The organism is Erwinia persicina NBRC 102418 (assembly GCF_001571305.1).
Lineage (GTDB): Bacteria > Pseudomonadota > Gammaproteobacteria > Enterobacterales > Enterobacteriaceae > Erwinia > Erwinia persicina.
The window spans coordinates 115,344-173,014 of the sequence record NZ_BCTN01000006.1; the positions used below are offsets into that span (position 1 = coordinate 115,344).

General features: G+C 57.2%; 39 protein-coding genes and 3 tRNA genes (1 of these 42 only partly in view). 10 read left to right on the top strand and 32 right to left on the bottom strand.

What is annotated here, in order from left to right:
* Positions 1-69 precede the first annotated feature (69 nt).
* The gene (gene tcdA / locus EPE01S_RS08670; protein ID WP_174522417.1) at positions 70-879 is read right to left on the bottom strand and encodes a tRNA cyclic N6-threonylcarbamoyladenosine(37) synthase TcdA; all 810 of its coding nucleotides are present in this window, start codon (positions 877-879) and stop codon (positions 70-72) included.
* 62 nt (positions 880-941) lie between these two features.
* Positions 942-2,090: a murein transglycosylase A gene (gene mltA, locus EPE01S_RS08675; protein ID WP_062744240.1), complete on the bottom strand. Its 1,149-nt coding sequence runs from the start codon at positions 2,088-2,090 to the stop codon at positions 942-944.
* 205 nt (positions 2,091-2,295) lie between these two features.
* On the opposite strand from mltA, the gene EPE01S_RS08680 reads away from it, so the two are divergent.
* The 3 genes from EPE01S_RS08680 to EPE01S_RS08690 all read left to right on the top strand — a co-directional run bounded on the left by EPE01S_RS08680 (position 2,296) and on the right by EPE01S_RS08690 (position 2,650).
* A tRNA-Met gene (locus EPE01S_RS08680) sits at positions 2,296-2,372 on the top strand.
* Positions 2,373-2,449: 77 nt separating this feature from the next.
* Positions 2,450-2,526, top strand: a tRNA-Met gene (locus EPE01S_RS08685).
* A gap of 47 nt (positions 2,527-2,573) precedes the next feature.
* Positions 2,574-2,650, top strand: a tRNA-Met gene (locus EPE01S_RS08690).
* Positions 2,651-2,738: 88 nt separating this feature from the next.
* On the opposite strand, the gene amiC is transcribed toward EPE01S_RS08690, so the two are convergent.
* Positions 2,739-3,986, bottom strand: coding sequence for an N-acetylmuramoyl-L-alanine amidase AmiC (gene amiC, locus EPE01S_RS08695; RefSeq protein WP_062744241.1), 1,248 nt, complete (start codon positions 3,984-3,986; stop codon positions 2,739-2,741).
* A gap of 231 nt (positions 3,987-4,217) precedes the next feature.
* Here amiC and argA point away from each other — a divergent pair, with 231 nt between their 5' ends.
* Positions 4,218-5,573: an amino-acid N-acetyltransferase gene (gene argA, locus EPE01S_RS08700; RefSeq protein WP_062744242.1), complete on the top strand. Its 1,356-nt coding sequence runs from the start codon at positions 4,218-4,220 to the stop codon at positions 5,571-5,573.
* Between the two features lie 73 nt (positions 5,574-5,646).
* Here the strand turns inward: argA and recD are convergent, their stop codons facing one another.
* From recD to rppH, 12 genes are all read right to left on the bottom strand, one after another.
* Positions 5,647-7,485: an exodeoxyribonuclease V subunit alpha gene (gene recD, locus EPE01S_RS08705; RefSeq protein ID WP_062744243.1), complete on the bottom strand. Its 1,839-nt coding sequence runs from the start codon at positions 7,483-7,485 to the stop codon at positions 5,647-5,649.
* Positions 7,482-11,015 carry an exodeoxyribonuclease V subunit beta gene (gene recB, locus EPE01S_RS08710; RefSeq protein ID WP_062744244.1) on the bottom strand — a complete coding sequence of 1,178 codons (3,534 nt, stop codon included), beginning with the start codon at positions 11,013-11,015 and terminating at the stop codon, positions 7,482-7,484. The genes recD and recB overlap by 4 nt, the downstream gene beginning before the upstream one ends.
* Entirely contained in the window at positions 11,012-13,897 is a 2,886-nt protein-coding gene (ptrA, locus tag EPE01S_RS08715; RefSeq protein ID WP_062744245.1) for a pitrilysin, read from the bottom strand. Before ptrA ends, recB begins: the two co-directional genes overlap by 4 nt.
* A gap of 141 nt (positions 13,898-14,038) precedes the next feature.
* A complete protein-coding gene (recC, locus tag EPE01S_RS08720) occupies positions 14,039-17,407 on the bottom strand; it encodes an exodeoxyribonuclease V subunit gamma (RefSeq protein ID WP_062744246.1) in 3,369 nt (1,122 codons plus the stop codon).
* 71 nt (positions 17,408-17,478) lie between these two features.
* Positions 17,479-17,799: a prepilin-type N-terminal cleavage/methylation domain-containing protein gene (locus tag EPE01S_RS08725; protein ID WP_062744247.1), complete on the bottom strand. Its 321-nt coding sequence runs from the start codon at positions 17,797-17,799 to the stop codon at positions 17,479-17,481.
* Entirely contained in the window at positions 17,789-18,202 is a 414-nt protein-coding gene (locus EPE01S_RS08730) for a DUF2509 family protein (protein WP_062744248.1), read from the bottom strand. The genes EPE01S_RS08725 and EPE01S_RS08730 overlap by 11 nt, the downstream gene beginning before the upstream one ends.
* Positions 18,202-18,753, bottom strand: coding sequence for a prepilin peptidase-dependent protein (locus tag EPE01S_RS08735; RefSeq protein WP_062744249.1), 552 nt, complete (start codon positions 18,751-18,753; stop codon positions 18,202-18,204). The genes EPE01S_RS08730 and EPE01S_RS08735 overlap by 1 nt, the downstream gene beginning before the upstream one ends.
* The gene (locus EPE01S_RS08740) at positions 18,744-19,205 is read right to left on the bottom strand and encodes a prepilin peptidase-dependent protein (RefSeq protein WP_062744341.1); all 462 of its coding nucleotides are present in this window, start codon (positions 19,203-19,205) and stop codon (positions 18,744-18,746) included. The genes EPE01S_RS08735 and EPE01S_RS08740 overlap by 10 nt, the downstream gene beginning before the upstream one ends.
* A gap of 189 nt (positions 19,206-19,394) precedes the next feature.
* On the bottom strand, positions 19,395-20,189 hold the full coding sequence (thyA, locus tag EPE01S_RS08745) for a thymidylate synthase (protein WP_062744250.1): 795 nt from the start codon (positions 20,187-20,189) through the stop codon (positions 19,395-19,397).
* A complete protein-coding gene (lgt, locus tag EPE01S_RS08750) occupies positions 20,186-21,064 on the bottom strand; it encodes a prolipoprotein diacylglyceryl transferase (protein WP_062744251.1) in 879 nt (292 codons plus the stop codon). The genes thyA and lgt overlap by 4 nt, the downstream gene beginning before the upstream one ends.
* A gap of 270 nt (positions 21,065-21,334) precedes the next feature.
* A complete protein-coding gene (ptsP, locus tag EPE01S_RS08755; RefSeq protein WP_062744252.1) occupies positions 21,335-23,581 on the bottom strand; it encodes a phosphoenolpyruvate--protein phosphotransferase in 2,247 nt (748 codons plus the stop codon).
* Positions 23,582-23,593: 12 nt separating this feature from the next.
* On the bottom strand, positions 23,594-24,121 hold the full coding sequence (rppH, locus tag EPE01S_RS08760) for an RNA pyrophosphohydrolase (RefSeq protein ID WP_062744253.1): 528 nt from the start codon (positions 24,119-24,121) through the stop codon (positions 23,594-23,596).
* Positions 24,122-24,806: 685 nt separating this feature from the next.
* Between rppH and mutH the strand changes: the two genes are divergently transcribed.
* The 4 genes from mutH to EPE01S_RS08780 all read left to right on the top strand — a co-directional run bounded on the left by mutH (position 24,807) and on the right by EPE01S_RS08780 (position 27,922).
* Positions 24,807-25,493, top strand: a complete 687-nt coding sequence (gene mutH, locus EPE01S_RS08765; RefSeq protein WP_062744254.1) for a DNA mismatch repair endonuclease MutH — start codon at positions 24,807-24,809, stop codon at positions 25,491-25,493.
* A gap of 88 nt (positions 25,494-25,581) precedes the next feature.
* On the top strand, positions 25,582-26,292 hold the full coding sequence (locus EPE01S_RS08770; protein WP_062744255.1) for a TerC family protein: 711 nt from the start codon (positions 25,582-25,584) through the stop codon (positions 26,290-26,292).
* Between the two features lie 170 nt (positions 26,293-26,462).
* Complete coding sequence (locus EPE01S_RS08775) at positions 26,463-26,678, top strand: YgdI/YgdR family lipoprotein (protein WP_062744256.1); 216 nt, start codon at positions 26,463-26,465, stop codon at positions 26,676-26,678.
* Positions 26,679-26,881: 203 nt separating this feature from the next.
* Complete coding sequence (locus EPE01S_RS08780) at positions 26,882-27,922, top strand: NADP(H)-dependent aldo-keto reductase (protein WP_062744257.1); 1,041 nt, start codon at positions 26,882-26,884, stop codon at positions 27,920-27,922.
* Between the two features lie 54 nt (positions 27,923-27,976).
* On the opposite strand, the gene lplT is transcribed toward EPE01S_RS08780, so the two are convergent.
* From lplT to EPE01S_RS08845, 12 genes are all read right to left on the bottom strand, one after another.
* Positions 27,977-29,194 carry a lysophospholipid transporter LplT gene (gene lplT / locus EPE01S_RS08785; protein ID WP_062744258.1) on the bottom strand — a complete coding sequence of 406 codons (1,218 nt, stop codon included), beginning with the start codon at positions 29,192-29,194 and terminating at the stop codon, positions 27,977-27,979.
* On the bottom strand, positions 29,191-31,347 hold the full coding sequence (gene aas, locus EPE01S_RS08790; RefSeq protein ID WP_062744259.1) for a bifunctional acyl-ACP--phospholipid O-acyltransferase/long-chain-fatty-acid--ACP ligase: 2,157 nt from the start codon (positions 31,345-31,347) through the stop codon (positions 29,191-29,193). Before aas ends, lplT begins: the two co-directional genes overlap by 4 nt.
* A gap of 522 nt (positions 31,348-31,869) precedes the next feature.
* Positions 31,870-33,252 carry an efflux transporter outer membrane subunit gene (locus EPE01S_RS08800; RefSeq protein ID WP_062744342.1) on the bottom strand — a complete coding sequence of 461 codons (1,383 nt, stop codon included), beginning with the start codon at positions 33,250-33,252 and terminating at the stop codon, positions 31,870-31,872.
* Between the two features lie 10 nt (positions 33,253-33,262).
* Positions 33,263-36,361 (bottom strand): efflux RND transporter permease subunit, encoded by a 3,099-nt coding sequence (locus EPE01S_RS08805; protein WP_062744261.1) that lies wholly within the window; start codon positions 36,359-36,361, stop codon positions 33,263-33,265.
* A complete protein-coding gene (locus EPE01S_RS08810) occupies positions 36,358-39,510 on the bottom strand; it encodes a multidrug efflux RND transporter permease subunit (RefSeq protein WP_062744262.1) in 3,153 nt (1,050 codons plus the stop codon). The genes EPE01S_RS08805 and EPE01S_RS08810 overlap by 4 nt, the downstream gene beginning before the upstream one ends.
* Positions 39,507-40,730 (bottom strand): MdtA/MuxA family multidrug efflux RND transporter periplasmic adaptor subunit, encoded by a 1,224-nt coding sequence (locus EPE01S_RS08815; RefSeq protein ID WP_062744343.1) that lies wholly within the window; start codon positions 40,728-40,730, stop codon positions 39,507-39,509. The genes EPE01S_RS08810 and EPE01S_RS08815 overlap by 4 nt, the downstream gene beginning before the upstream one ends.
* Before the next feature lie 207 nt (positions 40,731-40,937).
* Positions 40,938-42,347, bottom strand: a complete 1,410-nt coding sequence (locus EPE01S_RS08820; protein WP_062744263.1) for an efflux transporter outer membrane subunit — start codon at positions 42,345-42,347, stop codon at positions 40,938-40,940.
* The gene (locus EPE01S_RS08825; RefSeq protein WP_062744264.1) at positions 42,337-45,465 is read right to left on the bottom strand and encodes an efflux RND transporter permease subunit; all 3,129 of its coding nucleotides are present in this window, start codon (positions 45,463-45,465) and stop codon (positions 42,337-42,339) included. The genes EPE01S_RS08820 and EPE01S_RS08825 overlap by 11 nt, the downstream gene beginning before the upstream one ends.
* Before the next feature lie 15 nt (positions 45,466-45,480).
* Positions 45,481-46,611, bottom strand: a complete 1,131-nt coding sequence (locus EPE01S_RS08830) for an efflux RND transporter periplasmic adaptor subunit (protein ID WP_062744265.1) — start codon at positions 46,609-46,611, stop codon at positions 45,481-45,483.
* Between the two features lie 197 nt (positions 46,612-46,808).
* Complete coding sequence (locus tag EPE01S_RS08835; protein ID WP_062744344.1) at positions 46,809-46,997, bottom strand: hypothetical protein; 189 nt, start codon at positions 46,995-46,997, stop codon at positions 46,809-46,811.
* Between the two features lie 261 nt (positions 46,998-47,258).
* The gene (locus EPE01S_RS08840) at positions 47,259-48,974 is read right to left on the bottom strand and encodes a penicillin-binding transpeptidase domain-containing protein (protein WP_062744266.1); all 1,716 of its coding nucleotides are present in this window, start codon (positions 48,972-48,974) and stop codon (positions 47,259-47,261) included.
* A 373-nt stretch (positions 48,975-49,347) separates the two neighbouring features.
* Positions 49,348-51,621 (bottom strand): molybdopterin guanine dinucleotide-containing S/N-oxide reductase, encoded by a 2,274-nt coding sequence (locus EPE01S_RS08845; RefSeq protein ID WP_062744345.1) that lies wholly within the window; start codon positions 51,619-51,621, stop codon positions 49,348-49,350.
* A 194-nt stretch (positions 51,622-51,815) separates the two neighbouring features.
* Here EPE01S_RS08845 and galR point away from each other — a divergent pair, with 194 nt between their 5' ends.
* On the top strand, positions 51,816-52,817 hold the full coding sequence (gene galR, locus EPE01S_RS08850) for an HTH-type transcriptional regulator GalR (RefSeq protein WP_062744267.1): 1,002 nt from the start codon (positions 51,816-51,818) through the stop codon (positions 52,815-52,817).
* A 156-nt stretch (positions 52,818-52,973) separates the two neighbouring features.
* Here the strand turns inward: galR and EPE01S_RS08855 are convergent, their stop codons facing one another.
* The 5 genes from EPE01S_RS08855 to EPE01S_RS08875 are packed head-to-tail and all read right to left on the bottom strand — an operon-like array spanning position 52,974 to position 57,345.
* On the bottom strand, positions 52,974-53,426 hold the full coding sequence (locus tag EPE01S_RS08855; protein ID WP_062744346.1) for a GNAT family N-acetyltransferase: 453 nt from the start codon (positions 53,424-53,426) through the stop codon (positions 52,974-52,976).
* Between the two features lie 5 nt (positions 53,427-53,431).
* Positions 53,432-54,205: an FCD domain-containing protein gene (locus EPE01S_RS08860; protein WP_062744268.1), complete on the bottom strand. Its 774-nt coding sequence runs from the start codon at positions 54,203-54,205 to the stop codon at positions 53,432-53,434.
* A 40-nt stretch (positions 54,206-54,245) separates the two neighbouring features.
* Complete coding sequence (locus EPE01S_RS08865; protein WP_062744269.1) at positions 54,246-54,563, bottom strand: PTS sugar transporter subunit IIB; 318 nt, start codon at positions 54,561-54,563, stop codon at positions 54,246-54,248.
* 10 nt (positions 54,564-54,573) lie between these two features.
* Positions 54,574-56,001, bottom strand: coding sequence for a glycoside hydrolase family 1 protein (locus EPE01S_RS08870; protein ID WP_062744270.1), 1,428 nt, complete (start codon positions 55,999-56,001; stop codon positions 54,574-54,576).
* Between the two features lie 9 nt (positions 56,002-56,010).
* On the bottom strand, positions 56,011-57,345 hold the full coding sequence (locus tag EPE01S_RS08875) for a PTS sugar transporter subunit IIC (protein WP_062744271.1): 1,335 nt from the start codon (positions 57,343-57,345) through the stop codon (positions 56,011-56,013).
* 182 nt (positions 57,346-57,527) lie between these two features.
* On the opposite strand from EPE01S_RS08875, the gene EPE01S_RS08880 reads away from it, so the two are divergent.
* A protein-coding gene (locus EPE01S_RS08880; protein ID WP_174522415.1) for a PTS lactose/cellobiose transporter subunit IIA crosses the window boundary here: on the top strand, positions 57,528-57,671 show its beginning. Its footprint extends 198 nt past the window's final position; 144 of the gene's 342 nt are visible here — the first part of the coding sequence; it begins with the start codon at positions 57,528-57,530; its stop codon lies beyond the right edge, outside the window.

Sequence of the window (57,671 nt, forward strand, 5' to 3'; positions counted from 1 at the left end):
ACTTACCACTGCAGACGGGTTAATTCGGGCGGCCGGTGCAAAAAGGTCTGATCATGACGAAGTTCTCCCCTATCTGGGGTTACCCTCACGGGTCGCTTTCGCCATCATTTTCTTCAGCACGTGTGAAACCGCGACAAAACCAAACGTGGCGGTCACCATGGTGGCCGCGCCAAATCCGGCCGCACAGTCCATCCGCTTTGGCCCTTCTGCGGTACTGCGTGATGCACAGACCGAGCCGTCGGGCTGCGGGTACATCAGCGCCTCGGTAGAAAAGACGCAGTCAATTCCCAGTTTGCCTTTGCTGTTTTTCACGATATTAAAATCGCCTTTCAGCCGCTCACGCAATTTCGCCGCCAGCGGATCCTGAATGGTTTTCGCCAGGTCTGCCACCTGGATCTGCGTCGGATCAATCTGACCGCCCGCACCGCCCGTGGTGACCAACGGGACTTTATTACGGCGGCACCAGGCCAGCAGCGCGGCTTTTGGCCGTACGCTGTCAATTGCATCAATGACATAGCTGAAATCTTTACCAATCAGCGCGGCAGTATTATCTGGCGTAATAAAATCATCCACGCAGATCACCCGACATTCGGGATTGATAGCCAGCAGACGTTCGGCCATGACCTCGGTTTTCGCCCGGCCCACGTTTTCTTTCAGTGCGTGAACCTGGCGATTGGTGTTAGTGACGCAGACGTCATCCATATCGATCAGCGTGATCGCCCCGATGCCGGTTCGCACCAGCGCTTCCGCCGCCCATGAGCCCACGCCGCCAATGCCCACCACGCAGACGTGTGAATCAGCAAAAAGCTGGAGCGCTGACTGACCATACAGGCGCGCCGTTCCGCCAAAGCGTTGCCGCCAGGCGTCTGAAAGAACCATCATTCATTATTCCTCGAAACGCGTCACAACGAACGGCGGGCCGGTACCCGGCCCACCGCGATTTACTGGCTGACCAGCAGACCACGCTGAGAAGCGTTATTCTGTGCAGACGAGAAGAGTGGCGTTCCGGCGCCGGGCGCATTTTTCAGCACCCAGACACGGCCATAATGGTTGAACCAGCCCGCCATATGCCCGGCATCCGGGCCAATTCCCTGGTAAATATCGAAGTGCTGACCTTTAATGGCACCGCCAACGTCCAGCGATACCATCATGCGCATTTCGTATTTTCCGGTAAATTTACCGTTGTTGTCCAGCAGTGGAATTTCTGCCAGCAGAGCGGTTCCCGGAGGGATCAACGATCGGTCAGATGCCACAGACGCTTTCGCGACCAGAGGCACCGCGCTGGCACCGCGCACCGGGGCAAAATTCTCAGGCTTGAAGAACACAAAGGAAGGGTTCTGTTCCAGCAGTTCGCGGACCTCCGCCGGGCTGTGCTCCTCTCCCCACTGGCGGATAGCCTGCATCGACATGTCTTCACGTTTTACTTCGCCGCGATCGATCAGAACCTTACCGATGCTGCGATAGGCATGGCCATTTTTGCCACCGTAGCCAAAGAACATCAGCGGCCGGCCGTCGCCATAATCAACATAGCCGCTGCCCTGCACGTCCATAATAAAGTTATCCATCAGCGAATTGCTGTAAGCCGCCACGTAGCGGTCATCCAGCGCACCGCTGTAAATCTCCGCACGGCTGGGCAGTTTTCTGCCCTTTGCACGCGGCGGCATACGGTATAAAGGATACTGGAATTCGCCCTGACGGGTATAGCGCGCCTGAATTACCGGCGTGTAATAACCGGTAAACTGGACGTTGCCATAATTGTCTGTTCCTTCCATCTGATACGCGTCCAGACCAAACTGGCGCAGCTGGCGGGTATCGCCACCGGCCATCAGCCAGCTCTCTATCGCGCTGTAAGTCCCCGCCTGTCGGGAATACATTGCCGACGAGGCAAAACGAATCTGAGAAACCTGGTCGGCAAAGTCCTTACCGTTGACCGGGCGTCCTTTCGCATTGGGTTGATTGACCAGCGCCAGCGGCTGATCGAGTTTCCCGTCCTTATACTGCTGCCCACGATCGGTGGGTTTTGATGAACACCCTGCCAGCAGCGCCAGCAGCGTGCCGGTCACCAGATATTTTGCCCAACCTGCTTTCATGCCATCTCTACCTTTATACGGGAACCCTGCGCGAAGATAGCAAAGGCATCGTCAGAATAAAATGCGCCAGTGGTAAAGAGCACCGGCACTTGTGCAACATTTCAACATTCTGGCTAAGAAATGTATAACAGGCACGATTTTAGCGACTTATCTGCAAAAAGGGGTTGCAAGAAAACCCATCAGGCGTATAGTGCGCATCCACGGACGCGGGATGGAGCAGCCTGGTAGCTCGTCGGGCTCATAACCCGAAGGTCGTCGGTTCAAATCCGGCTCCCGCAACCAATTAACTGAAGTCTTTATGATTGAGTTAAGCAGCAGTAAAAGAACGTTGTCGTGATGGAAGCGACAAACCACGCGGACGCGGGATGGAGCAGTCTGGTAGCTCGTCGGGCTCATAACCCGAAGGTCGTCGGTTCAAATCCGGCTCCCGCAACCAATTTCCGCCGTGGATGGGAACGAAAAGTAGTAAAAGCGTCAATCGGACGCGGGATGGAGCAGCCTGGTAGCTCGTCGGGCTCATAACCCGAAGGTCGTCGGTTCAAATCCGGCTCCCGCAACCAATCAAGCACCCTTAAGGGTGTTTTTTTGTATCTGTCGTTTACCCCCCCCTCTCTTCTGAATTGCAGCGGAATCCCTTCCGCCGAATGACTATTTATGCGGGGCCAGTGGTGCGCCGCTGGCAAAGTAGGCTTTAATCCCGGCCAGAATCGAATCTGCCACCTGATGCTGAAAACGCGTGGTGCGCAATTTACGCTCTTCTTCAATGTTACTGATAAAGGCGGTTTCCACCAGAATCGACGGAATATCCGGTGCTTTCAGTACCGCGAAGCCCGCCTGGTCCACAGTGCGTTTATGCAGATGATTAATTTTTCCCATCCGTGAGAGCACCTCTTTACCGAACTTAAGGCTGTCATTGATCGTCAGGCTTTGCACCATATCGAACATGGTGTGGTCGAGGTAACGGTCACCGCTCATGCTCACTCCACCAATCAAATCCGACTCATTTTGCGTCTTCGCCAGAAAACGGGCGGCGGTACTGGTGGCCCCTTTCGTTGACAGCGCAAATACCGACGAGCCGCGCGCCGCGCGGCTGGTAAACGCATCCGCGTGAATAGAGACGAACAGGTCGGCCCGCTGTTTTCGCGCTTTAGCAACCCGTACCTTCAATGGAATAAAGACATCTTCATTACGCGTCATATAGGCGCGCATATTCGGCTGCTTGTCGATCAGCGCCTTCAGACGGCGGCCAATTTTCAGCACCACATCTTTTTCTCGGGTCTTATGTTTCCCCACCGCACCGGAGTCTTCGCCTCCGTGGCCGGGGTCGATCATAATGACGATGGGCCGGTCCCTTCCGGCCTTACCCGGTAGCGCTGCATCGGCGGGCTGGCTGCGCTCAAGCTCCCCCTGATTGTAATCTTCCAGCAATGCCAGCAGGGGATCATCCGTGTACTTCTGCGACATGGCCGGATAGAGATCCAGCACCAGACGGTTGTTAATTCCGGCCACCGGGGCCAGCGTAAAGATGCGAGGGGCGACATTCTGCTTCAGCTCCAGCACCAGCCGGACGGTATTGGGGGTAAACTGGCCGACGCGGGCATTTTTAATATAAGGGTCGTCCGATCGCACCAGGTTTCCCACGCGGTTCAGTACCGCGTTCAGCCGGATATTTTCGATATCCACCACGACGCGCTCGGGGTTACTGAGGGCAAACTGCTTATACTTCAGTGCGGTATTTGACTCAATAGTCAGACGTGAGTAAGTCGAGGAAGGCCAGAGACGGATAGCCAGGACGTGACTGCTGGCGGCGAAGCCGATACGGCTGAAGCTGAGTAAGCAGGCTGCCCCTGCTCCCTGTATTAACCGCCGCCGGTTAAGAGAAGTTGAATCGGTCATGCCGCTCCTGATGCTGTGATGTGTCTAATAAAAAGCCAATACGATAAATTTTGCAAAAACTTTAACGAATCCACCCGGCAGTGTCACCCGAAAAAAGCGAATAAATGCAGGGCATTAGCCATGAGGAAATGCGGTAACGGGTGATAAGTAAGGATAAATGACACTTGCACCCGACCCGATAAAAGAATAAAAATACACTTTTACCGAATAATAATTCAAAGAGGGTTTGCCGTGAAGGAACGTAGTACCGAGCTGGTTCAGGGATTTCGCCATACCGTTCCCTATATCAACGCCCACCGTGGTAAAACGTTTGTCATTATGCTGGGTGGGGAAGCCATCGAGCATGAGAACTTCTCAAGTATCGTTAACGATATCGGCCTGCTCCACAGCCTGGGCATCCGCCTGGTCGTGGTGTACGGCGCACGGCCACAGATTGACGCCAGCCTCGCAGAGCGCAGTCTGGCCCCCCTCTATCATAAACATACCCGCGTCACGGATGCCCCCTCCCTGGAGCTGGTAAAGCAGGCAGCCGGTCGTTTGCAGCTCGATATCACTGCCCGCCTGTCGATGAGCCTCAACAATACGCCGCTGCAGGGCGCGCATATTAATGTGGTGAGCGGTAACTTTATTATTGCGCAACCGCTGGGTGTGGATGACGGCGTGGACTACTGCCACAGCGGTCGCATCCGTCGTATTGATGAAGAAGCGATCCACCGTCAGCTGGACAGCGGCGCCATTGTGCTGATGGGGCCGGTTGCCGTGTCTGTCACCGGGGAGAGTTTCAACCTGACCTCGGAAGAGGTGGCGACACAACTGGCCATTAAGCTGAAAGCCGAAAAAATGATTGGCTTCTGCTCGGAGCAGGGCGTGATTAACAGCGAAGGTGATATTGTGTCTGAGCTGTTTCCTAACGAAGCGCAGCAGCGCATCGAAGAGCTGGAAACCAGCGATGATTACCATTCCGGCACGGTGCGCTTCCTGCGCGGTGCCGTTAAAGCCTGCCGCAGCGGCGTCCGCCGCAGTCATCTGATCAGCTATCAGGAAGACGGTGCGCTGTTACAGGAGCTGTTCTCCCGCGACGGTATCGGTACGCAGATTGTGATGGAGAGCGCCGAACAGATCCGTCGCGCCACGATTAATGATATCGGGGGCATTCTGGAGTTGATTCGTCCGCTGGAGCAGCAGGGCATCCTGGTGCGTCGCTCGCGCGAACAGCTGGAAATGGAGATTGATAAGTTTACGATTGTTGAACGTGACAACCTGACTATCGGCTGTGCGGCGCTTTATCCCTTCCCGGAAGAGCAGATCGGTGAAATGGCCTGTGTGGCGGTCCACCCGGATTATCGCAGTTCGGCGCGCGGCGAAGCGCTGCTGGAGCGCGTGGCGCTTCAGGCCCGGCAGATGGGGCTGAAAAAACTGTTTGTGCTGACCACACGCAGCATTCACTGGTTCCAGGAGCGCGGCTTTGTACCGGTGGATATTGAACTGCTGCCGGAAAGCAAAAAGCAGATGTATAACTACCAGCGCCGCTCAAAAGTGCTGATGGTCGACCTGCGTGAAGCCAGCGCCCATTCCCGGCAAAGCTAACCGCGCAAAGCGCGATGAGCTTCCCGGGGCGACCGTCTGTTCTGGTCGCCCCGGCCGGATCCACACGCCGTCCCTACACTCTCGTTAAACGATCGACCAGCCCGCTGCGCCGCTGCGTGCGCATCTTCACCGCACTGTTGAATACGGTTTTATCCGCATACAGCGTCAGCTGGCGTTTAGCGCGGGTAATGGCGGTATAAACCAGCTCCCGCGTTAACACCGGCATCATCTGATTCGGCAGCACCATCAGCGTATGTTCAAACTCCGAGCCCTGAGACTTATGAACTGTCATTGCCCACGCACTGTCATGCGGCGGCAGCCGGCTGGGCTGTACCGCTTTGATCGTGCCGTCCGGCAGCGGGAAGTACACTTTCAACTGCTGCTCGCTGTCCGGCATCGCAATCCCGATATCGCCGTTAAACAGGCCAAGCGCCCGATCGTTACGGGCTATCATCACGGGACGTCCGGCGAACCATTTTCCGTTTACCGCCACGTTTCGGCGGATCAATCCCACCTGCCGCAGCGACTGCTCAATGCGTTCATTCAACCCGGCGACGCCAAACGGGCCCTCACGCAGGGCGCACAACAACTGAAAACGGCCAAACTCAGCCAGAACCTCCGCTGCAGCGGCTCCAGACGCCAGCAGTTTGAGATACCCGCGATAGCCCGCCACACAGTCATTCAGCAACTGCTGATAATCTTCTGTACTGCTTAACGTATGATGTCGGATATCACTGAATGCCCCCTGAAACACCTGGTCAACCCGTTTCACCTCTCCGGCATTAACTGCCAGCGCCAGCTGCCCGATGCCAGATGACTCGGTGAAACGATAGCTTTTACGCAGCAGGCAAATCGTATCGCGAACGGCTGAAGCTCCGGGGTCTTCACGTCCCGCCACCTCGCACCCGGTCAGCCTTGTCAGTTGCGCAGCACGCTCCGGACTGTAGCCCAGTTCGGCGCAGCGGCAGATATCCCCCAGCACGGCTCCGGCTTCTACCGAGGCCAGCTGATCGCGGTCACCGAGAAAAATCACCCGCGCCTGCGGTGGCAGGGCCGCAATCAGGTTGGCCAGCATCGGCAGATCGACCATGGAGGCCTCATCCACCACCAGCACATCAAGATGCAGCGGATTCCCCCGGTGATAGCGCATCCGTTGGCTGCCCGGCAGCGCGCCGAGCAGGCGGTGCAGCGTGGTCGCTTCGCCGGGGAAACGACGCTGGATCGCTTCATCGAGCTGCAGTTCCTGCAGGGTTTTACCCAGCGACTCTGTCAGCCTGGCCGCCGCTTTTCCGGTGGGTGCCGCCAGTTCGATGCGTGGCGTACTGGCTGACAGTTCAATCAGGCTGGCAAGGAGTTTGGCCACCGTCGTCGTTTTCCCGGTACCCGGCCCGCCGGAAATCACCGACACCTGGCAGGTTAACGCCACGGCGGCGGCAATCTTCTGCCAGTCATCAGGTTGCCGGCCAAAATAGCGATCCAGCGTCTGGCGCATCTGCCCTTCATCCAGTGCCACGGCTGGCTGCTGGCGCTGCACAAACTGCGCCACCTCACCTTCGCTCTGCCACATCCGGTGCAGATAGAGGCGGTGCTGATACAGCACCAGCGGTGTGGCTGACTGCCCGTCACTGACCGCATGTTGCGCCCGCAGACAGGCTGACCAGTCCTCGGGGGCGCCTGCGGCCTGCCATAAGGCCTGCGCCAGCTCCGGGTGACGCCCGGCAAAAAAGGCCTCCGGGTGAAGCTGTTCGAGTGGCAGACAGACGTGCCCTTCTCCCGCATCACGACTGACCAGCGCGGCAGCCAGCATCAGCGCAGGCTGCTGTTCGCTCGCCACCATCTGCGCAAACTGGACGTCAAGCGGACGCAGCAGTCGCAGACGCTGTGCCTGCTGTAACCCTTCCATTAGCGTCATGCAGGCTCCGCGTCGTTTGCAAACAGCCGATCAAGGGCGGTGACAAACGCTGTCTGCGGCCGTGTGCTGTAAATCCCGTTGCTCCCCTCCGCGCCGTCCAGGCCACGCAGGAACAGATAAATGACGCCGCCAAAATGACGGTCGTAGTCGTAGTCCGCCAGGCGATGGCGCAGATAGCGATGCAATGCCAGCGTATAAAGCTGATACTGAAGGTCGTAACGATGCGACCGCATTGCCTGCGCCATCGCCTCCTGGGTATAGGCGTGACTATCTTCCCCCAGCCAGTTCGATTTGTAATCCAGCAGGTAATATTTCCCCTGCCAGCAGAACACCAGATCGATAAAGCCTTTCAGCATGCCCTGCACCTGATAAAAATCGAGGGGGGGGCACTCAGCAGAGAGCGGATCCTGGCGCACGACGTTATCCAGCGCGTCTGCGGTGAGCAGACGTGAAATCGGCAGATAAAACTGTAGCTCAACCCGTCTGACGTCCGGTGTCAGCTGCTGCAGACAGACACCGCTCTCGTTCAATGGCGTTGTCAGAATACGCTCAATCCAGTCACGCATGACGGGAAGCCAGGCCTCGTCAAGCCCCTGGCCACTCAGCTGTTGTGCAAGCCAGTCGTCGTCCAGCGGAGCGGTGAATTCCAGTGTTTCAAACAGACCGTGCAGGAACGTGCCCGGTGCCGCACCGCGAGGAAAACTGTGCGGTGTCAGCTGTGGCAGCAGCTCATCAGTGGCTTCACCCACCGCATCCACATCCAGGCGCGGCAGCAGGTCCAGCGCCGGGGAATGGCCATGCTGTTGCAGGCCGGAATAACTGGTCACGCGCCAGTCGTCGCGCAGTGAACGCCGCATCGGCTGGCTGCTCAGTACCTGCGGATCTTCCCGCTCCGGCTGCCAGGGCGTATCGTCTGGCTCCAGCGGGTGCATAATCGCCGTCGCGGCGCTTTGCAGCGTCAGCAGGGCGGCCCTCAGACCCACTGCATCCGCCGGTTCACCCTGCTGAATCAGATAGCCCAGTGCGCTACGGTGCAGGTCGCTGTTACCTTCTTTTTTACGGGTGCCTTTGATCAACGGCGCGATGCCGACGCTGCAGTGGAAAACAGATCGGGTCAGCGCGACGTAAAGCAGACGCAGGTCTTCAGCCAGTCTCTCCTCCCCGGCCAGCGCCACGCTCTCTTCACCCTGTTGCAGGTCAAGCAGCGCTTCAAACGTCTGGCGGTCGTGATAGACGCCATTTTCCGCCTCACGGAAATTGGCGACAAACGGCAGCCACACCAGCGGATACTGTAAGCCTTTTGATTTGTGAATGGTGACAATCTGCACCAGGTGACGGTCGCTCTCAAGGCGCAGCTGCTGATTGCTGACCTGGCCATCCGGTTGTTCCACCATTTGAGCCAGCCAGCGCACCAGCGCATGTTCACTGTCCAGGGTCGCCGCTGCCTCCTGCAACAGTTCGCCCAGATGAAGCAGGTCCGTCAGGCGACGTTCACCGCTGTCGGAGGCCAGCAGGTTTTCGGCAATATGCCGTTTCACCATCAGATCGCGCAGCATCGGCAGCACGCCACGCTTCAGCCAGCGCTGACGGTATTCAGCAAACTCATCCACCAGCGCATCCCAGGCACGCTCATCCTGATTCAGCGCATCCAGTTCCCGCGCATCCAGACCCAGCAGACTGCTGGCCAGCGCGCTGCGCAGCGTGCGCTCCTGTTCAGGCGCCAGCACCGCCTGCAGCAGCCACAGCATCTCCCGGGCTTCCGGGGTGGTGAAGACGCTGTCGCGGTTAGAGAGGTACACCGACGGGATCGCCAGCCCCTTCAGCGCCTCCCGCATCACTGACGCCTCGCTGCGGCTGCGTACCAGGATAGTAATATCTGAGGCACGTACCGGCTGCTGTTTTCCCGCTTTGCCGATCAGCGCGGTGCCCTGCTGGCCCGCCGTAAGCCAGCGGCGGATCTCCGCCGCACACTGGCGCGCCATAAACTGTTGGTAATCACTTACCCCCACACCCTCGCCCGGCTGTAACCAGAATTGCAGCGCCGGCTGCTCTTCGCCGCCGATGCTAAAACTCAGGCTGGCGTTGGGTTCTGCCGGACTCACGGTGATAAAGGGGATATCGCTGAAGAGAAAGGGGTTACGCTGGTGTAAAAACAGCTGATTAACGCTCTCAACCATCGCCGGTGATGATCGCCAGTTGGTCTCCAGCGTATAGTGAGCGCTAACTTCTGCGCGTGCTTTCATGTAGGTGAAGATATCCGCTCCACGGAAAGCATAGATAGCCTGTTTCGGATCCCCGATCAGCAGCAGTGCGCTGTCCGGCTGTCCGGCATACAGCGTATGAAATATGCGATATTGCTGCGGATCGGTGTCCTGGAACTCATCGATGAGCGCCACCGGATAGCGTTGACGGATAGCCATCGCCAGCGCCGCGCCGCCAGGCTGCTGTAACGCCGCATCAAAACGCCCGAGCAGATCGTCAAAGCCGAGCTGGGCATGCAAACGTTTCTCCTGCTGAGTCACAAAGCGCACTTCGTGCAGCGCGCGGGCAATCACCAGGTCGCGCAGCGAAAGCGGTTGAGCCAGGAACGCATCAATCTGCTCAAACAGCGCATGACGGGGCGGCTCGCCCTTTTTTGTTTTCTCTGACAGCACGCGCTGACCGAAGCGTTCAAGGTCTTTAATCACCTCATAGTCTTCCGTCACTGTCTGCGCCCACTGGGTGATTTTCTCCAGCCAGTTTGGTAAGTGCTTACTACTGTAACTTCGCTTGTCTACGCCAGAGGATTCCACCAGCGACAGCAGATCGCCCGCTGCCAGCCACGCCTGTTTCAGCGCATCGATTTGCGCAATAATTTTCTCATGACGCTGCGCCAGCGTTTCATCAGGCGCCGGTGCAGATTTTAATACCGGTGCTTCACCACCCAGCCACGGCGACAGCGTTTTCAACAGCTGTTCCGGCCCGTCCCAGAGCTGGCGAACCACCCGGGCGACAGGGAGCGGGAGCGGATAACAGTGCCTGCGCCAGAAATCCGCCGTGGCCCGGCGGCGCAGCGGCGTTTCGTCCTCAATTAAAACCTGTTCAAACAGCATGCCTGATTCAAAGGCATTGAGGTTGAGCATACGCTGGCAGAAGCCGTGAATGGTAAAGATCCCGGCCTCATCCATCTGCCGTTCCGCTGCCAGCAGCATCGATGCCGCCCGGGATAAGTCAGTTATTTCGGCCATCAGGGCTGCCAGCATCGGATTCTGACTCTCCCCCCGCACACAGGCAATGCGCAGTTCGTGAATATTGGCGCGGATACGCCCGCGCAGCTCCGCCGTGGCGGCTTCGGTAAAGGTGACGACCAGTATCTCTTCCACCGACAACGGACGACTGAAGGCGGCCTCGCCGCCCAGCCCCAGCAACAGGCGCAGATACAGCAGCCCGATGGTAAAGGTTTTCCCGGTGCCGGCCGAGGCCTCAATCAGCCGTTCGCCATGCAGCGGCAGGATTAACGGATCGAGCCGCTCAGGTACCCGTTGATTCATGGCTTATCCTGGCTCACCGGCAATGACTGCTGCAGTGTAGAGAGGTCTTTCCACGTGGTGAAACCTTTCTCTGCGGCATAGTCAGCCTTGCCGTGATGGCTGCCCGATACCTGCGACAGCAGCGCCAGTCCCGTCGGTGCCATCACTGCCTGATGGAAGAAATCAGCGATAGCCTGCGGCGTCAGCGCCTGAACCTGGGCTATCACCTTCTCACGGGTATCGAAACGGTAGTTTTCGCGGTCAAAATCTTTGGTGTAGCGCCCGGCTTCTTCATCCAGCGTCTGTGGACGCTGCCTGAGCTCATTGATCATCGCGGCCTGATACTGGGCGAAATCGACTTTGCTCATCTCGCGCAGACGCTTTTCAGCCGTCGGATAAAACGCTTTAAAGCGGCTTAACAGGTAGGCAGGCTGCTTAACGTTGCTTTGCAGCAGGAAGCCAATCCCCCACTGGCGGCCGACCGGCATCTGGAAGGAGAACACCGCATAGCCGAGCTGCTCTTCGGTTCGCAGCTGATTGTAGAACCACGGCTGGACGATCTGGCTTAGCATGGCACTGCTGGCCATGCTCTGATATTCAGAGAAGCCCAGGGGGACATACACCGCGGCCAGCGCTGAGTCGGTGCTGCTTCCCGGCTGTTGCAGGTTAGCCAGCACTTTTTTATCCACTGTAACGTGCTGGCTGTGCCACCAGTCGCTGCCCTCACAATTAAGCTGATGTTTTACCTCATTCGCCAGCTGGCGTACCGCCTCAGGAGTCATATTACCGACCACCATCAGTTCAGGCGTGGCGTTTTCCAGCAGCATTTTACGGTAGTCGAGCAGCTGCTGCAGCGTTATGCCTGGCAGGAGCTTGCGCCGTTCGCTGCGTTGGGTATAGGGCAGCTGTGACAGTAACTGTGCAGGCTGGATCGCCAGCTCAAACGCTTTGCCCTTCTCGGCGGCGTCAAGACGCTCAAGGTACCAGGACTTCGCCTGTTCCAGCTGTTGTTCAGTGGGGGTAAAGCTGGCATAACCGGCCAGCAGCTGGCCCATCAGTTTCGGCAGGTGCTGGGTAAAGCCACTGGCGCTGAATGAAACACCATCATCTTCACCGGTGGAGAAACTGATGCCGCCCACCGAAGCCTGTGAGCTCAGTTCATCCAGCGCCACTCCCGCCAGGTAGTCATTCAGTGCAAACAATACCTGGTTCTGCGCGGTACTCATTGATGCTTTATTACGCAGTGCCAGCGTGATGTTCGCTTTCGGTTCATCGGCATAATACTGGCTGGGCATGTAAAACACGCGCAGCCCTTTCTCATTCACCAGTTCCTGCGGACGTGAATACGGCTTCTCCGGTTTAATCAGGCTGAAATCATCCGGTATGTAGGGGTTCAGCTCCGGCAGTGACAGGGACATTTTATCGCTGGCTTTCTGCCAGTCGCTGAAGCGCTGCGCGGAAATATGATCCACCTGATAGGGCGCATCGACAAAGTAGGCGGTTTTATTATGCGGCTCTTTCGGGCTGATGAACCAGATACGGGCATTCTGCGGGGTCATCTCGTCAAGCCGCGCGTTGACCGCCTCGGGATCAAAGCGATCGGCGATATACGGGGCGACCAGGGTATCAGTCACCGGTACTCGCAGCATGGTATCCACCAGCCACTCGATATAGTCCATGTCACGGGTGATCGACGGATAGCGGAAATCGAGATCCAGCACGTGCGACACTTCATCGAAGTAACGTTTATCAATGCCCTGGGTACGCAGGGTTTTCAGATAACTGAAGACCGCCGCAATGACCTCATCACGGTTAGCCTGACCTTTATCAGTCAGGGAAATCGCGATGGCGAAAACGCCACCGTTGCGGTCTATCATCGGGTCAGCACCGGCATTCACTGAATCGGCCAGCCCCTGATTTTGCAGCCAGTCGGACAGCGTATTTTTGCTGCGATTGCCTATCAGATAACCGATCAGCGTGTCCGTTTTGCTGCGGAACTTATCGCTGTTGTTATCAATGCGGAATTCGATTTTTAGCTGCTTGCGCGGCTGAGCAGGGACGTAGTGAATAATGATGCCTTTCTGCTGCGCAGTCACCACCGGCACGGTGATATCGGGCACCGTCGCCTGGCGGTTTTCCACACGACCAAACGTTGCGGCAGCAATTTTTTCCAGTTCAGGCATCGGCTGATTACCGTAGATCACCGCCTTCATTAAATTGGCAGAGTAATAGCGATGATAAAAGGCTTTCAGCGCATCGTGCAGTTTGCTGCCCGGCTTATCGCTCAGTGTTTCCAGGTTACCGCCGGCAAAACGCGAACTGGGGTGCAGCGGGTTAAGCGTCTCGGCATTCACCTGCGACATGCGCAGACCGTCACGCGAACGGGCCATCGTCAGCTCGGCGTTGACCGCATGGCGTTCCCGGTCAGCGTTAACCGGGTCAAGCAGCGGTTCAGCAATGGCATCGGCCAGGCGATCGACAGCCGGCTGCAGCGCATCGTTTTCCACCTCAAGATAGAAAGCCGTGCGGTAAGATGCGGTGCTGGCATTATGGCTGCCGCCGTGTTTTTTCAGGAATTCGGCAAGATTGTCCGGCTGGGGATAGCGCTTTGATCCCATCAGCACCATATGCTCAAGATAGTGCGCCAGGCCAGGCTGTTCGGTGGGATTTTCCAGGGAGCCGACGGGGAGCGTCAGCGCCGCCAGTGATTTCGTCGCCTGCGCATCGGAAACCAGCAGCACAACCATGCCGTTATCTAATGTGATGGCCTGGTACTGGCGAGGATCCTTCTCACTTTTACGGATAGTGTCGGTAATTGGCTGCCAACCTTGCTGCGCCTGAACCAGTGGGGCAAACAGCGTGACAGAAACAAAACAAGCTAACCAGACTGCATAACGACGCATTCAAACTCCTCAACGGACTATTATTCACCGGCTCCCTGCCGGTTAAATATCGGCTTACAGATTTCAGAGCGCAGGTTATTTTGCGCACTTAACTCAATAAAAACATACAGGATGCAGACCTGAATGTCCTGAAAACATGCCCTAACCTGGGCAATGATGCTGCAACAATGACAACAGCCAGCGCTCTGCCTGCTCAATCATCTCCTGTTCGCTGGAGCTATTTAGCGTACGCAGCAGACGTTGCAGGTAAGGATCGGTGCCCTCACCGTCGATTTGATAATTCCCCTGCCAGCACTGCAGCAGTTTTCCCCGGGCTTTTTTCAGCGTGGCGTCATCGCGCAACAGCGCGCCTGTTTTTTCGTCAAAACAAGCCTTTAGCCAGGCACCACCGGATGCGGTCAGCAGCAGCGGTATGCACATGCCCTGACGGTAGCCTTCAACGTAACGGTTAAGGTGCTGCATCGCTTCACTGGCAGCCAGAGGGGCAAAACGCCACTCGCTCTCCTTACGTCCCAGCATCGTACTGCTGCCGGTGCCGCCCAGCGCACAGTAGACCAGATGCTCAAGCCACAGTGTCAGCCCGTCATTAAAGTTAAGCATCCCCGGCCGCCAGCGCAGCAGGCCACTGTCCTGCACCTGGGGCAACCAGCCGCTGAGGGCCATGTTCCCCACAGTCAACTGAATCTCCCAGCTTTCTGCCGACGCCCGCAATGCCCGGACGCGACCGGCCAGTTCACGCATTTCCTGCTCCTGCTCCTGCCAGAACAGTTCACCAAAGGCACCGTAAGGCAGCACCCCGGCGGCACGCTGGCGGGCATACAGCCGTTCGCTCTCGTCGCCCTCAATCAGGCTGTTCAGCAGTTGCATGTTCACCTGATAACGGCTCAGTCCCTGCAGGGAAAACGGCTCGGCATCGGGCAGCCCGGTCTCCTCAAGATGGAAGCTGACCCCAAGCCGCAGGCTAAAGAAAGCCCGCACCGGATGCCGCCAGAAACGCACCAGTTTGTCAAAACTCAGCGTATCAGAGGGTTCGTCAGGTAACGGCTGCATAAAAGGCGGGTGTGCTGTCCCCTTCGCGCTGGCAGCGGGCAGCCACTCGGCGGCAAAACTGCGGAATTCAGAACCCGTACTGAAGTTTTCAGGCGAGAAAGGCATCCGGGTGTGCAGATGGTGCAGATGCTTCACCACCTCGTCGGCACTGCTGTCGACATCGCGTTCGCGATCCTGTTCCAGACAGAAACTCTGACTGATGTACTCCACTAATTCACTGACCAGCACCGACGGATAGCGCTCCGTGTTGTCCTGAATCGAGCGGCCGATATAGCTGATATAGAGCTGCTGCTGCGCCGAATTGAGTGCCTCAAGAAACAGATACCGGTCATCGTCACGGCGGCTGCGATCTCCCTTCTGCGCCTGCTGGCTCATTAAATCAAACCCCAGTGGCGGCAGCGTGCGCGGATAGACGCCATCGTTCATCCCCAGCAGGCAGACCACCTTGAACGGAATAGAGCGCATCGGCATCAGCGTACAGAAGTTAACCGGGCCGGCGAGGAAACGCTGGCTGATGCGTTGCTGATCCAGACGTGAGGACAAATCATCACGCAGCAGCGCGAGCGGCACTGCCTGCTGATAGCCTGCCTCAATACCATAGGTGATCGCCTGCTGCCACTGCTCTTCAATCAGCGCTAGGGCCGCTTCCGTTTCTGCATCGCTGGTAAAGAAGTCATCCAGCATCTGACGGCACAGCGGCAGCCAGTCCTGAAGCGCACGGGGTTCACTCAGCCACTGCCGCCAGCGATTAAGCTGCATCAGCAGTTCCGCCAGGTTACCCGCCAGTTCCGCGATCAGGCCGCTGGACTCGTCGTAGGGCAGAATGCCCTGCCAGTCCCCTGCTTCACTGTTCATGGCGTAGCCCAGCAGCATCCGCGTCAGCCCGAAATGCCAGGTGTGCTGACCGGTCGCGGGCAGATCCAGCTCACGCACGCTGTCATCATCCAGCCCCCAGCGAACCCCGGACTCCGCTACCCAGTAACGCAGCAGACGTAATCCCTCTTCATCTATCGTAAACCGGCTGGCGACGGCAGGAACTTCCAGCAGCCCCAGTACGTCCTCAGCAGTAAAGCGGCTTTCCGGCAGGCTGAGCAGAGAAATAAATGCCTGTAATGCCGGATGGGCCTGACTGGCACGACGGTCAGAAATAGCAAACGGCAGCGCGCGCTCCGCTGGCGCATTGCCAAAGACGGCCTGAATATAAGGGGTATAGGCATCTATATCGGCCACCATCACGATAATGTCGCGTGCGGTCAGCGTGGGATCGTCTGCCATCATCGCCAGCAGCCGATCCTGTAATACTTCGACCTCACGTTGCGGGCTGTGGCACAGGTGAATCGCTATGGAGCGATCGTCCGGTGCCAGTACCCGCTTGCTGCGGCTGTGAGACCAGTCGCTCTGTTTAAGGCCAATGGCCGCATGGTCCTCCAGTTCCAGCAGATCGCGCTTCAGCGTATGAAGCAGGTTATCCGGTTCAATATCGACAAAGGCAAAGACTTCGTTGGGTTCCATCTGTGCCAGGAGATACAGGTTGTCACGCCCCAGCTTGCCCCAGGAGGCCAGCAGCGGGTTACTCAACTGCTGCTCTCCCCCCTCGTTAAACAAAGAGGACGCGGAATCACCGTCGAGGAACTGAGGGATCTCACGGTTATCCTGGTAATGGCGTCGATGGCGGCTTTGCAGTTTAGCGAGGAAAGCGTAATCCTGAATGTCACCCCAGTAGTGGCGGCAGGGGTTGGTGAAAAGCAGATGGATATCAATATGTCTGCCCAGTGCCTGCAGGGCCTGCAGATAGACCGGAGGAAGTGCGGAGATACCGCAGATAAACACGCGGTCGGGCAGACTGGCCGGACGCTCAGCACTGTTTTCCAGCCTGCTGATAAAGCGCTGATAGAGATTGGCGCGGTGCCACTCTGGCTGGCCGAGTTGATGGGTGTACTCAACCAGGGCAGCCCACAGCGGGGCCTGCCAGCGCTGCGCCTCGCCCAGGCCATCAATCAGCTGACCTTTTTCCCAGCTGTTTAACCAGTGCGGGCGGTAAACCAGATACTGGTCAAAGAGATCCGCCACGCGTGAGGCCAGTTGGAACAATTTACGACTGTCATTGTCTTCGGTGAGATAGTGGCGCAGCATCTCAAACTCGTCACCCGACAGCATGGCAGGCAGGATCGCCATCAGCTTCCAGCTCATACTGGATTTATTAAATGCGCTCTCTTTCGGAATTTCCGGCAGGATCCTGACAAACATGTCCCAGATAAAACTGGCGGGGAGTGGAAAGTCAATATTAGCCGCAATACCAAACTCTTCAGCCAGTGACATTTGCAGCCACTGCGCCATGCCCGGGCTTTGTACCAGCACCACTTCAGAACGCAGCGGATCGCCCAGAGGCTGATTCTCTATCTGCCAGCACGCCAGCGTCTTGAGCAGATCCAGCTGATTCGAATGGTAAACGGTAAACATACACACACGCCCTTTAATAATACGCCGGAGGCTACTTTACCCCGTTACGCCCGGCTTGAAAATGTCATGGTTCAGTCAGCGTGGTCATCACATTGCAGTCGCGTCAGTTCTGCCGCTCGCCCTGCAGGACTGATGGCTTTCGCCGTAACCAGCCGGCAGCCACCGGGGCCGCTGCGTGAGTGTAGTTGTGTCTGCCAGCCTGCGGTCTCTTTTCCCTGTAAACGCTGGAAGGCATAGCGCCAGGCTTCACGCTGCTGCCATTGTCGGTGAAACCCCTGCCCTATTGCCTGCTGATACCGCATCAGGGCCGTGTAACTGAGGCTGAAAATCAGCAGCGCGAACAGGACTTCGGGCAGGCTGGCCCCTCTCTGGAGCAGACGATTATTCAACATGGCAAGCCTCTCCTGCGGCTAACGGGCAAAAATCCAGCCAGCCGTGGGGCTGGGGGTGAATCGCCCCATTGTCGCCCGGACGGATCCAGCGCCAGAGCGCCAGCGTGCCCGGACCGCTATCAGCACGGAGCAATAATAGCGAGGACGCCACACAGGCACGCCAGTGATACTCAGCCTGATGCTGACACTGCCACTTTTGCGCAGCGGGCCAGCGCAAACGCTCCCCCCAGGCAAGTGCGGACATTGCGCCGGTAAACTGCTGGATATAACGTCGTTCATCTCCCACCAGGCTCATCGCATCACTTAACTGCCGCCGGGTAGCGTGCAGCATCAGAGTTCCCATTAACAGAACGATCATCACCGCGATCAGGGCCCCGCTGCCGCGCTGCATCACCAAAGACATCACAAGTTCTCCGCCGTTAGCCAGTGCTCCAGATCGAGTCTGATATCCGGAAAACGGTACGTAAATCCACTCAACATCACTTTCACCCGTCGTCCGCTGCGGATCACCTGAAACGCGCTAATACCACTGGTGCGCGGGTCGTTTAATCGCTCCCAGCCACTCCCCTGACAGTCCGTGACACCACGCTGTGCCTCCAGACTGGATGCCCGCAACCGGTAGCCCCACACCTCACTGTTTTCATGCCCTGCGGCCTCCCACTGACCATTGCTGTTTTCATCCCAGCGCACCAACAGGCAACCGCTGGCAACCCGTATGCCCTGCATCCCGATCCCCTGGCAGCGCCCGTGGCAGTAACCGGCCCGCCGCACGGCTTTTTCCAGGGTATGCATCATCTGCTGCAGTTCTTCATAGAGCTGAGCCCGGAGCATTAAGCGTAGATTTTGTGACTGCAGCTGCGGTAGGGTTCGCATTGCCCCCACCATCAGTATGCTGCTGACAGCCAGGGCGATTAACGTTTCCAGCAGCGTAAACCCCTGCGATTTCACCGGCACGCCTCCTCTGTCTGCCTGCAGGTACGCACCCGCCCGCGAGAAGAGACAATGATGCGTCGCTCCCCGGCCTCACTGGCAATAACGATACTGCCGGGACGGGCCGTATTGTTGAGGCCATAGAATCCCATACCGGCCGTGAGCGAACGGATGTTAACGCCGGCATGCGGTGCCAGAAGGGTGTGCCTCAGGGAACGATCGCACCTTACCGGTCCCGCCCCCAGACACCAGCGCGCCCCCCGCTTCAGCCAAAGGATATGATCGACATTATGCCAGTTGGCATCGCTGCGTAGCCGGAATAACAGACGCTGGATCTGCTGCGCGCTGTCATTGAGCTGCTGGCGCTGCTGCCAGCGCTGCCAGCCGCTCCAACCACTCAGACTGAGCAGGGCAAGCAGAGTCAGCACCACCATCATTTCCAGCAGGGTAAATCCATTAAGGTTTTGCTTTTTCATGAACGGCATTGTGCGCTTTTAACCCGCAGGGGCCAGCGCCTGTTCGCGTTATTGCGCGACGTCATGCAGAGTGATTGCCCGCTTGCAGGCATATTCATTTACGTTGAGAGGAAGATTCCAGAAGGGCAGACAACTGTGGGGGGGCACCGCGTCTGGCGATGACGCCCCCGGGAAAGGGGGCGGTACGCCTCAGATCGCGACCGGTGCTTTAATGGCCGGGTGCGGATCGTAGCCTTCAATCTCAAAATCGTCGAAACGATAGTCAAACAGGGAGGCCGGTTTGCGTTTGATGATCAGTTTCGGCAGCGCACGGGGTTCACGTGACAGCTGCAGGCGCGACTGTTCAAGGTGGTTACTGTAAAGATGGGTGTCCCCGCCAGTCCAGACAAAATCACCCACTTCCAGGTCGCACTGCTGTGCCATCATATGCACCAGTAACGCATAGCTGGCGATATTGAACGGCAGGCCAAGGAAGATATCGCACGAACGCTGATAAAGCTGGCAGGAGAGTTTACCGTCGGCCACATAGAACTGGAAAAAGGCATGGCAGGGTGCCAGCGCCATCTGATCCAGCTCACCGACGTTCCAGGCTGACACAATAATACGGCGAGAGTCCGGGTCGCTTTTCAGCTGTTCAACCACCTTTGTCAGCTGGTCAATCTGTGCCCCGTCAGGTGCGCCCCAGCTGCGCCATTGCTTGCCGTAAACCGGGCCAAGATCGCCATTTTCATCAGCCCACTCGTCCCAGATCGACACCTTATTTTCTTTCAGGTAAGCAATGTTGGTGTCGCCATTCAGGAACCATAACAGCTCATGAATAATGGAGCGCAGATGACACTTCTTGGTGGTAACCAGTGGGAAACCTTCCTGCAGGTTGAAACGCATCTGATGACCAAAAATCGACAGTGTGCCGGTACCGGTACGATCGTTTTTTGGTGTGCCCTGATCGAGCACGTGCTGCATTAACGCCAGATACTGTTTCATTTTTCCCCACGAACCTGAGTCTGCGGGCGACGACGATACGCCCAAACCATCATAATCACACCAGCCACAATCATCGGTATGGAGAGGATCTGCCCCATACTGATACCGCTGAACAGACCAAGCTGCTGATCAGGCTGGCGGAAGAACTCAACGATAATGCGGAACGCACCGTAACCAATCAGGAACAGCCCGGACACCGCACCCATCGGACGGGATTTGCGAATAAAGACGTTGAGAATAATAAACAGCACGATGCCTTCAAGGATCAGCTCATAAAGCTGTGAAGGATGGCGCGGCAATACCCCGTAAGTCGACAGCAACTGCTGCCACTCAGGGTGAGTCGCCACCAGAGCGATATCTTCGCTACGGGAGCCCGGGAACAGCATCGCCCACGGCAGGTTCGGATCGACACGTCCCCACAGCTCGCCGTTAATAAAGTTACCGAGGCGACCCGCGCCCAGACCGAACGGGATCAGCGGTGCCATGAAATCAGCCACCTGGAAGAAATGACGTTTAGTGCGGTAAGCAAAGATCATCATCACCACGATCACCCCAATCAGGCCACCGTGGAACGACATACCGCCATCCCAGACTTTGAACAGATACAGCGGGTTGTCGAGGAACAACGGCATGTTATAGAACAGGACATAGCCGATACGCCCACCAAGGAAGACGCCAAGGAAGCCCGCATACAGCAGGTTCTCCACCTCTTCTTTTTTCCAGCCACTGCCCGGTTTGTTAGCCCGGCGCACGGCCAGCCACATCGCGAAAACAAAGCCCACAAGGTACATCAGTCCGTACCAGTGCAGAGAAACTGGCCCGATGGAGAAAATCACCGGATCAAATTGAGGGAAAGCCAGATAGCCGTTATTCATCTTTCACCATTGTTAAAGTCAGTCCTGACAGGCAGCCGCGCAAGGAGGGGCTGCATAAGGCGCGCATGATAGCATAATGCGAATTACTGCGTTCTCAGCTAACTGTAAACTTTATTAAGCAGGCTGCAGAGGCAATGACGTTTCAGCTGTTTCGGTTGCCACCCGTCTTAAGCCAGCCAGCGCGCAGACCAGCAGAATGTGCAGATAATAAATCAGGATCGGCGCCTGAGCCATGAGGCACCGGCAAACAAAACAGCCCTTAAGCCCCTTTCACCTGCCGCCGCGAATCAGCCCGCCCAGTCCCCGTCTTTCCATGAACGAGGCCACCTGATGCCGCACTTCGGTGGCGAACTGCGCTTCCAGTCCACGTTGCGCCAGGTGTTGTGCCTCTTCCTGGTCGAGATGCCTCAGCAGGTATTTCACGCGCGCCACGTTGCGGCCGTTCATACTGAGATGGTGGTATCCCATACCCACCAGCAGTGCTACGCACATCGGGTCACCGGCCATTTCACCACACAAACAGAGCTCGATTCCCGCGCGTTGTGTCTCTTCTGCAATACTTTTTAACGCACGCAGCATGGCCGGATGCAGACTGTCATACAGGCTGGCCACCCGGGTGTTATTTCGATCGACCGCCAGCAGGTACTGCGTCAGATCGTTGGTCCCGACGGAGACAAAGTCCACCCGGCCTTTTAGCTGACCAATCATAAAGATCATCGACGGCACTTCAACCATCACACCAATGCGCGGCTGCGGAATGGCGTAACCGAGCATCTCTTCCACTTCACGCGCAGCGCGGGCGATCAGGCGTCTTGCCTCATCAATCTCTTCCAGGCTGGTGATCATCGGCAGCAGGATATTGAGATTATCACTGGCTACGTTGGCGCGTAGCATGGCCCGGAGTTGTACCAGGAAAATTTCCGGCTGGTCGAGCGTCAGGCGGATGCCCCGCCAGCCCAGGCACGGGTTCTCTTCGCTGATCGGCATATACGGCAGCTGTTTATCCGCCCCGACATCCAGCGTACGTAAAGTGACGGGTTTATCGAGGAAGAGCTGCAACATGCCCTGATATTGCGCCACCTGCTCTTCTTCCGAAGGGAAACCGTTTTGTAGCATAAAGGGAATTTCGGTGCGGTAGAGGCCCACGCCATCTACCCGGTTACCCACCATCTGTTCATGCTCTGCGCTCAGGCCGGCGTTCAGCATCACCTTGACCGGCTCGCCGCTTTTGAGCGCGCCAGGCAGGAAGACAAAATCCTCCGCCAGCAGGCTCAGTTCATTCTCTTCACTGATCAGACGCTGGTATTCCTGCACCAGCACCGGTTCCGGATCCACCAGCAGTTCGCCACGATAGCCGTCAACGATCAGCAGACGCCCTTTCATCAGCTCAGGCTGAATGTCGGCCCCCATCACGGTAGGGATCCCCATCGCCCGAACCATAATAGCGGCGTGGGAATTCGCGGCCCCATCGCGCACCACCACGCCCGCCAGCCGGTCACGCGGCAGCTCGGCAAGGGTGGTTGCCGTCAGTTCATCGGCCACCAGCACAAAGCGCTCGGGCCAGGTATTGGTACCCTGCACCGTGTCATCGAGGTGAAACAGCAGGCGCTGCCCCAGCACACGCAGGTCACCGGAGCGCTCGCGCAGGTAGCTGTCCTGAAGGCTGGCAAACTGGGCGGCGAACTTCTCGATCACCTTTTTAACCGCCCACTCGGCGACGGAACCGGCGTCGATTTCCGCCAGCAGATCTTTTTTCAGCCGGGCGTCGGTTAACAGGTGCGAGTAGAGATCAAAGATCGCCGCACTCTCTTTATGCATACTGGCGGTGAAACGCTTGCTGTAGCGGCGAAACTCACTGGAAGCTTCACTCATTGCCAGCGCCAGTCGTTCACGCTCTCTGACCGTATCGAGGGTTGAAGCCGCAAACACATTTTCCAGCGAGGGTTGGCTGGAGTCGACCCAGCCCTGGGCGACGGCCACGCCAGGCGCGGCTGCCAGAGCACGGATACGGGTTTGCCGGTATTGACCAAACAGGGCATTCAGCTGGGACTGAGAGAGAATGGCCGCCATCTGAGTGGCCAGCGTAACCAGAAATGACTCTTCACTTTCATCAAACTGGCGGTGCTCACGTTGCTGAACCACCAGCACACCAAGCAACTGGCGACGGCTGATAATCGGCACGCCAAGGAAAGAGCGAAAACGCTCTTCCTTTACGGAGGGGATGTATTTAAAACTTGGGTGACTCTGCGCATCAGCAAGGTTAATCGGCTCGGCCAGACGCCCCACCAGCCCGACAATCCCTTCATCAAAGGCCAGGGCGACGGTGCGCCCACGCGGCTTTTTTAGCCCACGCGTAGCCATCAGGTAGTAGCAGCGACGATCGTGATCCGCGAGGTAGACCGAACACACTTCGGTTTGCATCGCCAGACAGATTTCGTTAACCAAAATGTCCAGCGCCTCGGTAAGCCGGGGCGCTGCCGCCACTTTCTCAACTATTTCGCGTAGCTGTGTGAGCATAATCTACGTGGCTTAACCTCTCTTCCGTCGAAAACCTGGCGCATTTCGTTGTACGGCATTCTCCTGCAGGGGCATAACCACGCCGGCAAACTCTTTCATCACGCGTCGGTAAACGTCGCGTTTAAAAGAGACCACCTGGCGAACCGGATACCAAAAGCTCACCCACCGCCAGCCATCAAATTCTGGCGTACTGCTGGTTTGCATGTTGATATCCGCGTCATTGCACATCAGCTGCAGAAGATACCACTTCTGTTTTTGGCCGATACAAACCGGCTTTGTGTCCCAACGCACCAAACGTTTTGGCAACTTATATCGTAACCAGTTACGGGTAGATGCAAGGATGCGGACATCCTTGCGGTTCAAACCGACTTCCTCGAAAAGTTCGCGGTACATCGCCTGCTCCGCCGTTTCTCCAGGGTTGATACCGCCCTGGGGAAACTGCCAGGAGTGTTGACCGTAACGTCTGGCCCACAGCACCTGTCCCTGCTTGTTACATATTACGATACCAACATTCGGGCGGTAGCCATCATCATCGATCACCGGACTACCTCAAACTAAAACTGGATGTTCTGATTGTTTCATACTCCTTACAGACGGTAAACCACTGGTTTCAGGCGAGGTGACGACGCCAGGCTGGGATAACTCGCCCAATTTGGCAAAGTTATAAACAGAAACACGAATAAAAGGGCGATCTTATTCACGTTTTCTGTGGATAGCTTTGTGCAGAACTCTGTTAACAGGTGGGGAAAACTTTCTCTCACTCTTAAAGCGCTGTTTTTTAAACTCAGAATAAACCCATAGGAATCATTAGGTTTTAACGTTAACCACAGCATTTCCCCCGGTTGTCATTCGTTTGTCATGTGACCCGGATCGTCAACTGGTGAAAGATCGAACGCTGACGACGTTATCCACAGAATAAGCAGATTATGTGGGCATGAAAAACGCAAAACAGGGTAAAAACAGCGCCGTCAAGGCTGTAAATGGAAACAGTATTCGTGCAGAAAGGAAGTTATCCCTCTTTTCTGTGGATAAGTACCCTCGTGATCCTGTTCATTGTCGGTGGCAACCCGGGTAAAACTGTCGGAAGCGGGCTTTTTACAGGGACGAAGTGCAATAAAAAAACACGAGTTATCATGCTATTATTGGTGTTTTCCCCAGATAAGTGAGTCAGATTCGCTGTGTGGGCAAAATGTGTCTATTTTTTAAACACAATACAGGTCTGATTATGACTGACCCTCATCACATCGTTCCACCTCCACAGGATGAGGAGGAACTGCTGGCCCGCGCCTCTGCACTGGCAGGATATACGCTGGGTGAACTGGCGCAGCGGATTTCACTGCCCGTGCCGCGCGATCTTAAGCGGGATAAAGGCTGGGTGGGCATGCTGCTGGAGCGCTATCTGGGTGCCAGCGCAGGCAGTAAACCCGAGCAGGATTTCGCCAGTATCGGCGTTGAGTTGAAAACCATTCCAGTGGACGCCAGCGGTCGCCCCCTGGAAACCACGTTTGTCTGCGTCGCCCCTCTGACCGGAAACAGTGGTGTCACCTGGCAGAACAGTCACGTCCGCCATAAACTGACGCGGGTGCTCTGGATCCCGGTGGAAGGAGATCGCGCCATCCCGCTGGCGCAACGTCACGTGGGCGCGCCCCTGCTATGGAGTCCGGACGCCAGTGAGGAGCAGCGCCTTCAGCGCGACTGGGAGGAGTTGATGGACATGATCGTGCTGGGCCAGGTCGAGCAGATTACGGCACGTCATGGAGAAGTACTGCAGATACGCCCCAAGGCGGCGAACAGCAAAGCGCTGACGGAGGGTATCGGCCGCGATGGCCAGCCGATCATGACGCTGCCACGCGGCTTTTATCTAAAGAAAACCTTCACTGCGCCGCTGCTGGCACGACATTTTCTTCTTTAAGAAATTGCATCAAAGATTTTCCCACTATCGTCAACCTTGCGTATAATCGTCGTTTAGCTTTTGTTTAAGTTTAAGGTGTGCTTTTAACATGTTTGAATGGATTGCCGATCCCAATGCCTGGCTCGCGCTTGGCACGCTGACGATCCTCGAGATTGTTCTCGGGATAGATAACATTATTTTCCTCTCGCTGGTCGTCGCCAAACTGCCAGCGCATCAACAAAACACCGCCCGACGTATTGGTCTGGCCGGCGCGATGTTAATGCGCCTTGGTCTGCTGGCCTCTATTGCCTGGGTTATCCGTCTGACGGATCCGTTGTTAACCCTGATGGATCACGCGTTCTCGGCACGAGACCTGATCCTGCTATTTGGTGGACTGTTCCTGCTCTGGAAGTCGAGCATGGAGATTCATGAAACCATTGAGGGCGGGGGAAGCGAACACACGACGAAAGTGCATTCGTTTTTCGGAGCCATCGTGCAGATCATGGTACTGGATATCATCTTCAGCCTGGACTCGGTGATCACCGCCGTCGGCCTTTCAGATCATCTGATTATCATGATGGCCGCCGTGGTGATTGCCGTGCTGGTGATGATGTTTGCCGCCCGGGCCATCGGTGAGTTTGTTGACCGCCATCCGTCGGTAAAAATGCTGGCACTGGCGTTCCTGATCCTGGTCGGATTCACTCTGATGCTGGAAAGTTTCAGTATTCACATTCCAAAAGGCTACATCTACTTCGCGATGTTCTTCTCCATGGCCGTGGAATGCCTTAATCTGGCACGCAATAAAAAGCGTCCGCTATAAGATAATGTCCCTGCCCGTCCCCACTGGTCGGGCAGGATACAATGTGAGCAATATGTCAATGGTATGCTGTGCGCAGCGTCTATTTTCAGACTCATACTATTATCGTTACAGGGAAAATAGTTTATTACTACACTGATACCGGTTGAGTAATAAACATTAGGGAGACAAGTATGAAGTGGATTTTGGGTGCAGCAGTCGTCGGCCTGGCTATGTTAACGTCCGGATGCAGCAGCGACTACGTCATGGCGACCAAAGAAGGCAAAATGATTATGACCGATGGTAAGCCGCAGATCGATAAAGAGACTGGCCTGGTGAAATATACGGACGATAGCGGTCATGAAAAGCAAATCAACGGTGATGAAGTCTCATCCATTGTTGAGCGTTAAGCGCATATTGCCACCTGACCCGTGCGGTTAAAGGTGGCTTGCTAAAGCACTTCCCGATAAATCCCCCCTTCCCCCGCCCGTTCAGCACGGTTATAGTCAAAAACCGGGTTTTCGGTGCGACACGTGCCAGCCCCAGGCAAAAAGCCCCTGTTGCGGACGCCCTGATGTCCCTGACCTTTGAATAATGAAAAAGGAAGCCGGCAATGCATTATCACCGTATCCCCCACAGCACCCTGGAAGTCAGTACTCTGGGGTTGGGCACCATGACGTTTGGTGAGCAAAACAGCGAAGCCGACGCCCATGCACAACTGGATTATGCCCTGAGCCGCGGCATCAACCTGATTGATACTGCCGAAATGTACCCCGTCCCGCCACGCCCGGAAACGCAGGGTCTGACCGAGCAGTATATCGGCAGCTGGCTGGCGGCACGCGGTAATCGCGATAAGGTCATCCTGGCCTCTAAAGTCTCCGGGCCGATTCGTGGCGCTGATGCCTCCATCCGTCCGGGCCAGGCGCTGGATCGCAAAAATATACGCAGCGCGCTGGATGCCAGCCTGAAGCGGCTGAATACCGATTATCTCGACCTGTATCAGTTGCACTGGCCGCAGCGCCAGACCAACTGTTTTGGTAAGCTGAACTATGAGTACACCGACAGCGCAGCAACCGTAACGCTGCTGGAAACACTGGAGGCGCTGACTGAACAGGTGCGGGCCGGTAAAATTCGCTATATCGGCGTGTCGAACGAAACGCCGTGGGGCGTAATGCGCTATCTGCAACTGGCGGAGAAACATGAACTGCCGCGTATCGTCAGCATCCAGAATCCCTACAGCCTGCTGAACCGCAGCTTTGAAGTCGGTCTGGCCGAAATCAGCCAGCATGAAGGCGTCGAGCTGCTGGCCTATTCCAGCCTGGCCTTCGGTACACTGAGTGGGAAATACCTTAACGGTGCACAGCCTGCCGGGGCGCGTAACACCCTGTTCAGCCGTTTCAAACGCTACAGTAGCGAACAGTCTGTCGGGGCCATTACCGAGTATGTCGCCCTGGCGAAGCAGCACGGACTGGATCCCTCGCAAATGGCACTGGCCTTCGTACGCCAGCAGCCGTTTGTCGCCAGCACCTTACTGGGGGCGACCACGCTGGAACAGTTGAAGATCAATATCGACAGCTATGATGTCACGCTGAATGAAGAGGTCATGGAAGGACTGGAAGCGATCCATCGTCGCTTTACCTATCCAGCGCCTTAATCCGGAAGCCACCGCCAGGGCACGCTTGCGCCCTGGCGGTGTGGTATTACTCTCTCAGAGCGAGGTCGTCACTTTACGTTTCTGAGCCAGCTGCCAGCCCCACAGTACCGCAATCGCCAGGGCAAAAAGTGCACCGAAGCCCACACCTGTCGCCACCGGCGGCGCACCGAACTTAATCGCCAGCGTATAAAGTCCGAGCATCAACAGCATCGCGGTATTTTCACCCAGATTCTGTACCGCGACGGCATTGCCTGTGCCAACGGTATCTTTCCCACGCATCTGCAACAGCGCATTCAGCGGCACCACAAAGAAGCCGCCGAGCATACCGATAATCACCAGCAGCACGTAGGCATTGATGGCCTGATGCTGGAGCGAGAAAGCCAGTACCGCCATGCCAATCAGCACGCCCGCAGGCATACAGCGGCCGACGGTTTTCAGCGTCACCAGCTTCGCCGCGGCAATGGCCCCGAACACGATACCAATGGCCACCATGGCGTTCAGCAGCGTCGGCGTTTTATTATCGCTGATACCCAGTGCCACCGGCACCCAGAGAACCAGCAGAAAACGCAGCGTGACACCCGCCCCCCAGAACAGGCTGGTGCCCACCAGGGAAAACCGCGTTTCGCCATCACGCCACAGCGTGCCGCAGGCGCGGAAGAAGCTGGCTGACATACGGGCAGGGTGCCAGGACTGACCCGCGCGCGCCGCATCCAGTTTAGGGATCAGCACGTTTGCCGCCACTGCCAGCGCATAAGCCAGTACGCAGGCCGCCAGGGCGGCCGTCAGGTTCCAGTCAGCCAGGAATCCCCCGGCCACAGAGCCCAGCAGAATAGCGGCAATGGTTGACGATTCCATCATCCCGTTGGCCTTCACCAGCGTTTCCCCGCCAGTCAGTTCGCCCAGAATGCCATACTTCGCCGGTGAGTAAGCCGCAGCACCAATCCCCACCAGACTGTAACCAAGGAACGGATCAAACCCAAAGCAGATCACCAGGGCCCCCAGCAGCTTTAGGGCGTTGGCAAACATCATTACCCGCCCTTTGGCAAAGCTGTCCGCCAGCTGGCCGACGAACGGGGCCAGAATGATATAAGTCGCGACAAACATCATCTGCAACACCGGCTGACTCCACGCCGGATAGACCAGCGACTTCATCACGGCCAGCGTGGCAAACAGCAGCGCATTATCGCCAAACGCGGAGAAGAACTGCGCGCCAATCACTGCCATCATGCCCTTCGACATCAGCGGCTGGCCATGCGCCTGAGAAATTGTCATGCCTGTTCCTCCGGCTTTTCAGCCATTTCACGCAGGGTAACGAAGTCCGGTTTACCGCTGCCCAGCAATGGCAGCTGCGACAGAACGCGGATATCACGGGGGATCGCCAGCTCCGGGCTGCCCAGCTCGCGGGCGGCACGGGTCAGTTGTTCACGGGTCAGCTGCGCATCAGTAGTAAACAGCACCAGCGCCTCACCGCGATTGCCGTCCGGTTTAAGGGTAGCCGCGTGCTGCTTATCTTCCGATGCTTTACGGGCAATCATTTCGACGATCTCCAGGGAAACCATTTCTCCGGCGATTTTGGCAAAACGCTTCACCCGTCCCTGAATCTGGCAGAACCCACCGTCATCAAAACTGACGATATCACCGGTGTCATACCAGCCCGCTTCCATCTGCCCTTCTCCGTTATCCGCCTGTGGCGCTTCCAGCACGCCAGGCCGCTCAACGCGCAGATAGCCTTTCATAATATTCGGGCCACGAAGTTGCAGCAGGCCGCCGTTGTCGATCCCCGGCACCGCAATCAGACGCGAATCCATGCCCGGCAGGATACGTCCGACGGTATGTGTTTTGGCCGCCATCGGCACGTTAATGGCCACCACCGGCGCACATTCGGTGACGCCGTAGCCCTCCAGGATGCGGATGCCATATTTTTCCATCCACAGCTCGCGCGTCTGCTCTTGCAGCTTTTCTGCTCCGGCCACGACATAGCGCAGGCGGGCAAAATCATACGGACTGGCGAAACGCGCATAGTTACCGAGGAAGGTCGACGTGCCAAACAGCACGGTGCAGTTACGGTCATAAACCAGTTCCGGCACAATGCGGTAATGCAACGGGCTGGGATAGAGAAACACCTGCGCCCCGGTCATCAGTGGCGTAAACAGTCCCACCGTCAGACCAAAGGCATGGAACAGAGGCAGAGCCGACATAAACCGGTCGCGTGGGGTGAAATCGGCAATAGTGCGGATCTGTTCCACGTTCGCCAGCAGACTTTTATGCGAATGCACCACCCCTTTCGGATGTCCTTCAGAGCCGGAGGTAAACAGCACCATCGCAGCCTCTTCCGGCTGCTGTGCGACCGCAGCCTGTGCTGGTGTCAGCAGATGTCGCAGGATCCACAGCTTGTCCTGAAACGTGACGGTCTCTTTCAGATCTTCCAGATAGATCCACTGCACCTGCGGGATGCCCTCCGGCAGGTGCCACAGTTTGCCCTTATCGAGGAACTGGCGTGAGGTAAATACGGTTTTGACTTCGGCGGCACTCAGGGCGCTGGTCAGCCCTTTCACCCCGGCGGTATAGTTCAGCATGGCCGGGATGCGTCCGCGCATTGAAGCCCCGAGAATCGCCGCCGCGGTGACGGTGGCATTCGGCAACAGCAGGCCGATATATTCCCCGGGCTGACTGTAGCGCTCCAGAATTCGACCGACCCCCAGCGCCTTTTTCAACAATCCCGTATAGCTGTCAGGTTTGAAATTGACGTCTTCCACACAGGGTTTAAACCAGCCATAGCGGGTACGCGCGGAGAGAAACGCCTGATACAGGGTTTCACGCGGGCGCACCGCCATGCGGGCTTCCATCATAATATGGTGAAGGTGTTCCCCCGCCAGGCGGCGGCGATCGCGCGCACGGGGTGCTTCCGGCATCGGGATGGAAGTGGCAGGCAGGACACTGAGAGTGATGCGCGGGAACAGGCGTCGTTTAAACACACCGGCCAGCCGGCCAAAGGGTGTGTACTCCGCGCCCTCAATGCGCACCGGCACCACGGTCGCCTGAGATTTTGCAGCGACGAAGCCCGCCCCATCATAAATTTTCATCAGCGACCCGGTGACGGTGATACGCCCTTCCGGGAAGATCACCACAGGGCGGCCGGTGCCGATCAGCCGCACCAGATGCTTGATGGACATTGGTTTTGTCGGGTCAAGCGGCACGAAATCAATCAGGGGACGCAGCAGGCGCATGTACCACTGCTCAGTGATTGACGAGTAGACGGCAAACACCGGCTTCACCGGCAGGAACACGGCCAGCAGGATGCCATCAATAAATGACATATGATTAGGGGTAATCAGTACCTTCTCTTTATACAGCCCTGAGAGGTCACCCGTCAGACGGGTTCGGAAGAGTATGCGAAAAAGGACGCGAAAGAATGTAAACAACATGCCGACTCCATAGCGGATCACAATTGTCCCTAACGATGCAGGATATGACAGCCCAACTCAATATGTGACTGAATATAAGTGGAAAAAAAAGCGAAAAAAAAATGCGCAACGCCCCCTTTTGGCGAAAGAACAGGTGACGCTCAGATCAGAGTAATAACGACATTCCTGTCATACAGGACAACATAAATAATGCATCTCCGAAGGGGGAATTAACGTTATAAACTCCTGATTATTCTCTCTTAACGTCATCATTTCGTTAACCCCGCGTTTTACAATAAAAACCCCCCCTGACTTCCTGAAAATATACGTCACTGACGCGGGCTTTTAAAAAAGTGTAATACGCTTGCCCATTAGTAAAATGACTAATAAGGAAGATCAGAATAACGGATAAAAAATATAAGATGAGCAATGCCGGGTATATACGAAGCAGATCAACCACGCCCCCTCTGACCTGACCAGAAAACTCAGGCCTCAGATCTTCGCGAACGGCGAAAATAGCCGGCATTATTCCCATTTGCCTTATCACTTCCACCCACCTCCTAAGGCTGCCATCAGCTGTACGCTGGTCACCCATTGCGTACTCTGTAACGTCAATGCACTCTGCTGCTGGCTCAGACTGGTATTCTCCGTTGTGGCGACATCCAGATAGTCGATCATCCCGGCCTGATACTGATTAAGCGTTACCCGTGCTGACGCCTGGGCCGACGCGGCGGCACGTGTCTGAGCCTGCATTTCAGCCTCAAAGGTATGAAGCGCCACCAGGGCGTTTTCTACCTCTTCAAAGGCGGACAGCACGGTCTGTCGATAGCTGGCAACATCAGCGTCATAGGCGGCTCTTGCCTGCTCCACCTTCGACGAGGTCGCACCAAAATCCAGCAGGGTTCCGCTCAGCTCTGGCCCCAGCGACCAGACACGATTGGGCAAGCTCAGCAGATGACGGAAGCTGGCACCTGAATAGCCGGCGCTGGCGCTGAGAGTCAGGTCCGGGAAATAACCGGCAATCGCCACGCCCACCGCCGCATTCGCCGCCGCCACGGTACGCTCCGCCTGAGTGATATCAGGACGGCGCTGAAGCAAATCCGCAGGCAGCGCATGGGGAATAGCAGGCAACGTGGCCTGCAAGGGTGCCACTGCCAGGCTGAACGCTGCCGGGGGTTGCCCCGTCAGCACGGCAATCGCATGTTCAAGCTGGGCACGCTGCCAGCTGAGATCCAGCGCTGAAGCGCGCGCGCTCTCCAGTTGGGTTTCCGCCTGGGCCAGCGTGCCGCGCGATTCACTGCCCGCCTGGTATTTGTTGTTAATCACCGTCAGATAACGCTGATAAGCGGCCACGCTTTTCTCATACAGCGCAATGCGCTGGTCGAGGATACGCAGCTGGAAATAGTCCTGCGCCAGCGTCGACTGAGCGCTGAGGGTCATGTTCGCCAGTTCGGCGGCGCTGGCACTGGCACTGGCGCGGTTCTCTTCCAGCGTGCGGCGCAATTTACCCCAGATATCCAGCTCCCAGGAGGCCGACGTCTCCAGCGAGTGACTGTTGCCGGTCGCAGCCCCGCTTCCACTGCTGCTGGCGGTGCCGCTGCGTGTCGAACTGCCGGTGGCCGTCACGGTCGGAAACAGGTCACTTCGCGATCCCGCAGCCAGCGCCTGCGCCTGCCGGTACTGCGCCTCATACTGAGCGACGTTCTGATTCGAAATTTTTACCAGGCGCAACAGTCCGTCCAGGGTGCTGTCGTGGTAAACCGCCCACCAGTCACCTTTGCTGATCTGATCCTGAGGTTCGGCCTGCTGCCAGCCTCGGGCTTCTTTGTAATAAAGTGACGTCGGCGTCGTCGGACGCTGGTAATCCGGGCCAACGGTACAGCCGCTTATCAGCAAAGCCAGCATAAAGGGAGTAATTTTATTCATCATCATCAGGTTAATCAGCATGACGCAGACGTTGCCACGCGTGTTTTGTGGCACGACCGACGCGGTCAAGATAGAGGTACACCACCGGGGTGGTGAACAGGGTAAGTAACTGGCTCAGGGCGAGACCGCCGGCAATAGCCAGCCCCAGCGGACTGCGCAGGTCGGCATCGCCGCCGCTGCCAAGCGCCAGCGGTAACGCACCAAAGAATGCCGCCAGCGAGGTCATCATAATGGGCCGGAAGCGCATCAGGCAGGCCTGAGTAATCGCCTGTTGGGGTGTCATTCCCTGCTTACGCTCGGCGGCCAGGGCAAAATCGATCATCATAATCGCGTTCTTTTTGACAATGCCTGCCAGCAGCAGAATACCGATCAGCGCGATCACCGTCAGTTCCGTTCCGGTGAGCAACATCAGCAGCAGGGCGCCAACCCCGGCAGAGGGCAGCGTGGAGAGGATGGTCAGCGGGTGAATATAACTTTCATACAGCATCCCCAGCACGATATAGACGGCAGCCAGCGCCGCGAGGATCAGCCACGGCATTGATGCGCTCAGTTCGGCAAACGCCTGCGCCGTTCCGGCAAACCCCGCCTGAATGGTGTCCGGCAGGCCGATTTTTGCCATCGCGGTTTTCACCGCGGCCTGCGTCTGTTCCAGTGAGGCGCCGTCCCGCAGGTTAAAGGCAAGGGTGCTGGTGGCGGACTGTCCCTGATGATTAACCGATAGCGGGGCATTACTGCCGCTGATGCTGGCAAAGGCCGACAGCGGAATACGTTCGCCGCTGTCATTGACGACAAACAGCTGATTCAGCGTCTCCGGGTCGCGCGTCCAGGCCGGGCTGAGTGACATCACCACGTGGTACTGGTTGAGCGTTTTGTACAGGGTGGCCACCTGACGCTGACTGAAAGCATTATTCAGCATGTCATCCAGCATCTGCACGTCCACCCCCAGGCGGGTGGCACGATCGCGGTCAAGGGTGATCATCACTTCCTGCCCGCCGGTCTGCGAGTCAGCATCCACACTGGTCAATAGCGGGATCTGTTCCAGCGCCGCTTTCACTTTCGGCGTCCAGATGCGCAGGACATCAAGATTGTCCGCCTGCAGGCTGTACTGATACGAAGCGTTAGCACTGCGACCGCCAATATGCAGATCCTGCGCCGCCATCAGAAACAGCTCCACGCCGGGGACAGTCCGCGTTTTGCCGCTGAGACGGTTGGCGACTTCGCTGGCGTTAGCATCACGCTTGTCAAAATCTTTCAGATGCACGAAAAACATCGCGGTATTGTGTGAGCCAAATGCGCCACTGCCCATCGAGGAGATCACGCCATCTACCGCCGGATCGGCTTCGATCATGTTGGCGAACGCTTTGACCTTCGGTTCCATCGCCTGGAAGGAGATGTTCTGATCGGCGCGCATCATCCCCATCAGCAGACCGGTATCCTGATTTGGAAAGAACCCTTTTTGCACCACCGAATACAGAAACAGGTTGAGGAGCACCGTCAGCAGCAGGCTGAACAGCGTCAGTCGCTGGTGGCGCATCACCCACGCCAGCGCAGCGGCATAGGCCGCCAGCAGACGGTTCAGACCATTTTCAACCCACTGATACAGAGGATGCGGGCGCACCGTTACCGCCGGTTTACGTCTCAACAGGCGCGAGCAGAGCATCGGCGTGAGGCTGAGTGACACCAGCATCGAGATAACCAGCGAGGCGGTCAGCGTAACGGCAAATTCGCGAAACAGGCGGCCTACGATGCTGCCCATCATCAGGATCGGGATAAACACCGCCACCAGCGACAGCGTCATCGACAGCACGGTAAAACTCACCTCCTGTGCACCTTTAATCGAGGCGCGAACCGGACTGAGCCCCTCTTCGATATAGCGGGTGATGTTTTCCAGTACCACGATGGCGTCGTCCACGACAAAGCCGGTGGCGACGATCAACGCCATCAGAGACAGGTTATCCAGGCTGTAGCCGCACAGAGACATGACCGCACAGGTGCCCATCAGCGACACCGGCAGTGCCAGCGCCGGTATAATCAGCGCGCGCCCATTGCGCAGAAAGACGAATACCACACCGATCACCAGCAGTATGGCGATCAGCAGTGTCTCTTCCGTTTCATAGAGGGAGGCACGCACGTTGGGCGAGCGGTCAACCACTATCGTCAGTTTCACGTCCGCAGGGAGATCGCTTTGTATCAGCGGCAGCCGGGCTTTAATGCCATCGATCGTCTCCAGCATATTGGCCCCGGCCGAGCGCGTGACACCAATAGTGACCGAGGGCGATCCGTTATAGAATCCGGCGCTGTAGTTATCCTCGACTGCATCATAGACGTGGGCGACATCGCTGAGATGAATCGCGCGGCCGTTACGGTAGCTGATCACCAGCTGACGATACTGGCTGGCGTGATCGAGCTGGCCGTTACCGTCCACCATCCAGGACTGGTTTTTTCCCTCCAGCCTCCCTTTCGGCAGGTTGGTGGTGCTGTCAGCAACCGCTTCCCGCACGCTGTCCAGTGACACGCCGAACTGGGTTAACAGCTGCGGTTGCAGGTCAATACGCACCGCCGGCAGGGCGCTACCGCGCAGCGAAACCTCCCCCACCCCCGCCACCTGGGCGACTTTCTGCTTGATTTTACTGTCAGCCAGATCGTACAGCTCGGCGCTGGTCCGGGTGGTGGATGACAGTGCCATCATCAGTACCGGCGCATCAGACGGGTTTGCCTTCTGATAGGTCGGTAACGACGGCATACTGCCGGGCAGCAGGCTGCGCGCGGCGTTGATGGCCGCCTGCACATCGCGCGCGGCACCGTTGATATCGCGATCGAGGGCAAACTGCAGAGTAATATTGGTTGAGCTCTGCGCACTCTCCGAGGTCATTTCAGTGATACCGGCAATCTGCCCCAGCGCACGCTCCAGCGGTGTCGCCACCGTGGCAGCCATGGTCTCCGGACTGGCTCCGGGCAGATCCGCCGACACCATAATGGTCGGAAAATCCACGGTTGGCAGCGGTGCCACCGGCAGCAGGCGATAGCCCAGCGCCCCGACTAACACCAGGGCCAGCGTCAGCAACAGCGTGGCCACCGGACGAAAAATAAACCAACGAGGGAGACTCATTCACGCCCCCGGGCAACCTGACGGCGCAGATAGCGTTTCGAACGCTGTGACAGTCCGTCAAACCACAGGTAGATCACCGGCGTGGAGAACAGCGTCAGCACCTGGCTGAAGATCAGACCGCCCACGATCACCAGCCCCAACGGCTGACGTAGTTCAGCCCCCGAGCCGGAGGCCAGCATCAGCGGCAATGCGCCCAGCAGCGCCGCCATGGTGGTCATCAGGATCGGCCGAAAGCGCAGCAGACAGGCCTGGTGGATCGCCTCCCGTGGACTGAGGTGCTGGGTTTTCTCTGCCTCCAGCGCAAAGTCGATCATCATAATGGCGTTCTTTTTGACAATACCGATCAGCAGGATCACCCCGATCAAGGCGATCAGGCTGAACTCCGTATCGGCCAGCATTAACGTCAGCAGAGCCCCCACCGCTGCCGAAGGCAGCGTCGACAATATGGTCACCGGATGAATAAAGCTCTCGTAGAGGATCCCCAGCACCCCATACATGGTCAGTAGCGCGGCGAGGATCAGCCACAGCGTATTTCCGGTGGCGCGCTGAAAAGCGGCGGCTTCCCCCTGGTAGCGCAGCGTCACCGACGGCGGCATCGCCAGCGAGGTCGTGACGTCGCTTACCGCCTGCTGTGCCTGCGCCAGTGAATAACCGGCGTTCAGATTGAACGACACCGTCACCGCCGGGAACTGGTTCAGACGCATCTGCACCAGCGAACCGGTACGCAGGTGGATACTCGCCACTGACGTCAGTTTTACCAACCCGCTGACACTGCTGCTGGAAGAAGTGTCAGACGTGGACGTCGATGTGTTGCTGCTGGCTGAGGGTTGCAACCAGATATTATCGAACGAGGCCGGAGACTGCTGGAATGCCGGAGCCACTTCCAGCACCACGCGATACTGATTTGACTGGGTAAATATCGTCGAAATCAGACGCTGGCCGAAGGCGTTATACAGCGCAGTGTCAACGTCCAGTGCCGTAATACCGAAGCGTGCGGCGGCATCACGGTTGAGCTCGACGTAAGCCACCTGCCCCTGATCCTGCAAATTACTGACCACCGAGCTGAACTCGGGACGCTGCCGCAGCGCGCTGACCAGTTTCGGTGACCAGGTCACCAGGTTCTGGCTGTCCGCATCGTCCAGCGTAAACGGGTAGCGGTCCGGCGTCACCTGGTCGTTCACCGTCAAATCCTGTGCGGATTGCAGGTAAAGCGCGATGCCCGGCACGCCCGCAGTTGCCTGCCGGAGTTGTGCAATGACGCTATCCGCACGTTTATCTCGCTGGTCAAACGGTTTGAGGTTGATCTGCAGGCGGCCACTGTTGAGGCTGGTATTGCTGCCGTCAATGCCCACCGTCGAGGAGAGGCTCGCGACAGCCGGGTTTTTTAAAATGATCGCCGCCAGCTGCTGCTGCCGTCGCGACATCTCTTTAAATGACACCTCCTGCGAGGCTACCGTCACCCCCTGGATCAGCCCGGTGTCCTGGGACGGAAAGAAACCTTTCGGCACCAGCAGATAAAGCAGCCCGGTGAGCAGCAGCGTGGCCAGCGCGACCAGCAGGGTCACACGCTGATGGTTGAGAACCACAGTCAGCAGGCGATCGTACCCGGCCACCAGCCGGTCAAAAAATTTGCCGCCCTGACGATAGAAGCGTGTCTGACGGTTTTCAGGAATAGCGCGCAGCAGCGTCGCGCACAGCATCGGCGTCAGCGTCAGCGACACCAGCAGGGAGACCAGGATCGACACTGCCAGCGTAATGGCAAATTCGCGGAACAACCGCCCGACCACATCCCCCATAAACAGCAGCGGGATCAGCACCGCTATCAGAGAAAAAGTCAGTGAAATAAGGGTAAAACCGATCTGCGCCGAGCCTTTCAGTGCCGCTTCCAGCGGGCTTTCCCCCCTTTCCAGACGGCGGGAGATGTTCTCCACCACCACAATGGCATCGTCAATCACAAAGCCGGTGGCGACAGTCAGGGCCATCAGCGACAGATTATTCAGGCTGAAACCGGCCAGGTACATCACGCCAAAGGTACCGACCAGCGACAGCGGCACGGCGACGCTGGGGATCAGCGTCGCCGCCACGTTGCGCAGGAACAGGAAGGTCACCATGACCACCAGCGCAATTGACAGCATCAGTTCAAACTGCACATCGCTGATGGAGGCACGGATGGTCTGGGTGCGGTCAGAGAGAATAGTCACCCTGACACCGTCCGGGAGGGCCGCCTGTAACGTCGGCAGCTGTGCTTTAATGCTGTCCACCACCGTAATAACGTTCGCCCCCGGCTGGCGCTGCACGCTGATAATAATCGCCGGCTGGTTGTCAGCCCACGCCGACTGCCAGGTATTTTCTGCGGCTTCTTCGATGTGCGCCAGGTCGCGCAGGCGCAGCGCTGCGCCGTTTTTCCAGGTGAGGATCAGATTGCCGTATTCCGCCGCAGAGCGCAGCTGATCGTTGGCATCAATGCTTACCGAATGATACTGACCGTCAAATCCGCCCTTCGAACCGTTAACGTTGCTGTTACTGACCAGCGTATTGACGTCTTCCAGGGTCAGCCCGTGTGCCGCCAGCGCTTTCGGGTCCATCTGTATGCGGATAGCGGGCTGATGTCCACCCGCCAGCGTGACCATACCGACACCGGAAATCTGCGACAGCTTCAGGGCAATACGGGTGTTGACCAGGTCCTGAACGCGGGTCAGGGGCAGCGTATCCGAACTGGCGGCCAGCGTGATCACGGCACTGTCTGCCGGGTTGACCTTTTTATAGGTCGGCGGATTAGGCAGGTCGTCGGGTAGCAGGCTGTCGGCGGCGTTGATCGCGGCCTGCACTTCCTGTTCCGCCACATCCAGCGACAGGTCGAGTGAGAACTTCAGCGAGATCACTGACGATCCGCTGGCGCTGCTGGAGGACATCTGGCTCAGACCCGACATCTGTCCGAGCTGGCGTTCCAGCGGCGCCGTCACCGAGGAAGCCATGACGTCCGGACTGGCTCCGGGGTAGAGCGTGGTCACCTGAATCGTCGGGTAATCCACCTGCGGCAGCGCCGAGGTGGGAAGCGTGCGGTAGGCAAAAATACCGGAAATCAGCATCCCCATCATTAGCAGAATCGTGGCCACCGGGCGTTCGATGAAAATGCGCGACAGATTCATGGCACGTTCTTACCGGCGATAGCGGCGGCCGTCTCTTCCGCCGTCACCACAGTGACTTTGCTGCCATCGGTAAGGCGATCGATCCCTTCCGTCACCACCCGTTCACCTGCACTGACACCCTTAAGGATTGCCTGTCGCTCGCTGCCAAAGACCGGGCCGGTGGTGACAGCTTTCCGCTTCACCGTATTGTCTTTATTCACCACATAGACAAAGCTGCCATCACTGCTCAATTGCAGGGCCTGGCCGGGGATCACCGTAACCTGTTTCAGGGTGCCGGTTTGCAGGCGCAGGTTCACAAACTGATTCGGATACAGTGCCTCATCCCGGTTCGTAAACAGTGCTTTCAGCGCCACCGAACCGGTGCTGGTGTCGATCTGGTTACTGATAAACTGTACTTCGCCCTGCGCCAGTACGCTGCTGCCCTGCTGGTCAAAAGCGGTGGCAGGCAGCATCTGGTCATGGTGAAGCGCGGCCAGCAGTGAGGGGATATTGCTCTGTGGCACGCTAAAGGTTACCGCCGCAGGCTGCGTCTGGGTAATGGTCACCAGCCCGGTGGTTGAACTGCTCTGTACCATATTACCGGCATCCACCAGGCGCAGACCCACACGCCCGCTGATGGGGGCGGTAATACGCGCATATTCGATATTGAGTTTCGCTGCGTCAATCTGCGCCCGATCCGCGGCTACCGCCCCGCTGTACTGACCGACGGTGGCGGTCTGCGTATCGAGATCCTGACGTGCCAGCGAATCCTGCGAATAGAGTTTCTGGTAGCGCGAAAGCGTCAGCTGTGCGCTTTTTAGTAGCGCCAGATTCTGGTTGAGCTCGCCCTCATACTGCGCCAGTGTCGCCTGATAGCTGCGCGGGTCGATCTGGGCCAGTAGCTGCCCCGCCGCCACTTTCTGCCCCTCTTTGAAGTAAACGTGCGTTAACTGACCATCAACCCGGCTGGTGACCGTCACCGTGGCATTGGGGATCACCGTTCCCAGTGCATTGAGATAAACCGGCACATCGGCCAGCCCCACCGTACCGGTATGTACTGGCGTGGTCATTACCCCCCTCTGCCCCGCCCCGCCAGGCCCCCGCATTCCGCCGGGCGTTCCCGCAGCGGAAGGAGCCTGCGGCCAGAAACGCCAGATCAGCCCGGCAGCCATCAGTAGTATAATCAGGCAGAGAAACAGGATTCGCCGGGAGTGAGACGTCTTCGGGAGGTTCGCGGTCATGGCGTTAAGATCTTCAGGCTGCAGAAAAAAGATAAATGCGCCGGCATTGCCGGCGCGATCGGGATTCATCACCGTTCAGGTAGTCCCGAACAGCAAGACCATCACACGTTGTTGATAGTAATTCCCATTATCATCCAGTTGTCTGCAGAAATTCTATACTCAGAGCGTAAGCGTTTCGTAAGAACTGCAATATTCACTCTGTTTTCATCACGATTTCCAGCCACCTCCCAGCGCCTTATACAGCGTAATCTGCTGGTTGAGCTGCCCAAGATGCGTGGTGATCAGCGACTGCTGAGAGGCATACAGTGAGCGCTGCGCCACCAGCACGTTGAGATAGTTGTCCACACCTTCACGGTAGCGCACGTCAGCAAAACTGTAATTATGCAGATTTGCCGCTTCATCCAGCTGGCGCGCTCGCAATTCATCCTGGTAGGTTTCCTGCCCTGCCAGCGCGTCACCCACTTCTTTAAACGCCGTCTGGATGGTTTTTTCATAGTCTGCAATTTCAATGCGTTTTTGCAGTTTAGCGATATCCAGATTGGCCATATTCACCCCGCCGTCAAAGATCGGCAGATTGATACTCGGGCCAAAAGACCAGGCCGCCGTCCCGCCGGAAAGCAGATGGCTGAAGGTACTGGAAGTGGAGCCCCCTGCTGCGGTGAGCGAGATGCTGGGGAAGAAGGCGGCACGGGCCGCCCCAATGTTGGCATTGGCGGATTTCAGCGTATGCTCTGCGGCGATGATATCCGGGCGACGCGTCAGCAGATCGGACGGTAACCCGGCTGGCGTCGCCGGGAAGTGCCACGCTTTTTGCAAATGTGCACCCGCCATCAGATCCGGCGGAAGTTCAGTGCCCACCAGCAGTTTCAGGGCGTTAACGTCCTGTCGCACCTGACGACTGTAGCGGGCGATGTCGGCCTGTGCGGTACGAACCGAGGTTTCGGCCTGTACCAGATCCTGCTCGCTGGCCACGCCGCCGTCATAGCTGCGTTTGGTCAGGTTATAGGAGTCCTGCTGACTTTGTGCCGTATCCTGCGCCAGCTTCAGCAATTCATTATCCGCGCAGAGCGTAAGATAGCCCGATGCCACTTCCGCAATGAGGCTGATCTGCGTAGCCCGCTGCGTGGCCGCACTGGCCAGCCAGGCTTCCAGTGCCTGATCGCGCAGACTGCGCAGCCGGCCAAAGAAGTCCAGCTCCCAGGCCGTCACCCCAAGGCTGGTGTTCATCTGCCGGTAGGTGACCGATCCGCTGTTTTGTGTGCTGTAAAGGTTCCCCGGCAGATGTGTCACGTCATCACCACCGCTAAAGGCAACAGACGGCATCAGCGCAGCGCGGTCGATCTGCACCTGTGAACGCGCCACTTCAACGTTCAGTGCGGCGACGCGCAGATCGCGGTTATTGGCCAGCGCGCTGGCAATCAGCCGGTGCATCACCGGATCGGTAAAGAAGTTCTGCCAGCGGATATCCGCGCCGTTCCCGGCCCCTCCTGTTTTATTCTGACTGTCGTAATGTCCTGCCACCGGCAGTGCCGGGCGCTGATAGTCCGGCTCCATCGTACAGCCTGCCAGTATTATCGCCAGAGGCAACATGCCCAGAGAAAAAGCATTACGCATCATGTTCTTCAACCTCAGTTTTTGATTTTCTTTTACCGGCAAAACGCTGTGCGACCACAACGTAAAACATCGGAACAAAGAAGATGGCGAGGAAGGTGGCCGTGATCATCCCGCCTACCACGGCCGTCCCGATGGAGTGCTGGCTACCGGCACCGGCCCCATGTGAGATGGTGAGCGGCATGACGCCGAGCACAAAGGCCATCGATGTCATGATAATCGGCCGGATACGCAGTCTGGCTGCCTCCATTGCCGCCTCTACCAGTCCTTTGCCTTCGTTCTCATGCAGATCCTTGGCGAACTCAACAATCAGAATGGCGTTCTTGGCCGCCAGTCCGACGGTGGTCAGTAACCCCACCTGGAAGAAGACATCATTTTCCAGCCCGCGCAGCAGCACGGCCAGGATGGTCCCCAGCACGCCCATCGGTACGACCATCAGCACCGAGAACGGGATCGACCAGCTCTCATACAGCGCGGCCAGGCAGAGGAAGACCATCAGGATAGAGAGCGTATACAACGCAGGCGTTTGCGAACCCGACATCTGCTCCTCATAGGACAGGCCGTGCCACTGCACGCTAAAGCCTTTAGGCAGTCTGGCGGCGATCTCATTGACCGCCTTGACCGCCTCACCGGAGCTGTAGCCGGGCGCAGGGGATCCCATAATTTCCACTGCCGATACGCCATTAAAGCGTTCATAGCGTGGCGAGCCGTACTCCCATTTACCGCTGCCAAAGGCTGAGTACTGCACCATGTCACCGCTGGCGTTGCGGAAGTACCACTTATCCAAATCCTCCGGGGTGACGCGCGAACCCGCATTCCCCTGCACATAGACCTTCTTCACGCGACCGCCGTAAATGAACTGATTCACATAGTTGGAACCCCAGGCGGTGGAGAGCGTATCGTTGATATCGGCCAGGTTCAGTCCCAACGCCCTTGCGCGTTCATCGTCGATAATAAGATGGTACTGTGGTTCATCTTCCATCCCGTTAGGTCGGGTCGCGAACAGACGTTTATCTTTTGCCGCCATTGCCAGGAACTGATTACGCGCCGCCATCAGCGCCGCGTGGCCCTGGTTATTCACGTCCTGCAGGAAGAAGTCAAAGCCGGTGGCATTACCCAGCTCCATGACCGCGGGCGGTACCAGGGCAAACACTTTGGCGTCCTTCAGCGAAGCAAAATGCGCCATAGTGCGCTGCGCCAGTTTGGCCACGGTCTGATTGCTGTTACGCTGATCCCAGGGTTTAAGCAGAACAAAGGACATGGCGGTATTTTCCCCACGCCCGGCAAAACTGAATCCGTTCGGTGAAAATACGGAGCCCACTTCCGGTTCATTTTTCAGCAACCAGCTGCCGATGTTATTCAGCACCTCCTGCGTCCGTTCGCTGGAAGCATTCGCCGGCAGCGTTACCTGCATCATCATCACTCCCTGATCTTCATCCGGCAGGAAGGAGGTGGGCACGCGCGTGAACAGATACCCCGTGGCCAAGACGATCCCCAGATAGATCAGCAGAAACAGATGACGTTTGGCGATCACGGCCCCGACGCTGTGGGTGTAACGCAGCGTGCCGGCATCAAATTTACGGTTGAACCAGCCAGCCATCCCGGTGTTTTTTTGCTCGGCGGAACTGGCTTTCAGTAAGGTGGCACACAGTGCTGGCGTAAAGATCATCGCCATCAGCACGGAGAGTGCCATCGCGGAAACGATAGTGATCGAGAACTGGCGATAGATGACGCCGGTCGAACCGCTAAAGAAGGCCATCGGCAGCAGTACTGCCGACAGGACAAGGGCAATACCCAGCAGAGCCCCCTGGATCTGCTGCATGGATTTTATGGTCGCTGCTTTCGGATCGAGTCCCTCTCCGTGCATGACACGCTCGACGTTTTCCACTACCACAATCGCGTCATCCACCAGCAGACCGATGGCCAGCACCATACCGAACATCGTCAGAATGTTAATGGTGTAACCACAGGCCGCGAGGATACCGAAGGTGCCCAGCAGGACGACCGGCACCACCATGGTGGTGATCAGCGTCGCCCGCAGATTTTGTAAAAACAGCAGCATGACAAGGAATACCAGGGCGATCGCCTCAATCAGCGTTTTTACCACCTCTTTAATCGACGCACTGACCACCGGTGAAGTGTCATAGGGGAACTCAACTTTGACCCCTTCTGGCAGGTAGGGCTTGATATCATTGACGGTTTTGCGCACGTTGTCGATCGCATCCAGCACGTTACCCCCACTGGCGAGGCGAAGCGCAATCCCCACCGAAGGCACACCGTTGTACGTTGCGGAGATGCTGTAATCCTGCGGCCCCAGATCGACGCCGCCCACATCCCGCAGGCGTACCTGGGAACCATCAGGGTTCACTTTCAGCAGGATATTTTTAAACTGCGCCACCGACTGCAAACGCGTTTTGCCTACCACGGTGGCGCTGAACCGGGCACCACTTACCGTCGGTAAGCCCGCCAGCTTACCGCTGGAAACCTGCACGTTCTGCTGGCTGATGGCAGTGGTAATATCGCTGGGAACCAGCTGATATTGATACAGTTTTGCCGGATCCAGCCAGATGCGCATCCCGTACTCAGCCCCCATCACCATAAAGTCACCCACGCCGTTACTGCGCGCAATCGGATCCTGGAGTTTTGACACCATCAGGTCAGCAAGGTCGCCGTTGCTCAGATTAGGATTATTCGATGTCAGCGCGACAACCAGCATAAAGTTGGACTGGTACTTACGGATATTAATCCCCTGATTAACCACTTCAGTCGGCAGCTGCGACTCCGCCAGCGAGACTTTGTTCTGCACCTGAACCTGGGCGATATCCGGATCGGCCCCCTGGTTAAAGGTGACAATAATGGTGGCACTGCCGTCGCTGTTACTTTGCGATTCGATATAGCGCAGGTTATCCAGCCCGTTCAGCTGCTGTTCAATGACCTGTACGACGGTATTCTGCGTGGTTTCCGCGCTGGCCCCTGGGTAGGCAACCTGGACCGAAATGGCCGGAGGAGCAATGTTCGGATACTGGTTTACGGGCAGGTTGAGAATCGACAGTCCCCCGACCAGCATCACCACTATCGCAATGACCCAGGCGAAAATAGGGCGTTCAATAAAAAATGTAGACATCCACGTTTCCTTAACTCACTGTGCCGACGGGTCGGAGGTGGTCAGATTCACCTTTAATGCATCCGGCCTCTGACGCTCACTGGCGCTGGTTGAAACCCGCGAGCCCGGATGAACGTTCTGCAGGCCGTTGACCACGACCCTGTCGCCCGACTTCAGCCCCGTATTCACCAGCCATTTGTTGCCCAGCATCTGGCCGGTGACAATCTGCTGCTCTTTGATACGGTTATCCGCATCCACCAGATAGACATAAGGCCGGCCTTTGGTGTCGTGCATAATCGACTCCTGTGGCACCAGAATGCCCTGCTCCGCCACGCCCTGCGGGAAGCTGGCGTGCACAAACATCCCCGGCAGCAGCTCACGCTGCGGATTGGGGAAGGCTGCGCGCATAATGACGCTGCCGGTGCTTTCATCCACAGTCACTTCAGAGAACTCCAGACGCCCCTCCAGCGGATAGTGGGAACCATCTTCCAGCGTCAATGTCACTGCCGCCGCATTGTCTCCGGCTTTTTTCATCTGCCCATTTGCCAGCGCGTGCCGCTGCGCCAACAGATCGAGCGACGACTCGCTGACATCAACATAGATCGGGTCAAGCTGCTGGATCAGGCTCATGTAACTGCTCTGGCCGTCAGTCACCAGCGCCCCCTCCGTGGAGAGGGAGCGACCGATATGCCCGGTAATTGGCGCCCGGACATGGGTGTAGTTCAGATTGACCCGCGCTGTTTCTACATCGGCTTTCGCTTCACGTGCCGTTGCCACGGCATCATCGTAAACCTGCTGACTGATAGCGCGGGCGGCAGCCAGAGGTTTGTAGCGTGCTGCGACTTTATCCGCGTTAATCAGGGTAGCCATGGCTTTGTCGTAAGTCGCCTGATAGCTCGCCGGGTCGATCTGATAGAGGGGTTGTCCGGCTTTCACTTCACTCCCCTCGTTAAACAGACGTTTCAGCACAATACCGCTGACCTGAGGGCGCACTTCTGCCGTACGCACCGCGGTGGTCCGGCCAGGCAACTGCGTGAACAGGGTCACGGCTTCGCTTTTCAGCGTGCTGACCCCCACATTAACCGGCACATCGCCGGAGGGTGCCGCTGTCTGGTCACAGGCAGACAGCACCAAAACTAAACTCGCGGAAAGGATCCTTAAGCGCATGGTAAAATCTCAATTAGATAGCGTTAAATTAATAACGAGAGTGATTACTCTCATTAAAGAAAAGCATTACAGAAGGAACAAAAATCTGGCTTTATTAAGTTTCTGCTAGGGTTTCTATCGAAACGCGACGAGTCAATCAGTCGTGCCTGCTTGCGTCGACGGATGCCGCCCTGTTACTCCCGAGATAACTGCTCCGGCTAGCCCTGTGGTTCGATTCCTCTCCTCCTGAGTTCGCGTCGTGCCAGCTCTTTCAGCCAGCAGGCAAGCGTCACATTTTCATTGTCCGTCAGCATTCTCAACTGGTCATGGAGTTCAGGGTGAATGCGTAGCTGAAAAGCCGCTGAACGGCCGCCCGTTTTTGGCGTCCTGTCTTTAAGTTTCGGCATCATCGTCGGTTCCTGAAGGTGAAAAACGCCCCCTGCAGCGCTACCAACACCTCAGGGGGCTGACACGATGCAATGGAATGCGTACCGCACCGTGGTGGCATCACAGTAGCGCGTTGGCAGCGGTGTCTTTTGGCGATTAGTGTATGTGGTAAGGAAAAGTTGTCAGCGAATTTCACCGCTGTAACAAATAGGCAGGAAAGAGCGCGAGCGGGGATAAAAAAACCCACGCATTAGCGTGGGTTAGCGTCAGAAGCCGATGTATCAGCCGGGATGATAAATCGCATCCGGCGCAATATTCATATGCTTCAGTACCGGGCCGATAATATTGCCAAAGACCGGCGCCGCTACCGAACCACCAAAGTGATCGCCCGCCGTCGGATGGTTAATCATAACCACCAGCGCCACCTGCGGATTACTGGCTGGCGCCACGCCAGCGGTGTAGTTGATATAGCCACCATCATATTTTCCGCTGTCGCCCATTTTTTCTGCCGTACCGGTTTTGATCGCCAGTCGATAGCCCGGCACAGCGGCACGCACCCCGCTACCGCCGGGTAACGCATCACTTTCCATCATATGTACCACTTCGCGCACGGTCTCTTCATCCGCCACGCGTCGGCCCGATACCGGCGGGGTGACTTTAGTAATCGACAGCGGCCGGTAGATGCCAAAAGAGCCCAGCGTGGCATATTCACGGGCAATCTGCAGCGGCGTCACGCGCAGACCATAGCCAAAGGAGAAAGTAGCACGTTCAATATCCGCCCAGCGTTCACGGTGCAGCGGGAAGTAGCCCACGCTTTCACCGGTCAGCCCCAGGCCGGTAGGTTTCCCCAGACCGAAGGCATGATAGGTGTTCACCAGCACTTCAGCAGGCATCGCCAGTGCAATATGGGAAACACCGATATCACTGGATTTCTGCAGGATGCCGGTCATGGTCAGACGCGGCCAGTGGCCCACATCGCGGATCAGGTGGCCGTTGACGCGATAAGGGGTGGTATCCAGCACCGAATCGGGACGAACCAGCTTACGCGCCAGCCCTTCCATCACCACCAGCGGCTTGACGGTAGAACCGGGCTCGAAGCTGTCATTAATGGCGGTATTACGCATCTGCGCCGGTGAGACATCAACAAAGTTGTTGGGATTGAACGAGGGATAGGAGGCCATCCCCAGAATTTCGCCGGTGTCGATCCTGACCAGCACTGCCGCCCCTGAATCCGCCTTGTTAAGCAGCACGCCATCGCGCAGCTTGCTGTACATGGTGTACTGATCGAATTTATCAATACTGAGCTGCACCGTCGGCGGCTGCTGCGGGGGCTCATAGTTGATCATCGCGACAATGTTGCCGCTGGCATCCTGACGATATTTCTCCATCCCCGGCGTGCCCTGAAGCAGTTTATCGAACCCTTTTTCCAGCCCGGTCAGCCCACTGTTGTCCGCCCCCACAATACCGAGCAGCGGGGCAGTCGCTTCGCTCATCGGATAGAAACGGCTGTCGTTATACACGGTGCTGATGCCGGTCAGATGCAGTTTGACGATATCCTTTGCAATGCCTAACTCAACCTTGCGACCGAGATAGAGAAACCGGCGGTTGGGGTTAGCATTAATCTGCGCCGCCAGCTGCTCCGGTCGTTGCTCCAGGGCGTTAGCCAGGTACTGCCATTTCGCGCTGGTAAAGTCCGGGTGTGCCTGCAGTACGCGCTGCGGATCGGCAATCACATCACGCGACGGAACGCTGAGGGCCAGGGCTTCCCCGTTACGATCCAACAGCGTGCCCCGGTTAGTCGGCAGCGTTACGGTCCGCAGCGAACGTTCATCGGCCTGCTTTTCCAGCATCGGATGGTTAATCAGCTGCAAATCAGCGACCCTGGCCAGCAATACCACCAGGCAGACCACCACACCCAGGCAGACAAGCCTGAAACGCACGGGGTTGAACGTCGGAGCTGGCTGAGACTTTGCCAGGAATTTTTTTAACGGGGGCATGTGGGTTCCGGAACAGGCTGGAGGATAACTTGCTGGCAGTTATACAAAAAATGTTGCGGGGATGACAGGGAAACTGTGTTTCAGATCGTGAGTGGTCGCACCGCAACGGCGGCGGTTAATGATAAAAATTAAAACCTTTAAATCAGTTAGTTAAACAACTTTCGCTGAATTACAGGCAAAAAAAACCTGCGCATCTGCGCAGGTTGGTGAAACAAAGCGATAAAAACTTTTTGATGTTCACCCATCAATACCTCTGGGACTTGAACTGTAGCAATCCTGGGCGATACGCCGCTACACACCAATCGCAACAGTTACCCGCAAAATGTAACCAGCTATGTGATTTGTAGGGTTTTTTGCAATGTATCCCCCCGCTTCAGGCATCAAGGTCCGCTTTTCTGATCTCCACCAGACAGCTCATGGCGTTCGGCCCCTGAGTCAGCGACGACGTACCAATGTCCAGCGTCAGTACGTTCGGGTTCCCCGCGCGATCGTAAGGTTTCCAGGCCTGGCCAAAGCCCGGATCGAACCAGGCGCCGGTTGCGATCAGCACGACCTGCGGGGTGATCCCCTCGCTGAGACGCACGCCTGCCTGCATGGTGCCGCGATCGTTGCTGACTTCGATGACATCTCCGTCGCTAATGCCGCGTGCTGCGGCATCCTGCGGGTGCATTAACAGCGTTTCACGTCCGGCGGTTTTGTTCGCCTGGACCGATGGCGTCGCATCCATCTGGCTGTGCAGACGGTCGTGAGGCTGAATGGAGATCATATGCAGCGGGAAACGTTCACCCAGCGGCGCACCCAGCCACTCCTGCGGCGGCTGCCACTCCGGGTGAGGGCCAAAGTCGGCAAGCTGGTAACCGGCAATGGTTTCAGAGAAGAGCTCAATTTTACCGCTGGCGGTTTTAATCGGGTGGGCAACCGGATCCTGGCGGAACGCCTCCATAAACACCCAGTCTTTCTCCGGGGCCGGGATCTCGACATGCCCCGTCTGCCAGAAATCGTCAAACGAAGGGAAATCAATGCCTTTGCTCCGATGGGCCACCGCGCACTGCTGGTAGAGATGCTCAATCCACTGGCGCTCATTGCGGTTTTCGGTAAAGGTATCGCGATAGCCCAGACGCTCGGCGAGATCGGCAAAAATATCAAAATCGTTGCGCGCCTGATGCTGTGGTTTGATGGCCTGATGCATCGCCAGCACAAAGCGGTCTTTGGACGAGCCGCCAATATCATTGCGCTCCAGCGAGGTGGTGACCGGCAGGACAATGTCTGCCATCTGTGCCGCTGGCGTCCAGACGATGTCCTGGACTATCACCGTATCCGGGCGCTGCCAGCCCTCGACCAGACGATTAAGCTGCTGATGATGATGGAAGGGATTGCCCCCCGCCCAGTGCACCAGATGGATATCCGGGTAAGTGTGCGTCTGCCCCTGGAAGGTATATTCCGCGCCGGGGTTGAGCAGCATATCGCTGATGCGCGCCACCGGGATCGCCTGGTCAGCGATCGGATTAAACCCGGTCGACATCAGCGGTGAAGGCCCCTCCGTACGGGGATTGCCCACACTGTTCATTGAGCCGTGGCCGAAAGAGAATCCGGCCCCTGGCAGACCCGGCTGACCCAGCATGGAAGAGAGGGCAATCATCATCCAGTACGGCTGCTCGCCGCGATGGGCGCGCTGCACGGAATAGGAACAGGTGATAAAGCTGCGCTTGCCACACAGCTGTCTGGCCAGCAGAGCAATGCGCGCCGCCGGAATACCGGTGATCTCACTGGCCCACTGCGGCGTTTTCGCCTGGCCATCGCTCTCGCCCAGCAGGTAAGCACGCAGTTGCGGATACCCCACACAGTGTGACTGCAGGAAGGTTTCATCCACGGCCCCGAGACGCTCTATTTCATGGCCCAGCGCCAGCATCAGCGCCACATCCGTATTAGGACGAATGGGGATCCACTCTGCATTGACAAAGGCCGGACAGTCATCACGCATCGGGCTGATATTCACCACCGGCGTGCCTTTCGCGGCCAGCTTTAACAGCGCTGGCTTCAGGCTGTGTTCCCCTGCCCCACCGGAAGCCACCTGGCTGTTTTTCAGCGCCAGCCCGCCGAATGCGATAAAAATCTCGCAGTGTTCAATCACGCCTGGCCAGTCAGTGACCCGTCCGGTAAGCGGCATATAGGTGCCAATCACATACGGCAGAAAGAACTGCGCAGCCCCCCAGCTGTAATTCCCCTGCTGATCAATACCGCCGCCGCCCAGGTTGTAAAAACGGCGTACCAGCGTGCGGGCGTGGTTGACGCGCCCGGCCGAGGACCAGCCGTAAGAGCCGTTGAAAATAGCGCTGGCACCGTAACGATCGCGCACCCGTCGATTTTCCTCTGCCACCAGGTCCAGTGCGGTATCCCAGTCCACTTCCACAAACTCTTCGCGGCCGCGCAGGGTACGGTCACTGTTCTCGCGTGAGGCCAGCCATGAACGGCGAACCATTGGCCTGCGGATACGCTTATCCGAGTAAACCAGTTCGGGGATGCTGTTGAGCATCGGGGACGGATCCTGGTCAGCGAAGAAGGGCTCACAGCGGAGCAATTTTCCGTTTTCAACCACGGCGCGAAAAGCACCCCAGTGGGCAAGATGTGGCACGTTAATCTTCGTCATTGCAGGATCCGTTAAACAGGAGGTTTTCTGGAAAAGCAGAATATCATTTTTCATTGGGCAGCGGCACAGGCCGTTTTATCGTCTGGCTTTGCGATGTCTGCGACATTCTGCATCACTCCACAGGCTTGCAGTCACTGGCGCTTTCCGCAACACTAATAGCAATGTAAACGCTTACCCAGGAAGGCATTTAACTCATGGCTACCATAAAGGATGTTGCCAGGCTCGCGGGTGTTTCGGTGGCGACCGTGTCCCGTGTCATTAACCACTCCCCTAAAGCCAGTGAAGCCTCACGTCTGGCAGTGACCACGGCAATGGAGTCATTGCAGTACCACCCCAACGCCAATGCACGCGCGCTGGCGCAGCAGTCGACCGAAACCATCGGGCTGGTGGTCGGGGACGTTTCTGACCCTTTTTTTGGCGCAATGGTCAAAGCGGTGGATTCCGTCGCCTGGGAAACCGGCAACTTTTTACTGATTGGTAACGGTTACCATAATGAACAAAAAGAACGTCAGGCGATTGAACAGCTGATGCGCCATCGCTGCGCGGCCCTGGTCGTTCATGCCAAGCAGGTTCCCGACGCGGAGCTGATGCCGCTGATGAAGCAGATCCCCGGAATGGTGCTGCTCAACCGCGTGCTGCCGGGCTTTGAAACCCGCTGCATTGCGCTGGACGATCGCTATGGTGCCTGGCTGGCGACCCGCTATCTGATCCAGCAGGGCCACACTAACATTGCCTATATTTGTTCCACCCACTCCATCTCTGATGCCACCGACCGCCTGCAGGGCTACTACGATGCGCTGAAGGAGCACAACCTGCCGTGTAACGATCGGCTGGTGGCTTTTGGTGAGCCGGATGAAGTGGGCGGTGAGCAGGCGATGACCGAACTGCTTGGCCAGGGAAAAACCTTTAGCGCCGTAGCCTGCTATAACGATTCGATGGCCGCCGGGGCGCTGGCCGTGCTGAGTGATAACGGCGTACGCGTGCCGGAGGAGATGTCGCTGATCGGCTTCGATGATGTGCTGGTTTCACGCTATGTGCGCCCGCGTCTGACAACCGTGCGTTACCCTATCGTGACGATGGCCCAGCAGGCGGCCGAACTGGCGCTGGCGCTGGCTCACGGGCAGCCCCTGCCGGAGATCACCAATCTGTTCAGCCCGACACTGGTGCGCCGTCATTCGGTGGGGGCACCGCCGTAACCGTGGCGTGCTGACGACAGACCGGGCCTGCATCGCGTTCTTTCGCCGGAACGGCGACCGTTATCCGGTCGTCCCGTACTGAGGGCAAGCATTGCGGTCAGGCCTGCGCCACTGACTGACAAAACAGGAGGCCGGGCAGGTATGCCCGAACCGATGTTATTGCAGCGCTTTGTGGTACAACCGTACCGCGGTTGCCGGATAATCCAGCGCATCGCCGATGTACGCCCAGCCAAAACGTTCGTAATAATCCGCACAGGCGGAATAGAGATAGAGATGGCGATCGCCCCGCTGACGGCAGCAGTCGATCACCGTCTGCTGCAGCTGCCCGCTTACCCCCCGCCCGCGATAATGCTCATCCACATACAGCGCCGCCAGCCAGGGGAACAGATCCTGACGGCTGATCAGGTCGCAGCGCCACACCCCGACGGTACCCACCGGACGGTCGCCGTCCAGCGCCACAAAGGTCAGCGGCAGATCGGCCCCGCTCAGGCTGCTGTCGAGAATGCTGGCAAAAAAGTCACGGCTGTTTTCAGTGCCAAACGCCCGCCACAGCCAGTCAGCGAGGGTGTCCCGCAGTTCAGGCACGGCGTTCAGCGGCACTATACGCAGTGAACTCACACCAGCTTACCCTGAAAAATCGGCACAGATTCAAACAGATAACCATCAAAGTCCGGGGCATCGGCGTCCGACAGCTCCAGCAGGCTGTGTTTCACATTTTCCAGATGCTGCCACATCGCCTGCCAGGATCCCATCACATCCCGCCGCCGCAAAGCCGCGAGGATGGTCTGATGATCGCCCAGCCACTTCAGGCGGTAGCTGCGGGTTTCAATATGGCTGCGTAACTGCTGCCACAGCGGGCTGCTTTCATGATGACGCCAGATACTGTTAACGGTATCCAGCAGCATCTGGTTTTGTGTGGCGCCGGCCAGCAGCAGATGAAACACCTTGTCATTGTCCTGACTTTTATCGTCAAGCGCGATGGCGCGCTGTTCCTGCTCCAGAATACGTTTCAGATTCTCAATATCTGCCTTGGTGGCCATTTTCGCAGCAAAAGCAGCGATATTGCTCTCCAGCAGCTGACGCGCCTGCAGCATTTCAAACGGGCCAACATCGCTGCGAAAGAACGCTTCCTCTTCATCGCTGCTTTCCGAAGGGATACGCATCACATACACGCCGGAGCTCTGGCGGATATCCACCGTCCCCTCCAGTTCCAGCATCAGTAACGCTTCGCGGACAATGGTGCGGCTGACGCCCCAGGTCTCAGCGATCTGACGCTCCGGCGGCAGGCGCGATCCCACGGGATAGTGGCCCTCGATGATTTGCTGACGCAGATCGTGCCCGATTTCCTGATACTGCTTTTTGTCCTGCGCAGGCGCACCTTTGTCCACGGATCCTCACCTTTTAAACCATTATGACCATTGATGGCGGCTAGTTTACCAAAGCCAGCGCCTGATCGAGTACTTTTGCGCCGTTAAGGGTACCGTAAGCCACCGAATCAATCACCGCAATCGGGATCTGATGGCTGTCGGTCAGCTTGCGGTTCTCTTCCAGCTTGAAACGCACCTGTGGCCCCAGCAGAACCACGGCCACTTCGCCGGGGTAGTTTTCCAGCTCATCGCGCAGGTTCTGTTCCGGGATGGCATAGATTTGGTACTCCAGCCCGCGTGCGGCCGCTTCTTTTTCCATGCGTGTCACCACCATTGAGGTGGACATGCCTGCTGCGCAGGCCAGTACGATACGTTGCATCAGTTGCTCCTTATTTGGCTTCATCATCCAGCGTGACAGAAAGCTGGCGCTGTTCACTGACCTGCTGATACCAGCGGGCGGACTTTTTCATCCGGCGCTGACGCTGATTTTCCAGGTCGATTTCAATCAGTCCGTAACGGTTTTTAAACGCATTCATCGGCGAGACGTTGTCGGTAAAGGCCCACAGCATATAGCCCTGGCAGTTCATGCCTGCCGCTCTGGCGCGAAGCGCCTGGTAGAGGTGTTCGGTGATAAAGGCGATGCGATAGTCGTCCTGGATTTCGCCATCGGCGTTTTTAAAGCGCGCTTCGTTCTCAATGCCCATACCATTTTCTGCGACAAACCACGGGAAATTGTCGTAGTCATTTTTCATGCGTACCGCCATATCCCAGACGATAGCGGGCTGAATTTCCCAGCCACGAGAGGTATTCATCCGCCGTCCCGGCAGCTCAAAATGCTCGTAATAACAGGCCGGATGGAACGGCGTTTCCGCATGCCAGGCCCGCGACGGCGCTTTAACGCGATGCGGGTAATAGAGGTTAATCCCCACTTCGTCGACGCGATTGGCGTGAATAATCGCCAGCTCCTGCGCATCGTACTCCCAGTTAACGTGATGTTTTGCCAGCAGCGCTATCAGCTCTGCCGGGTATTCGCCCTTGATCGCCGGGTCAAGGAACACGCGGTTGTAGAACAGATCGTAAATCTCGGCCGCCCTGATATCGTGCGCGGCGCTGGAACGCGGGTAGGTCACTTCCGGGTTAAGGATGGTGCCGACGCTCCCCTGATAGCCCTTCTCACGGAACAGCTGCACCACTTTCGCCGTGGCGAGGTTTTTATGATGGTTCCACTGCATCCATTTATCGGTGTTCTGCTCGTACGGCCAGCGCAGCGCATCCAGATAAACCCGGGTCTGCACCACAATCGGCTCGTTAAAGGTAAACCAGCGCGTAACCTTATGGGCGTAACGGGCAAACACCTGCTCCGCATAGCGGACGAACATCGCCACCACCTGTTTCGATCCCCAGCCACCGTACTCTTCCAGCAGGACTGCGGGCAGTTCGTAATGTTCCAGGCACAGCATCGGCTGAATATCATTGGCCAGCAGTTCATCGATCAGGCTGTCGTAGTAAGCCGCGTACTCTTCATCCACTACCGCATTTTCATAATCCGTCAGAAAGCGCGCCCAGTTAATCGAGGTGCGGTAGTGCGTCAGGCCCGAGGCTTTCATCAGCGCCACATCTTCTTTGTAGCGGTTAATAAAATCGGTAGCGACCGCCGGCCCGAAACCGTTATGCCAGACGTGGCGATCGTGCTGATACCAGGCATCAAGATAGGAGTCCTGGCCCGGTTTTTTGCCGCTCCAGCCTTCGGTCTGCCACGCCGACGCGGCAGCACCGAGGATAAAATCGTCCGGGATGGTGACGTTAAAGGTACTCATCATAACTCCTTAATTTTTCGCGGGTTCAGGCTGTAACGCTTTCGCGTCAGCGGCTTCCGCACGGCGTGCGGCAATTTTGACGAACGGCAGATAGATCAGAATAGAAACCAGGATGCAGACAATTTGCGTCACCACCGCCCCCATCGATCCGGCCGTGGAGAGCCAGGCATTAATGATCGGCGGCGTGGTCCAGGGCACCATCACCACCGCTTTCCCGGCAAAACCGGTGACCGTGGCGAAGTAGCCGATCGAGCCGGTGATCAGCGGGGTGATAATGAACGGAATGGCGAGGATCGGATTCAGCATGATCGGCATCCCGAAGATCACCGGCTCATTGATGTTGAACAGGCCGGGCCCGAAGGAGAGTTTGGCAATCTCGCGCATCTCTTTGCGTTTGGTTGCCAGCATCACCGCCGTCAGCAGGCCAATGGTCAGCCCGGAACCGCCGATGCTCATATAGACATCCCAGAATGGCATGGTGATGATATTCGGTGCCTCGATCCCCTGCTCAAAGGCGTTCATATTGACGAGGATCGCCCCCAACAGCAGCGGTTCACGGATCGGTTTAACCATCTGATTTCCGTGGATGCCAATTACCCAGAACAGCTGGGCGACAAACATCAGCAGCAGAATGCCCCACAGGCTTTGCACCACCGACTCCAGCGGTTCCTGCACAATTTTGTACACGGCGTCATACAGATACATACCGGTGAAACGGTGGAAGATAAAACCAAACGTGGCGATGGCGGAGACGGTGATGATCGCCGGGATCAGTGCGGAGAACGACGCCGCCACATTGGGCGGGACGGTGTCCGGCATTTTGATCTTCAGCCGATCCACATGCTCCAGGCGGCAGTAAATCTCAACAGACAGAATGGCGATAAACATGCCAAGGAACAGGCTCTTGGTATCAGAGAACTGTTTCGCCAGCACATCGGTCACCACCTGCATCTCCCCGTTAACCATCATGCTTAAGGTCGTCGGCGTGACCGCGACAAAACAGATAATCGCCAGCAGGCCCGGGAAAAGCGTCTTGATGCCGTTGATTTTACCCAGCTCAATACCGATCAAAAACACCGCACCGATATTCAGGAAACTGAGGGTGGCGTAGTTAATGCTGGACGTGATGGGCTTCAGTTCCGCCAGGAACGACAGCGCCGCAAAACTCGCAAGGCCGTTCTTACCGTCCAGCACCATATTGGAGATCAGTACCGAAAATGCGCCGACAATAATGACCGGCATCAGCGTAATAAACGATGATTTGATCGCCATAATATAGCGGTAGCTATTGAACTTAGTGGCAAAACTCCCCAGTGAGTCGATTAGCCGATCCTGTAGAGACATGTGTGAATCCTCGAGGTAAAGGGTCAGGCATCCAGGCATTGATAGTTTGTTGAACTTCCGCTGTTGTGGCATACCAAAAATAAACAATCGCTGATTATTTACTGTGATTTATCTCTCAGAAGTGATCACTGGTATTCCAATAAGATAATCAGACCAATTTTGGTATACCAATGGAGGCAGTGATGGATTTCGAGCAAACGATGATGGAATTGCTGATCAACGCAGGTGAAGCCCGTTCCCACGCCATGAGCGCAATCCAGCATGCCCGTAAGCGGGAGTGGCAGCTGGCAGATGAGGCGCTGGCCGCTTCCGTGGAGGCATCACGC

What these genes read in the sequence shown, in the direction of transcription:
- EPE01S_RS08725 (WP_062744247.1), bottom strand. Translation starts at nt 17,799, where the DNA reads ATGTTGAATAATCGTCTGCTCCAGAGAGGGGCCAGCCTGCCCGAAGTC.
- EPE01S_RS08830 (WP_062744265.1), bottom strand. Translation starts at nt 46,611, where the DNA reads ATGCGCTTAAGGATCCTTTCCGCGAGTTTAGTTTTGGTGCTGTCTGCC.
- mutH (WP_062744254.1), top strand. Translation starts at nt 24,807, where the DNA reads ATGACTGACCCTCATCACATCGTTCCACCTCCACAGGATGAGGAGGAA.
- EPE01S_RS08835 (WP_062744344.1), bottom strand. Translation starts at nt 46,997, where the DNA reads ATGCCGAAACTTAAAGACAGGACGCCAAAAACGGGCGGCCGTTCAGCG.
- amiC (WP_062744241.1), bottom strand. Translation starts at nt 3,986, where the DNA reads ATGACCGATTCAACTTCTCTTAACCGGCGGCGGTTAATACAGGGAGCA.
- recB (WP_062744244.1), bottom strand. Translation starts at nt 11,015, where the DNA reads ATGAATCAACGGGTACCTGAGCGGCTCGATCCGTTAATCCTGCCGCTG.
- EPE01S_RS08825 (WP_062744264.1), bottom strand. Translation starts at nt 45,465, where the DNA reads ATGTCTACATTTTTTATTGAACGCCCTATTTTCGCCTGGGTCATTGCG.
- EPE01S_RS08730 (WP_062744248.1), bottom strand. Translation starts at nt 18,202, where the DNA reads ATGTCTTTGGTGATGCAGCGCGGCAGCGGGGCCCTGATCGCGGTGATG.
- aas (WP_062744259.1), bottom strand. Translation starts at nt 31,347, where the DNA reads ATGTTGTTTACATTCTTTCGCGTCCTTTTTCGCATACTCTTCCGAACC.
- mltA (WP_062744240.1), bottom strand. Translation starts at nt 2,090, where the DNA reads ATGAAAGCAGGTTGGGCAAAATATCTGGTGACCGGCACGCTGCTGGCG.
- EPE01S_RS08770 (WP_062744255.1), top strand. Translation starts at nt 25,582, where the DNA reads ATGTTTGAATGGATTGCCGATCCCAATGCCTGGCTCGCGCTTGGCACG.
- recD (WP_062744243.1), bottom strand. Translation starts at nt 7,485, where the DNA reads ATGACGCTAATGGAAGGGTTACAGCAGGCACAGCGTCTGCGACTGCTG.
- EPE01S_RS08740 (WP_062744341.1), bottom strand. Translation starts at nt 19,205, where the DNA reads ATGAAAAAGCAAAACCTTAATGGATTTACCCTGCTGGAAATGATGGTG.
- galR (WP_062744267.1), top strand. Translation starts at nt 51,816, where the DNA reads ATGGCTACCATAAAGGATGTTGCCAGGCTCGCGGGTGTTTCGGTGGCG.
- EPE01S_RS08780 (WP_062744257.1), top strand. Translation starts at nt 26,882, where the DNA reads ATGCATTATCACCGTATCCCCCACAGCACCCTGGAAGTCAGTACTCTG.
- EPE01S_RS08800 (WP_062744342.1), bottom strand. Translation starts at nt 33,252, where the DNA reads ATGAATAAAATTACTCCCTTTATGCTGGCTTTGCTGATAAGCGGCTGT.
- tcdA (WP_174522417.1), bottom strand. Translation starts at nt 879, where the DNA reads ATGGTTCTTTCAGACGCCTGGCGGCAACGCTTTGGCGGAACGGCGCGC.
- EPE01S_RS08865 (WP_062744269.1), bottom strand. Translation starts at nt 54,563, where the DNA reads ATGCAACGTATCGTACTGGCCTGCGCAGCAGGCATGTCCACCTCAATG.
- ptrA (WP_062744245.1), bottom strand. Translation starts at nt 13,897, where the DNA reads ATGCGTCGTTATGCAGTCTGGTTAGCTTGTTTTGTTTCTGTCACGCTG.
- lplT (WP_062744258.1), bottom strand. Translation starts at nt 29,194, where the DNA reads ATGACAATTTCTCAGGCGCATGGCCAGCCGCTGATGTCGAAGGGCATG.
- EPE01S_RS08810 (WP_062744262.1), bottom strand. Translation starts at nt 39,510, where the DNA reads ATGAATCTGTCGCGCATTTTCATCGAACGCCCGGTGGCCACGATTCTG.
- EPE01S_RS08845 (WP_062744345.1), bottom strand. Translation starts at nt 51,621, where the DNA reads ATGACGAAGATTAACGTGCCACATCTTGCCCACTGGGGTGCTTTTCGC.
- EPE01S_RS08870 (WP_062744270.1), bottom strand. Translation starts at nt 56,001, where the DNA reads ATGAGTACCTTTAACGTCACCATCCCGGACGATTTTATCCTCGGTGCT.
- EPE01S_RS08815 (WP_062744343.1), bottom strand. Translation starts at nt 40,730, where the DNA reads ATGACCGCGAACCTCCCGAAGACGTCTCACTCCCGGCGAATCCTGTTT.
- lgt (WP_062744251.1), bottom strand. Translation starts at nt 21,064, where the DNA reads ATGAATAACGGCTATCTGGCTTTCCCTCAATTTGATCCGGTGATTTTC.
- EPE01S_RS08805 (WP_062744261.1), bottom strand. Translation starts at nt 36,361, where the DNA reads ATGAGTCTCCCTCGTTGGTTTATTTTTCGTCCGGTGGCCACGCTGTTG.
- thyA (WP_062744250.1), bottom strand. Translation starts at nt 20,189, where the DNA reads ATGAAACAGTATCTGGCGTTAATGCAGCACGTGCTCGATCAGGGCACA.
- ptsP (WP_062744252.1), bottom strand. Translation starts at nt 23,581, where the DNA reads ATGCTCACACAGCTACGCGAAATAGTTGAGAAAGTGGCGGCAGCGCCC.
- EPE01S_RS08775 (WP_062744256.1), top strand. Translation starts at nt 26,463, where the DNA reads ATGAAGTGGATTTTGGGTGCAGCAGTCGTCGGCCTGGCTATGTTAACG.
- EPE01S_RS08820 (WP_062744263.1), bottom strand. Translation starts at nt 42,347, where the DNA reads ATGATGCGTAATGCTTTTTCTCTGGGCATGTTGCCTCTGGCGATAATA.
- recC (WP_062744246.1), bottom strand. Translation starts at nt 17,407, where the DNA reads ATGTTTACCGTTTACCATTCGAATCAGCTGGATCTGCTCAAGACGCTG.
- EPE01S_RS08840 (WP_062744266.1), bottom strand. Translation starts at nt 48,974, where the DNA reads ATGCCCCCGTTAAAAAAATTCCTGGCAAAGTCTCAGCCAGCTCCGACG.
- EPE01S_RS08875 (WP_062744271.1), bottom strand. Translation starts at nt 57,345, where the DNA reads ATGTCTCTACAGGATCGGCTAATCGACTCACTGGGGAGTTTTGCCACT.